This is a genomic window from Pseudomonas sp. SORGH_AS_0199 (assembly GCF_031453735.1).
In the GTDB taxonomy this organism is placed as follows: domain Bacteria; phylum Pseudomonadota; class Gammaproteobacteria; order Pseudomonadales; family Pseudomonadaceae; genus Chryseomonas; species Chryseomonas aestiva.
On record NZ_JAVJAE010000001.1, the window covers coordinates 4,026,405 to 4,081,684 of the forward strand.

Below are 55,280 nucleotides of genomic sequence, written 5' to 3' on the forward strand. Positions count from 1 at the left end.
CTTATGCACGGCGAGACAGGCCGGCAATGCAGACCGTGGCGAACAGAGACCTCGGCATGGACCATCGTCCCCGCCCGGCACATCGAGTAGCCCCCGCAAAGCGCTCAACGCCCGAGATTGCCGAAAACCACATTGCGACGCTTCGCAAGATGCTCAACATGCCCGTGCGATGCAACGAATCAGGCTGAACGCGGAGAGGAACTTAAGACCTATCACCCCCGGCAGGTATAGGCGTGGCTGAGACTAGGCTGTGCTCAGGTTGTACAGCATGCCGGCAAGCTCCGTGGACGATAAAAGCCAACGCAGCACCGTGCATACCAACCGGAATGTTTAAAGCCGAGCAACAGCAGTCGCTTGGATGGGTACGGTTAGTACTAGGAACCAATTACAGCTAGATAGCACACAGAGCTGCAAAGTACCGCGAAGACCATGTGCTGAAATCCAGCTTTGCCACCCTCTATCGAATGCTTACTTGGCCTTGTAGATGATGCCCGGATTGCACTGCACCATCTGGTAGAGATCCGGCAGGCCGTTGAGGGCCTCGGAGGCGCCCAGGAACAGATAACCGCCCGGCTTGAGGGTACCGTGAATGCGCGTGAGGATGTCCTTCTTCACTTCAGCGGAGAAGTAGATCAGCACATTGCGGCAGAACACCATGTCGAATTTGCCGAGGCTGGCGTAGCTGTCCAGCAGATTTAGCGCGCGGAATTCGATACGGCTGCGAATCGCCGGCTTAACCGCCCAGCGATTCGGCTGGAGCACGTCAAAGTAGCGCTGCAAGCGCTCCTGGGATAGCCCTCGACCGATCGCCAGCGAATCGTACTCACCGGACTTGGCCGCGGTGAGAATGGCGCCGGAGAGGTCGGTCGCCACGATTTGCATGCCGCCACGCCCCTGCCCCGCCGCGCTGCGCTCGAATTCGTCCATGGTCATGGACAGTGAATAGGGTTCCTGACCCGAAGAGCAGGCCGCCGACCAGACCCGCAGGCGCTGGCCGAAGGTGTTCTTGGTCAACTCCGGCAAGAGGCGGTTCTTCAGCACCTCGAAGGGATAGGTGTCGCGAAACCAGAGGGTTTCATTGGTCGTCATCGCATCGATGACCTTTTCCCGCAGACCGCCACGGGGCTGCATCTGGATGCGCTGCACCAACTCCGACAACGTCTTGATCCCCTCGGTCTCCATCAGCTTGTTGAGCCGACTGGAGACGAGGTACTGCTTGTTGTCACCGAGCAGGATCCCGCTGGATTTCTCGAGGAAATCACGAAAAAGCACAAAATCCGCGTTGACTGCTGACACTGCCGCTCCGCCTTCTGGATACCGGGATAGAGACGCCTTCACCTAGTGACTGTCGACCGCATTGATGCGCTCGGCTACCCGGGAGGCAAGATCATCGGGACGGAACTTGGCCAGGAAGTCATCCGCACCGACCTTCTTGACCATCGCCTGGTTGAAGACGCCGGACAAGGAGGTATGCAGCAGTATATGCACTTTCTGCATCCGCGAATCATGACGGATTTCCGCCGTCAGGGTGTAGCCATCCATTTCCGGCATCTCGATGTCGGAAATGATCATCAGCAATTCCTCTTCCGGACGCTTGCCTTCAGCCACCATCGCCTGGAGGAAATTCAGGGCCTGGCGACCGTCGTTGAGGGAGATGACCTCTACCCCGACGGTTTCCAGGCAGCGGCTCACCTGCTTGCGGGCCACCGAGGAGTCGTCGACGATCAGAACGCGCTTGGTGACGGCCTTGGCCTGTACCACTTCGCTGATGACGCCGGCCGACACGGTTTCGACCGACGGTGCGACTTCGGAGAGGATCTTTTCCACGTCGATGATCTCGACGAGCTGGTTGTCGACCCGGGTGACGGCGGTCAGGTAGTGGTCACGACCGGTACCCTTGGGTGGCGGGTTGATGCCTTCCCAGTTCATGTTGACGATTCGCTCCACCGAGCGCACCAGGAAGCCCTGCACCTTGGTGTTGTACTCGGTGATGATCACGAAGCAGTTGTTGATGTCTTCCAGCCCACGACGACCGGTGGCCATCGCCAGGTCGATGATGGGAAAGGTGCCGCCACGAATGCTGGCCACGCCCCGTACCACCGGACTGGATTTCGGCATCACGGTGAGTTTGGGGCACTGCAGCACCTCCTTCACCTTGAAGACGTTGATGCCGTAGAGCTGCGAGCCGTCCAAGCGGAACAGCAGCAGTTCCAGACGGTTCTGGCCCACCAGTTGGGTACGTTGGTTGACTGCGTCCAATACACCAGCCATTTGGCGACTCCTCTCGTTGCCACGGACCGGTTGGAAAACTCGGCACAGGGCTTGCTTAGATGTGACTCATGAAGATCGAAGCGACGTGTTTCCGACCTATGAAGAACTCTTGCCGCTGGGCTGCGAATCTTGTGTTGATCCTGACATGCCTGGGCGGAAAGGCCTATGCAGAAGGCGACTACACCTCATCTGACGAACTTATCGGCGCTGTCGAAAGTTTTCTTGAGGAGCGCGTGCAGGAATATTTGCTGGAGACCCATTCCAACGCTCGCCATGAAACCCAGATCAACTCCCTGGATCCCCGATTGCGCCTTGCCGCCTGCGACAAACCCCTGACGCTGTCGCAGCAGGGCAGCCCGACGCCGGTGGGCCGGATCAACGTCAAGGTGCGTTGCGAAGGCGGCAGTCCCTGGACGGTATTCGTGCCCGCTCAGGTCAAGCTGTATCGCCCGGTGGTGGTTACTCAGCAGCCGCTGTTGCGTGGCGCGGTGCTCGATGACCAGAACGTGGCCCTGGTGGAGCGCGATGTCGGCACCCTGACCCAGGGTTACCTGACCAGCCTGGAGCAGGTGATAGGTACCCAGCTGAAGCGTCAGGTGGTCAGCGAGCAGGTGCTGGCGCCCTCCTTTATCGAGCAGGCCGAACTCATCCGCAAGGGCGAACAGGTGGTGATCAATGCCCGCAGCGCTTCCTTCAGTATCCGCATGCAGGGCGAAGCCCTCAGCGCAGGCGCCAAGGATGAGGAGATTCGTGTACGCAACCTGAGCTCCAACCGGGTGATCCGCGGTCGGGTCGTCGATCAGGGGCAGGTGGAGGTGGCGCTTTAGCGAAGAAGTCAAAAGGAGTACCTTGGCGTCTGCATCCTGAACCTCTGCGCGTCATCCTGTCGAAGGATGTGACAAGGCGCACAGGTCTACGGCTAAAGTTTCGGCATGGCACGCCGATAAGCCGGACATGCGAATGAGACGACACGAGGATCTTCACTCATGGCTCTAGATATCAATCGCCTGAATTCGTCCTCTACTGCGGGCATAGGCAACACCAAGGCGGCGTCCACCAAGGACGTGTCCACGGCTCAGACCAGCGACGTCAAGGCTACCAAGAGCACCGCTTCCGGCGAGTCGGTCAGCTTGAGTGCCGAGGCCAAGCAACTGAGCTCCCTGACGGCAGGGCTCAAGGATCTGCCGGTGGTCGACAGCGACAAGGTCAGCCGCCTGAAACAGGCCATCGCCGATGGCTCCTACAAGGTCGACAGCCAGAAGGTGGCCGACAAGCTGATGGCGTTCGAGTCCTGACGCCCGGCTCGGCATGGCCTTTCTGACGATCGCCACTAACGTTCGAACGGAAACCGCGCCATGCCCCATGCCAACTTGCTCGAGATCACCCGCCACGACATCGATCTGAGCGAGCAACTGCTGGCCCTGATCGAGCAGGAGTTCCAGGCCCTGAGCGAGCGCCAGCTCGATCGGCTGGAGGCCCTGCTGGGCACCAAGCAGATCCTGCTCAAGCAGCTCGACCAGCACGCCCAGCAGCGTACCCTGCTGCTCCAGACCCATGGTCTGCGAGCGGATCTGCAGGGTTTGCAGGCCTACGCCGCCCAGCAGCCCGACGGGGAAGAATTGTTGGCACGCTCCAGTCAGCTCGCGCAGCTCATGGAGCAATGCAAGGCTCACAACGTCCGTAATGGCCAGATCATCCAGGCCAACCGCTTCGTGGTCGGCAAACTGCTCAATGTACTGCAGGGCACTTCGGCGCCCACGCTGTACAACCGTCGCGGCAGTCAGACCGGTGGCGGCTATCAGCGTCCCCTGAGCTCGGCTTGATCACGGGCATTCTCATGCCAGCGTTTTTCACTGTACAGATGGCGTTAAGCCAGTATCCTTGCTGACCGCTGTTTACAGGAGTTTCCAGGTGCAAGGCTCTTCCGCTAGCGACCATGCCGCTCAGCCACCCCAGGTCTATCGCTCCAAGGGCGAGATCCTGGCCTGCCTGCGGCCGGCGCAACAGCAGCATATTCCGCTGCGGATCACCTTCAATCGTCAGGGGCAGCAATTCCAGAGCTTCGTCGTCGAGATCGACGAGGCCAAGGGCTTGATCGCGCTGGATGAGTTCATCCCACGCGAGGCCGAACGTCTGCTCGAACAGGGCCAGTCGTTCCGGGTGGACAGCTTCCACGAAGGCATCAAGGTCACCTGGCAGATCAATCATCCGGTCGAGTTCAGCGAGCTGGATGGCAATCGCTGCTACTGGATCGGCCTGCCCACCGAACTCACCTATCACCAGCGGCGCAATGCCTATCGGGTCAAGTTGCTGCTGACCCAGCCGGCGACGGCGGAGCTGAGCCAGGGCAACAGCCCGATCCAGCTGCGAGGCCAGTTGATCGATCTGTCGGCCACGGGCTGCAAGCTGCGCTTTCCCGGCAATGTGACCCATCTGCTGCAACCGGGGCAGCAGGTACAGAGCTTCAGCGCGGAGTTGCCCATCGGAACGATCAACACCCCGGTGACCATTCGCCACGTGGCCTGTCCGGAGCGTATGGAATACAGCGACGTCGGCGTCTGCTTCAATAGCCTGACCGGCGCAGCCCAGCGTCAGATCGAGCGCTTCATCTACCAGTTGCAGCGGGAAAACCGCCGGTTCGAGTGACCGACCGGGCGTCCACGACTGCTGGACGCCCTCCTCCACCGCTCAGGGCGCCCTGGATTCAGGCGGGTCCTGCAGGAACTCGATCTCTTCCTGCAGAGGTGCTCCCTCCTCGATAGGCTCCTCCTCTACGACCGGCTCAGTGTGCATCTGGTCATGCACCACCTGGCTATCGACCCGTGGATCCAGGGCCGCTGCCAGCGGCGAACTGGTCGACCCTTCGGGCATCTGTACGTGGCTCAGCGGCGCCTCGTCGACCAGGTGCTTGCCGGTGACCGCATCCGGGCGGATACGCCAGATCAGGATGGCACCGCAGAGCACGACAAAGGCATAGAGCATGTTGGGTCCGACCAGATTCATCAGCGCACCCACCACCAGCGGACCGATACAGGCACCGATGCCAAAGGTCACCAGTAGCATGGCGCTCAGGGATACCCGCCGCCCCCCTTCGATATGGTCATTGGACAGCGCCACCGCCAGGGGGTAGAGCACGAATTGCAACAGGCTGGCGATGAGGCCGAGCGGCAGCAGCACCACCGGCGGCACATGGGGCAGCACGGCCAGTGGCAGGGCAGCCAGCGTCAGGGCGATGGCGACCACCCGGATCAGCCAGCTGCGATCATGCCGATCCGACAGCCAGCCGATTGGCCACTGGGCGATCAGGCCGGCGAAGATGCAGCAGGCCATGAACAGGCCGATGCGCTCGGTGGGCAGGCCCTGGGCGCTGGCATAGAGGGGCGCCAGGCCGTAGAAGGAGCCGATCACCAGTCCGGCGACCAGGGTCGTGGTCAACGACTGCGGAATTCGCTGGATAAAAAACGTGGGTTCCAGCGGCGCCGGCTTGAGCGGTGCCGGGTGGATCTTGCCGGTGACCGCCACCGGCACCAGGCACAGGGCGTAACAGATGGCGACCAGCATCAGCTTGTCGACGCCGAGATCCGGCGAGAGCACCAGCACCACCTGCCCCAGCGCCAGGCCGAGGTAGGAAGCGGTCATGTAGCCGGAAAAGACCTTGCCGCGCTCGCCTGGGCCGGCCTGCTCGTTGAGCCAGCTCTCCAGCACCATGTACTGGCACATCATGCCCATGCCGATCAGCACCCTGAGTGCCAACCACATCGGCAGCCAGGGCAGCAGGCCGATCCCCAGCACCGCTGCGCCGACTACGCCGGCGCAGGTCACATAGGCACGGATATGGCCGACCTTGGCGATCAGTCGATGCCCCAACTTGCCGCCTATCACCAGGCCCGCGTAATAGGCAGCGGTCAGGGCGCCGACCCAGAGTCCCTGCACCTGATCGGCGGCCAGTCGCAGACCGAGATAGGTACTCAGCAGACCGGTCCCGATCAACATTAACAGCGTCGCGAAATAGAGCCCGCGAAACGCCGACAGCACACGCACCATTGCCTACTCCATCGTCTCTTGCACACCCGGCAAGCGCGACGGAATCAGCTTCGTCGTTGCGCCGCCAGCTGGGCGTCCTCGCCCAGGCGTGGGTTGTATTGGCCTGCACAGGCCTTCATCAGTACCTGCAGCACCGACAGATTACCTCTGACGCTGCTGATCTTGGTGGGTACCTCGCCCTTCGGATAGCGCCGCACGGTGGGGAGTTCCACGCAGCGATAGCCCAATTTCGGTACCCGATAGGAAAGATAGGCCAGCAACTCGTAGGTGGTGAACTCGTCGCGGAACGGTGCCACGCGCGGATCCAGCAGCATGGCCCGGCTGTAGGCGCGGAAACCCTGGGTGGTGTCGGTCCAGTGGAAACCCGAGGCCAGGCTCAGCATGGGCGCATGGATGAAGCGAATGGCGAAGTCGCGGGACTTGGGGGTGTTTTCCGCCACGCCGCCGGCCAGGAAGCGCGAGGCCTGGACGAAGTCGTAGCCCTGCTCGATGGCGTCGATGAAGCGCGGGATGGCGTCCGGATCGTCCTTGTCATTGCCGTCGATGGTCACGATGCCGGTGTAGCCCTCGTCGAGCACGAAGGCATAGGCGCAGCGCAGCTGGGAGCTGAGCTTGCCCGGTGCGGTCTTGACCAGCAGCCCACGCACGCCCAGCTCCTGTAGCCGCTGCGGCTCCAGCGAGCCGTCGGTACTGCCACCGTCGACGATGATGACATCGGCGATGTCGGCGATCCTGACCGCCGCCATGCGCCGCAAGAGGTTGAGAATCCGCTCGCCTTCGTTGATGACCGGGATCACCACGCAGTGCGGACGGCTGCGACCGTTCCAGAAGGTCGTCGAATAGCTGGGCACCTGCCAGAGGGCGCGCTCGGTGGCGGGAATTGCAGTAGTCATAGGTCCTCCAGGTTCAACCGACACGGGCCGTGATGAGGGCGACGCCGGCGATGATCAGGACGATGCCTGCCGCCGTGGTCCAGGGAAAGGCTTCGCGAAAGATCACCACCGACAACAAGGCGACGCTGGCGATGGCCCCGGCCGTCAGCACCGGATGCGCCACGTTCAGCGGCAGCTTGGCAAGGGCGGCGGCATACAGCAGAAAGGCCAGGCCATACATGAAGAGCCCCAGCCAGAATGGCCAGTTGGCAAGCGCGGCCATGGGATCGCTCAGACTGGGAAAACGCCGCGGCGGCAGCATGGCCAGCTTCACCAGCACGCTCGCCGAGGCGTTGGACGCAATGCCCAGGATCAGGATCAGCCACTTCATGCGGCAGCCTCCGGCAGGTCGCGATAGGCCTTGACCGCGACCTGGACGCCACGCTCCAGCGCGGCCAGGTTGGAGCCCTGCTTGGCCGGCAGCATCTCGATGCTGACCACCTGCTCCGGCAGCCGCCGGGTCAGGGCGAAGGCGATTCCCTCGTGGTTGGTACCGCCCTCCCCCAGGGTCACCAGATCCGGTTCGCTGGCATGGACGTGACCGATCAGTTCGGCATGCTCTTCGAGGACGCGGGCGGCATCCTCCTCGTTGATGGTCAGGGCGCCGGTATCGAGCTGCATGAGGATCGCCGGATGCTCCACGGCCCGTACCACGGCGGCGGTGGAATCGCTGTCGATCATGAAGTTGGCGCCATAGCGTGGCGGATTGGGCTCCAGGCAGATCTGCACCCGGTGCGCCGCGGCCACATCACCCAGGCGGCGGAAGAAGTCCCGTGCCTGCGCCAGGGCCTGGTCGTCACTCAGCCCCGAGCGATCGCGATTGCGCGGCGAGCCGAACACCAGGCGCGTCGCGCCCAGCCCCTCGGCGACCCGGCAGACGCCCTCCAGCTGCGCCAGCAGCGCGCGCTGCACGTCGTCGGCGCCGAAAACGTTGAGGCCGGTGGTGCCGAACAGTAACGCCTGCATGCCGGTGATCTCGATGCCGCGGGCCTGCCACTGCTGACGCACGACCTGGATTTCCTGAGCGGTGGCCGCCTTGGGATCGGCAAAATACTTGCCGGGGGCGATGTCGATGGCATCCACCCGGTATTGCTGCAGGATCTCGGCGACCATGGCGTCATCGGTCGGATCCCAGGCGATATTGGAGATGGCGATGCGCATCACTGACCCTCCGCCTTGATGACCGGGGGTTCCGACTGGGCATAGGCCCGGACCGCGAGCAGGGTGTCGCGCGCGCTGTACTGGTAGCCGTCACGCCCGCTGAAGACTTCGGCATGCACGCTGCGGAAATCGTAGCGCGCTGGCGTACCCTCCAGGGTATTGCCGAAGTCGCGTCCGAAACCCTGGCTGGCGATGTCAGCCACGCTGATGGGCTCGGCGGTCAGGTGCACCAGGTCCAGCCCGGCAGCCTGGGCGGTCTTGATGTCATAGCCGAGATTGACCATCGGATAGAACTGGAAGACGCCGCGACTTTCCACCGCGTGCAGGTTGTTGTCGTTGAGCAGGTCGTAGATCACGTTCTTGCGCAGCCCGGGCCCGACCAGGCCCGGCAGGCGGACGATCAGGGCCTTGGCGAAATGCTCACGGACGAACTGCTCCAGTCGATAGCGATTGGCGCCATAGGCGTGCAGTCCCTCTGCGTCCACCGCGGTGGTCTCATCGACGCCGAGCGGCTGCTTGAAGACATCCACGGTGCTGATCAGCACGAAGGAATCGCACTGGATCCGCGACAGATGACTGATCAGGCCATCGATCTTCTCGCGATCGGCCGCAGGATCGCGATTGGCGATCCACTTCTGCGCCGGCGCTCCGGCGCAGATGACCTGGCCATAGGGCTGATCGCCAATCTGGTCGATATTGGTGGAGCGAAACAGCGCGCCGAAGGCCTTCTGCTTGAGCAGCGTCGACCCCACGAAGCCGCTGTACCCTATCAATGCGTCGGTCTTCATGTAGCTCACCCCTTGGTCTTGAATCTCAGGCAATAGTCCGGTTGGCACTCCTCGACGGGATAACGCTCGTCCAGGTAGGCCTTGAGTCGTGGAAATTTGTCGTGCATGGAAATGTTGTTCAGCTTGAATGACCAGAAGGTCGTCGAATACACCACCGCCGGCGGATCGGCATGCTGTAGATCGCTGAGCAGATCGGCTTCGTAGGGTGGCGTGGCATAGACCGGATAGATGTACTTGGTACAGGCCGGCAGATCGGTCACGCCGTTGATGACCCCATTGTTGGCCAGATCGAACACACAGTGAGCGCCGCTTTCCAGCAGGCGCCGCGAGGCCCATTGCACCCCGGGCGTGGCCAAGGCGGCGTCATCCGGCAAGGCGGTCAGCGCCGGCACCCAGGCGAGCCCCTGGGCCCACACCCGCTCGACCGGCGACTTGTAGAGGTTGAAGGCGGCGAGCAGCACCAACAGCGCCGCCAGGGCCGGTACCAGCAGACGCCGGCTGAAGGCCAGCAGCGCACCCGCCAGCAGCACCGCAAAGAACGGCGAGGGATTAAGTCCGACCAGCCCCATCAGTACGGCAGCGGCAATGGCCGCGGCCGCCGCGCGCGGATGCGCCGAGATGTCCCAGCCACCGTTGCGGGCCAGCCGCTGCCGGCGGGCGGCATAGAGCAGGCTCAGCAGGGGTACCCAGAAGCCCATCTGGATATGCTGGAAGTCCGCGCGATTGACCCCGATCTTGAAGAAGATCGCGAGCAGCACTGCCAGGGCGCCAATCAGCGGCAGATCCTCGCTCCAGCGCCACGGCCAGGGCAGACAGCGGATCAGGGCGAAACCGGCCAGCGCCGTAGGCACTGCCAGCAGCAGGCTCAGCGCCAGCGGCCGGGCATTCAGGCCATAGCCCCACTGGGACGAGGTTTCCAGAAGGAAGGTCAGGTTCTTGACGTAATCGGTCAGGGCGAAGAAATCGGTACCAAAGCCAAGCCAGCCAACCGTTGCCACGAAGGTCAGCAGCGACAGGAAATGGCGCCGATGCAGAAGCAGCGTGAGCAGTACCGCCGAACCGATGGCCAGCACCCCGGCGATCCCGCGGTCATAGGACCAGAACAGATTGAAGCCGGCGGCCAGGCCGAGCAGCACCTCGCAGACCAATCGCCGCGGCGTGGTCTCCACCTTGCGATGCAGACAGAAGAGGAACAGTGACAGCAGCAGGAAGAGATCGCGATAGCCCACCACCTGAGTCGTCACGGCGCCCATGGCGACCAGCAGGATCAGGCGCGCGCGGCCCTTGGGCACGGGGCACAGCAAAACGGCCGTTCCCCACAGCAATAGGGCCGCGCTGGTGTTGCACAGTCCATAGAGGATCTGGGTCACCAGGAAGGTGTGCTGGGCGCCGAACCAGGTCTCCGCCAGCCACACCGGGATGAAATCCAGCCCGCCATGGATGGTGAAGGCATGAGCGCCCGGCTGACTGTGCAGCAGCGTCGGCAGCGTGGCGAAATATTCCCCCTGGTGGAAGGGGTCGAGGATGACGCCCTTGCCGAACAGAAAGAAATTGATGATGGAAAAGATCAGAACGCTGATGAAGCCGGCGACGCCGGACACCCCCCTGGGTGTCGCTTCAGTGGAAGGGTTCGGCATCGAGGCGCTCCAGGGCATCGAAAATGTTGTCGATCTTGCCGCCCAGCATCGAATAGCAGCCGGGCAGCTGGGAATGTTGTTCGAAGAGGATGGGACGGCCGTCGTCACCTTCGTTCTTCATCAGGATGGTCTTCACCTCGAACAGCGAATCCCGGTACTCCACCCGTGCCGCAGCCGACATGTAGCGGGCCACGTCGCGCACCATCCAGTCCGCTCGCGAAGCACGGTCGTAGTCGTCGAGCAGGGCATAGGGATCGGTGCCATTGGCGTCTTCCCAGTTCAGGTGCGGGGTGTAACGCACATGGGACAGGGTGTGCAGACCGCGCGCTGGGAACGGCATCATGGAAAAGAACGGACCGTCCATGACCGTCACGCCGAGGTTGCGCAGCTCCGGAGGCATCTCCACCAGGGCCATCTCGGTGATCTCATGGCGCAACCGGGTAGCGGTGCCGGGAAAATCGCCGCCGTACTGGTTGAGGCCGCTGTAGGTACAGTTGAAGAGGTAGCGGCAGTGCAGCTCCTCCTGTCGTCCGGCTTCATCCACGACCTCGGCACCCAGTCCCCCCGCTTCACCGCGGATCGCCATCACGCGACTCTTGAGGCGCACCTCGACGCCGACGGCATCGAGCTCGCGACTCACTTCGGCGGCAAGTACGGCGGAGTTGAAGGCATATTCCTCCGTCAGATACACCGCCTCGATCAATCGATCGTCGAACAATCGACTTAATTCTTCGGATGCCGGCTGCAGGGAAGCCTCGATCCCCTGACAGAAACGTTCGAACTGCTTGGCCGTTACCTTGGAGTTGTTGCGGGCAATGGCATACAACTTGGTGAAATCCCGCACTACCACATCGGGATAGTCGCGCAAGAAGCGCGGCAAGTTGACCCGGCTGCGAAAGGCCGTGACGAAACTGCGCGGATAGTGATAACCGTTATGAACACGTGCCTGATTGTTGTAAGAGGCACGCTTCAACAGCCCGTCTTCCCGCTCGATCAGGGTGACTTTCGCAAAGCCCCTCACGCGCATGAGATACAGGGCCGTCATGGCCCCGTAAAATCCACCACCGATGACGATCGCATCTTTCATGATCGTCAGGCCATGCCAAATTGAGTAGCCGGTCCTGCGGCATTACCGCCCTGCACTACTTCGACATTGAGCTTGTCACGGCGCGTCATGACGGCGCTCGTGAACTCCTGGGCGACATGATAGAGCGGCCCTTCGTTGACTCTGTGGGTCAACTGCAGGACATATTCGCCAAGGACGAGCAGGACCAGCGAAATGAGAAAGAACATGCCGGACTGCTGTAATGAAATCGTCACCCAACCCGGTGCGACGTCATCCTTGAACAGGCCGATGGCAATGACGTAGATGGAATAGAGCAGATTGGACAGGGCACCCACGATGGACAGGAAGCTGACCATGCGCATCGGCTTGCGGGTGGAGGACACCAGCAGGCGGGCACCGCGATCAAAGCTGCCGGACAGCCGCTTGGGCTTGCTACTGCGCGGCGGCATGCTGTATTCGAGATTGGTACGGGAGAAGCCCGCCGTCGCCGGCAGGTGCCGATAGGTCAAGGCCGGCGCGGGATGGCGCAGGATATAATTGATGACCTTCTTGCTGAGCATCCGGTACTGGGGCGCATCCTTGGCCAGATCGACCCCGTTGAATTGCCGGTAGAGGCTGTTGAAACCTCTGGAGCAAAGACTGTAGGACAGGGTCTGGCGAACTTTCTGCTGATTGTTGGCGAACACCACGTCGATGCCGCCGGCCGCCTGTTGCAACATGTCAGGCAAGAAGGCGATGTCATCGGTTTCCGGATCTATGACGACCGCGAAGTCACCCAGCGCATTTTCCAGACCCACCCAGGCAGCGGTATCGGAATCCACTTCCTTGGTCAGGGCATATACCTGCAGATTGGGCAGGCCGGTGATACTGGTGAGTTGTTTGAGTCGCGCTACGCTGTCATCAGCGGAGGCGTTATCGACAATGATAAGTTCGTAGTCACTTACCAAGGGACCGATAACAGTTGCCGCGCGTTCGAGGACGCTCTGCAACTCGGCAGCCTGATTACGAACGACGAACACGACTGAAAGTAGGACGGGATAAAAGGCCATGACGCGAACCTCCAGAGGCGCTCCAGATACAAGCAATGCAGACGGTTAGCCAACGGAGAGTACAGATAAATTCGGCAGGTTTTCGTCTGCTGCTCTATGCTGTGATCACAGCCACAAATCGCTACTGGAAGAGCCTGGAAGTCGGACAAGGTCGCCGTTTTTGCCCTATCCTCCAAACTGCTGTAACGGTTCGGCAAGGGCACCCGAAGGCGTCGGATCGCGAGGAGAGGTACTGGAAAGGAATCTGGTGTCCCAGAGTGGGGTCGAACCACCAACCTTCCCCTTAGGAGGGGGATGCTCTATCCAATTGAGCTACTGGGACAGGAAAGGGCGCTCATGGTAACGAGCAGCGGAAGGTTTGTCATGTTCCGGTTCGGCAGCGCCGCAGTGCGCGAGGACGGACAACGGCAGGAAGTTCTTCGGCAGCTTTGCAATTTGTTGCGTACGTCGGTAAATTGACGTCAATAAAAACAGATACCTAGGGACAGGTGGTTACAGAGTCCAAGGTGCCGTGAGTGCTAGCGGAACGAGACGAGGGCTAACGCCTTCACTGATTTTTGACTCCAGATGAAGTACCTCAATGACCCAGGCCATTAGATCCTACTCAAGCCGTACCGCTGACAAATTCGTCGTGCGTCTGCCCGAGGGCATGCGAGAGCGCATCGCGGATGTGGCCCGCAACCATCATCGCAGCATGAACTCCGAAATCATCGCGCGTCTCGAGCAGAGCTTGCAGCAAGAGGGCGCCCTTGGCGACGAACCCGGGCTTCGCCTGGACAGTCCGGAGATCACCGCCAGCGAGCGGGAGTTGCTGCAGCGCTTTCGGCAGCTGTCGGGTCGGCAGCAGAACGCCCTGATCTCGCTGATCGCCCACGACATCGACGCCGCATCCTGACGGCGTCCGGGCTGCCCTGCCCCTGGGTAGCCCTTTGCCCCCTACCCTGTCCTACATCAGGAAGAGGGTGGCGAGTCCCAAGAAGATGAAGAAGCCGCCGCTGTCGGTCACCGCGGTGATCAGCACGCTCGACCCCATGGCCGGATCACGGCCGAAGCGCTGCAGGGTCATGGGAATCAACACCCCCATGAATGCAGCCAGCAGCAGATTGAGGGTCATGGCGCCCATCATCACCAGGCCCAATGACCAGCTGCTATAGAGATAGAAGGCCACCAGCCCTATCACCCCACCCCAGATAACGCCATTGCACAGGGCGACGCCCATTTCCTTGCGCAGCAGCCGTGCGGTGCTGGTGACACTGATCTGCCCCAGCGCCATGGCGCGGACGATCATGGTGATGGCCTGGTTGCCCGAGTTGCCGCCGATACCGGCCACGATGGGCATGAGTGCGGCCAGAGCCACCAGCTTCTCGATCGAACCCTCGAACAGACCGATGACCCGCGAAGCGATGAAGGCCGTGATGAGGTTGGTGGCCAGCCAGGTCCAGCGGTTGCCCACCGATTTCCACACCGAGGCGAAGACGTCTTCGTCTTCGCGCAGACCGGCCATGTTGAGGACTTCGCTTTCGCTTTCCTCACGGATCAGGTCGACCATCTCATCGATGGTGAGACGACCGATCAGCTTGCCGTTCTTGTCCACCACCGGTGCCGAAACCAGGTCATAGCGCTCGAACGCCTGGGCCGCGTCATAGGCATCGCCGTCGGGATGGAAGGCCACCGCCTCCTTGGCCATGACCTCGACCACCAGCTTTTCCGGATCGTTGACCAGCAGGCGCTTGATCGGCAGCACACCCTTGAGGATGCTGTCGTTATCGACCACGAACAGCTTGTCGGTATGGTCGGGCAGCTCTTTCAGCCGCCGCAGGTAGCGCAATACCACTTCCAGGGCCACGTCATCACGGATGGTCACCATCTCGAAGTCCATCAGCGCGCCGACCTGATCCTCTTCGTAGGACAGCGCGGAGCGCACCCGCTCGCGCTGCTGGGCGTCGAGGGCGTCCATGAGCTCGTGAACGACATCGCGCGGCAGATCCGGCGCCAGGTCGGCGAGTTCGTCGGCGTCGAGCTGGCCGGCTACCGCGAGAATTTCCTGGTCGTCCATGTCGGCGATCAGGGTCTCGCGGACCGCGTCCGAGACTTCGAGCAGGATCTCGCCATCGCGCTCGGTCTTGACCAGACCCCAGACGGTCAGGCGGTCTTCCCGTGGCAAGGCTTCGAGGATGAAGGCGACGTCAGCCGGGTGCAGCTCGTCCAGGCGGGCACGCAGCTCTTCGAGGCCTTCTTCGGGAATATCGGCGGGGGATACGGGGGCGCGATCGTGGTCTTCACGCGCCTCGACAGCGAGGTCGTAGCGCTCCAGCAACTCCACGACCTGGGCGAGCCGCTCCTGCAGCGTCTCGTGGGGCTTTCTGATTTCTGCTTCGTTCACTACGGTCATAGCGCACTCCGGCCCGCCGGCGGAGCGCACCGACGAACCCTAACTCAACAACGGGACGAAAAAGGCGATTGAGTATTGACTGGGTAAGTCCATAAGGGGGGGATAACCACTGCCCCGGCGGGGCTGACGGCGGGGATGATACACCGGACCGCTGGCGGGTGCGAAGGCAAAAGGGTTTCAAAACAGCTATTTGCAAGGCTTCCGCAAGGCCCAGAGGGCACGCTTCCGGCCCTCGCCGAACCTCCCCGGCTTCGCTAAGCTTGAGCCCCTACGTCAAGGAGGACGTCCCATGAAGAAGCTGCTCGTGCTCGGCCTGCTGCTGGGTTGCACCAGCGCCCAGGCGGCCACGGTGTATCGCTGCGAAGATGCCAGCGGCCACCTCACCTTTTCCGCCAGCGGTTGCGCCTCGGACAGCGACAGCCGGCTGCAGCGCGCGGACAATCCCCGTCCGGGCGGCGCCAAACCCACGCTGATGGCGAAACCCAAGGCCGCTCCCCGCAAGGAAGTCGCGCGCACGCCCACGGTGGTGGCAGCCAAGACGGACGGCTGCGGCGATCTGCTCAGCGCCAGCGCAAGGCGCCAGGCGATCATCCGCGGACAGGTCAAGGTCGGCATGAGCCGGGCGGACGTGGAGAACGCCCTCGGGCAACCGCAGCGGATTTCCCAGCTGGATGCCCTGACCCGCTATCACTACGAGGCGCGCCGAGGCAAGGAACGCTCGCGGCTGGTGACCTTCGACGAGCACGGCTGCGTGCGTCGCCGCTGACGCCCGCAACCAACGCCTGCTCCGTCAGAGTACGGCGCGGGGATAGGAACCGAGGACCTTGAGCGCCACGGCGCCGGTGGACAGACGCTCCAGGACATCGCGGATCAGCGGATCGGCCTGGTGGCCGAGGAAGTCGATGAAGAAGACATAGGTCCACTTGCCGCTGCGCGAAGGCCGCGTCTCGATCCGACTGAGGTCGATGTTGTTGGTGTGGAATGGCAGCAGCAGCTCGTGCAGAGCGCCCGGCTTGTTCTGCATGGAGACGATGATGGAAGTCTTGTCGTCGCCACTGGGCGGAACGTCCTGGTTGCCGATGATGAGGAAGCGCGTGGAGTTGTCCGGGCGGTCCTCGATCTTCTGCTGAACCGGCGTCAGGCCGTAGAGCGAGGCCGCCATGTCGCCGGCGATGGCCGCGCTGTTCCATTCCCCCTTCACCCGCCGCGCCGCTTCGGCGTTGCTGGCCACCGCCACCCGCTCGACGCTCGGGTAATAAGAGTCCAGCCACTTGCGGCACTGAGCCAGCGACTGGGCGTGGGAATAGATGCGGGTGATGCTGTCGGCCTTGGTGTTTTCGCCGATCAGCAGATGATGGTGGATACGCAGTTCCACCTCGCCGCAGATCGACAGGTTGTGCTCGAGAAAGCTGTCCAGGGTGTGGTTGACCGCACCCTCGGTGGAATTCTCCACCGGCACCACGCCGAACTGGGAGGCACCGGCGGCGACCTCGCGAAAGACTTCGTCGATGGCCGCCATGGGCCGGGTCACCACGGCCTTGCCGAAGTGCTTGAGCGCCGCGGCCTGGGAGAAGGTACCTTCCGGGCCGAGATAGGCCACGTGCAGCGGCTCTTCCAGGGCCAGGCAGCAGGACATGATCTCGCGGAACAGTCGCGCCATGTCTTCGTCACGGACCGGACCGCCGTTGCGCTCCATCACCCGCTTGAGGACCTGGGCTTCGCGCTCGGGCCGGTAGAACACGGGCTTTTCGCCTTCCGCCAGCGTTCCCATCTTGACCCGCGCCACGTCCTGGGCGCAGCGAGCGCGTTCGCTGATCAGGTCCTGGATGCGTTCATCCAGACTGTCGATACGCAGGCGCAAGGCCTTGAGCTCGTGTTCCGACATGATCAGCCGTGCTCCTTCTCGAATTCGGCCAGATAATTCACCAGCACCTGGACGGCTTCCAGGGTGACGGCATTGTAGATGGAGGCGCGCATGCCACCCACCGAACGATGCCCCTGCAGATACAGGAGGCCGCGCGCTTCGGCGCCCTCGAGGAACGCCTTGTCGAGGCGCTCGTCCGCCAGGCGGAAGGGTACGTTCATCCAGGAGCGGTCGTTCTGGGCGATGGGGTTGCTGTAGAAGTCGCTGGCGTCGATGAAGCCGTACAGCAGCTCTTTCTTCTGGCGATTCAGGCGCTCCATGGCGGGCAGGCCGCCCTGCTCCTTCAGCCACTTGAACACCAGGCCCGAGAGGTACCAGGAGAAGGTCGCCGGCGTGTTGTACATGGAGCCGTTGTCGGCCTCGACCTTGTAGTCCAGCAGCGTCGGGCAGGCGGCGCGCGCGCGACCCAGCAGGTCTTCGCGGACAATCACCACCACCAGGCCGCTGGGCCCGATGTTCTTCTGCGCACCGGCGTAGATCAGCCCGAAGCGCGAGACGTCCAGCGGACGCGAGAGGATGTCGGAAGAAGCATCCGCCACCAGGGGCACATCGCCCACGTCCGGAATCCAGTCGAACTCCAGGCCGCCGATGGTTTCGTTGGGGGTGTAGTGAACGTAGGCGGCATCCTTGGACAGCTGCCACTCGTGCTGCCCCGGGATGGCGAAGTAGTCGTAGCCCTTGGCGCTGGCGGCGACATTGACGGTGCCATAGTGCTGCGCCTGCTCGATGGCCTTGCGCGACCAGATGCCCGTGTCGATGTAGTCGGCCTTGCCGCCCTCGGGCATCAGGTTCATCGCCAGCTGGGCGAATTGCAGACTGGCGCCGCCCTGCAGGAACAGCACCTTGTAGTTGCCGGGGACACCCAGCAACTCGCGCAGATCGGCCTCGGCCTGGCTCGAGATGGCGGTGAAATCTTCACCGCGATGGCTCATCTCCATTACCGACAGGCCACGGCCCTGCCAATCCAGCAGATCGGCCTGGGCCTGGCGCAGCACAGCTTCAGGCAGGGCCGCCGGGCCGGCGCAGAAGTTGTAGGCACGCTTGCTCATCACTCGTCATCCTCGTCGGGAAGGTCATCGCTCGGTACATCGCTGGCACCGGGCAGCACATCGTCCTGGTCCGGCTCGTGGCTGTCGACCGGCAACTCCTTGTCGAGCACCTCGTCGTCCAGTTCGGCTTCGTGATCCAGCAGCTCTTCGTCCACCGAAGGCTCCTGCACCCGCTCCAGCCCCACCAGCTTCTCGCCCTTGCCGAGCTTGATCAGGGTAACGCCCTGGGTATTCCGGCCGGTCCGGGAAATGCCCTCAACCGGGGTCCGTACCAGGGTGCCCTGGTCGGAGATCAGCATGATCTCTTCGCCGTCCAGCACCTGGATGGCGCCGATCAGGGGACCGTTGCGCTCGTTGATGACCATGGCGATCACGCCCTGGCCACCGCGGCCGCGCTGCGGGTATTCGGCCATGGCGGTGCGCTTGCCGAAGCCGTTGAGGCTGGCGGTGAGGATCTCGGCGCCCGGCTCGGGGATCAGCATGGAAATCAGGCGCTGGCTTTCGGCCAGGCGCATGCCGCGCACGCCGCGGGCGGTACGGCCCATGGTGCGCACATGGCGCTCCTTGAAGCGGATGACCTTGCCACCGTCGGAGAACAGCATGACTTCGCGGGCACCGTCGGTGATGGCGGCGGCGATCAGGCTGTCGCCCTCCTCCAGCTTCAGCGCGATCAGGCCATTGCTGCGCGGACGGCTGAACTGCACCAGCGGGGTCTTCTTCACGGTGCCGTTGCGGGTGGCCATGAAGATGTAGGCGCCGGTGGGCTCATCCTGGCCAGCATCGAGGAGCTCGCCCTCTTCGCCTTCACCTTCGCTCTCGACATCGTCTTCCACCAGCACGGCGTCTTCGATGTCCAGGTTGTCGTCCTGCTCGCCCAGGTCTTCTTCACCGATCGGCGCCTGCTGGCGCACGGCTTCCAGATCGACCGGCAGCATGGCGGTGATGCGCTCGCCTTCGGCCAGCGGCAGCAGGTTGACCAGCGGCCGGCCACGGGCGGCGCGGGAGGCCTCGGGGATCTCGTAGGTCCGCTTCCAGTACACCTTGCCCAGACTGGAGAACAGCAGCAGGGTGGTATGGCTGTTGGCGACCAGCAGGTGCTCGATGTAGTCCTCTTCCTTGACCGCCGAGGCCGAACGGCCGCGACCGCCCCGGCGCTGGGCCTGGTAGGCGTGCAGCGGCTGGGACTTGGCGTAGCCGCCATGGGAGATGGTGACGACGCGGTCTTCCTCGGTGATGAGGTCGGCGATGGTCAGGTCCACCTGGGAGGCGATGATCTCGGTACGACGCTTGTCACCGAACTCGGCCTTGACCTTTTCCAGCTCCTCGCGGATGACTTCCATCAGCCGCTCGGGGTTGGTCAGGATGCGGATCAGCTCGCCGATCTGCAGCAGGATTTCCTGGTACTCGGCGATGAGCTTCTCGTGCTCCAGGCCGGTCAGGCGGTGCAGGCGCAGGTCGAGGATCGCCTGGGCCTGTTCCGGCGAGAGGTGGTACCTGCCTTCGTGCAGACCGTACTGCTCCGGCAGTTCGTCCGGACGGCAGGAATCGGCGCCGGCGCGCTCGACCATCTCGCGTACCGCACTGGATTCCCAGGGCGTGGCGATCAGGCGTTCCTTGGCTTCGGCCGGGGTCGGCGAGCTCTTGATCAGCTCGATGACCGGATCGATGTTGGACAGGGCGACCGCCTGGCCTTCGAGGATGTGGCCACGCTCGCGCGCCTTGCGCAGTTCGTAGACGGTCCGCCGGGTCACCACTTCACGGCGGTGACGGATGAAGGCTTCCAGCAGTTCCTTGAGGTTCAGGGTAGCGCGGCTGGCCGTCGAGCAGGGCCACCACGTTGATGCCGAATACCGTCTGCAGCTGGGTCTGGGCGTAGAGGTTGTTGAGCACCACCTCGGGGGTTTCGCCGCGACGCAGCTCGATGACCACGCGCATGCCGTCCTTGTCGGACTCGTCGCGCAGCTCGGTGATGCCTTCGATCTTCTTCTCTTTCACCAGCTCGGCGATCTTCTCGATCAGCCGTGCCTTGTTGAGCTGGTAGGGCAGCTCGGTGATGACGATCTGCTGGCGATTGGCGCTCTTGTCGATGTCCTCGACCTCGGCGCGGGCCCGCACATAGATGCGCCCACGACCGGTGCGATAGGCCTCGATGATGCCGGCACGACCGTTGATGATGCCCGCGGTCGGGAAGTCCGGACCGGGGATGTACTGCATCAGGTCGTCAACGGTCAGCTCGCTGTTTTCGATCAGCGCCAGGCAGCCATCGATCACTTCGCCGAGGTTGTGCGGCGGGATGTTGGTGGCCATGCCGACCGCGATGCCGCTGGAACCATTGACCAGCAGGTTGGGGATGCGCGTGGGCATCACCGCCGGGATCTGCTCGGTGCCGTCGTAGTTGGGCACCCAGTCGACGGTTTCCTTGTCCAGGTCGGCCAGCAGTTCGTGGGCAAGCTTGGACATCCGCACTTCGGTGTAACGCATGGCCGCGGCGTTGTCGCCGTCCACCGAACCGAAGTTGCCCTGGCCGTCCACCAGCATGTAGCGCAGCGAGAAGGGCTGGGCCATCCGCACGATGGTGTCGTAGACGGCGGTGTCGCCGTGGGGGTGGTACTTACCGATGACGTCACCCACCACACGGGCGGATTTCTTGTACGGCTTGTTCCAGTCGTTGCCCAGCTCGCTCATGGCGTAGAGCACGCGCCGGTGCACCGGCTTGAGGCCGTCGCGCACATCCGGCAGGGCCCGGCCGACGATGACGCTCATCGCGTAGTCGAGATACGACTGCCGCAATTCGTCTTCGATATTGACCGGGAGGATTTCTTTGGCCAGTTCACCCATGAGAAGCCTGGTTCCTTCTGATCTGAAAAGCGCTAGGGCTCGTCCGCACGTCGGCCGAGCCTGATATAGGAGAGGCGAAAGCCCGTCTGGCGGCGCCTGCCACCGGCGGCGCAAGGGGCGCTCCAACCGGTTTTCGGCACTGCATCACCGCCTGCCGAGGGCTTTCGGACAAAGCCTGTGCAAAGAGCGAAATTCTAACACATTCAGGGATGTATCCGCCCCTGGCGATCACCTCAATGCAGGCGTCGACGATTCATCAGCTCGGCCATCTTCTTGGCGTCCGGACGCTCCACCACACCGCGCTCGGTGACGATGGCGTCGATGAGATCGGCCGGGGTGACGTCGAACACCGGATTGAAGGCCTCCACGCCGGCGGCGATGCGCTGCCCGCCCACTTCCAGCAACTCGTGACCGGCGCGTTCCTCGATGGGGATGTCGTCACCGGACGCGAGCTTCATGTCGATGGTGGAACTGGGCGCCACCACCATGAAGCGCACCCCGTGGTGCATGGCAATGACCGCCAGGTTGTAGGTGCCGATCTTGTTGGCCACGTCGCCATTGGCAGTGATGCGATCGGCGCCGACGATCACCCAGGCGACGTTGCGCGTCTTCATCAGGTGCGCCGCGGCGGCATCGGCGTTGAGGCTGACCGGAATGCCCTCCCCGGCCAGTTCCCAGGCGGTCAGGCGCGAGCCCTGCAGCCAGGGACGGGTCTCGTCGGCGTGGACGCATTCCACCAGACCATCCAGGTGCGCCGCGCGCAACACGCCCAGGGCAGTGCCGAAGCCGCCGGTGGCCAGGGCGCCGGTATTGCAGTGGGTCAGGAAGGTCTGCTTGCTGGCGTCGTGCTTGCGGATCAGCTCGACACCCAGCTGGGCCATGGTCAGGTTGGCTTCGCGATCGCTCAGGTGGATGGCTATCGCCTCGGCTTCCAGCGCCACCAGGGCACCCTCCCCCGCGGTGCGCGCCAAGCGCTCGCGCATCCGGTTGAGCGCCCAGAACAGGTTGACCGCGGTGGGCCGCGAGGCCGCCAGCAGTTCGAAGTCGGCGTTGATGGTCGCTTGCCAGTCCTCGCCCGCCGCGGCGCGCTGGCGGGCACCCAGCACCACGCCATAGGCGGCGCTGATGCCGATGGCCGGCGCGCCTCGCACCAGCATGTCGCGGATAGCCTGGGCCACCTCGGCGGCGCCGTGACAGGCGACCCAGTGTTCGCGCAGCGGCAACAGGCGCTGGTCGAGCAGGTGCAGGGCACCGTCCCGCCACTCGATCGCCTTGATCTTTTCCGCCGCCAGCAGACGCTCTCGCATGATCTTTCCTCGACCTGAATCTGTAGCCCGCCAGTATACCGGCATCGGCGTGCGGATTTAGCGGTAGCGCCGCAAGGACCGCTATACTGCCGGCTCGCCCCTCTTGGAACCGCCGCAGATGCCCACCCCCGCGCCCCTGGACCTCTTGTTGCTCCCCAGCTGGATCGTGCCGGTGGAGCCGGCCGGGGTGGTCCTGCGCGATTACGCGCTGGGTGTGCGCGACGGCTGCATCGCCCTGCTCGCCCCGCGCAGCGAGGCCTTGCGCCATCCGGCCACGGAGACCCTGGAGCTGCCGGGCAAGGTGCTGATCCCCGGACTGATCAATGCCCACGGCCACGCCGCCATGACGCTGTTTCGCGGCATGGCCGACGACCTGCCGCTGCAGACCTGGCTGCAGGATCACATCTGGCCCGCCGAAGGCCGCTGGGTCGACGAGGATTTCGTCCGTGATGGCACCACCCTGGCCATCGCCGAGCAGATCCGTGGCGGCATCACCTGCTTCTCGGACATGTACTTCTATCCCCAGGTGGCTTGCGAGGCGATCCATCGCACCGGGGTGCGCGCCCAGGTCTGCCTGCCGATCCTCGATTTCCCGATTCCCGGCGCCCGTACCGCCGACGACATGATCCGCCGCGGCCTGGAACTGTTCGACGACATGAAGCTGCACGAGCGCATCAGCGTGGCCTTCGGCCCCCATGCGCCCTACACCGTGGCCGACGCCAAGCTCGAAGAGATCCTGGTGCTGGCCGAGCAGTTGCAGGCACCGATCCAGATGCACGTCCACGAGACGGCCTTCGAGGTGGAGCAGGCGCTGGAGCAGACCGGCGAACGGCCGCTCAGCCGGCTGCGCCGTCTGGGTCTGCTCGGCCCGCGTTTCCAGGCCGTGCACATGACCCAGGTGGACGACGAGGACCTGGAAAACCTGGTCGAAACCAACAGCCACGTCATCCACAGTCCCGAGTCCAACCTCAAGCTGGCCAGCGGCTTCTGCCCAGTGGAGCGCCTCTGGCAGGCCGGCGTCAATGTCGCCATCGGCACCGACGGCGCGGCCAGCAACAACGACCTCGATCTGCTCGGCGAGACCCGTACCGCGGCCCTGCTGGCCAAGGCCGTCGCCGGCTCGGCTACCGCCCTGGATGCCCATCGCGCGTTGCGCATGGCCACCCTGAACGGCGCCCGCGCCCTGGGCCTGGAGCGCTGCCTGGGCTCGCTGGAGATCGGCAAGGCGGCCGACCTGACCGCCGTCGACCTCAGCGGCCTCGCCCAGCAGCCGCTCTATGATCCCGTCTCGCAACTCATCTACGCCACCGGCCGCGATCGCGTCAGCGACGTCTGGGTCGGCGGCGTGCCGCTGCTGCGCCAGAGCGAACTCGTGCGCCTGGACGAGGCCGAACTCATAGCCAATGCGCAGCAGTGGGCCACCCGTATCCAGCAGGGCGCCTGACGCGCCCCGCTCCCTTGCCTCTGGAGAACACCATGTCCAACGTCGATAACGCCGAGATCGCCAAGTTCGAGGCCCTCGCCTACCGCTGGTGGGACCGCGAGAGCGAATTCAAGCCGCTGCACGACATCAACCCGCTGCGCGTCAACTGGATCGACCAGCACGCCGGTCTGGCCGGCAAGAAGGTACTGGACGTCGGCTGTGGTGGCGGCATCCTCAGCGAAGCCATGGCTCAACGTGGTGCCCAGGTGACCGGCATCGACATGGCCGAGGCGCCCCTGGCGGTGGCCCGGCTGCACCAGCTGGAATCCGGCGTGCCGGTGGAATACATCCAGGAGACCACCGAGGACCACGCGCGCAAGCACGCCGGCACCTACGACGTGGTGACCTGTCTGGAGATGCTCGAACACGTGCCGGATCCCTCGTCGGTGATCAAGGCCTGCCACGACCTGGTCAAGCCGGGCGGTCAGGTGTTCTTTTCCACCATCAACCGCAATCCCAAGGCCTATCTGTTCGCCATCGTCGGCGCCGAATACGTGCTGCGCCTGCTGCCGCGCGGTACCCACGATTTTCGCAAGTTCATCCGCCCCTCGGAGTTGGGGGCCTGGGCTCGTGCGGCCGGCCTCAATCTGCGTGACGTCATCGGCCTCACCTACAACCCGCTGACCAAGAGATACAAGCTGGAAGGCGACGTGACGGTGAACTACATGGTGCGCACCCAGCGCGAGGACTAGGCCATGCGTCTGCAAGCGGTCCTTTTCGACATGGACGGCACCCTGCTGGACACGGCGCCGGATTTCATCGCCATCATCCAGGCCATGCGCCAGGACCAGGGCCTGGCAGCGGCCGACGAGGCCCGCCTGCGCGGCGTCATTTCCGGCGGTGCCAAGGCGATGATCCTGGCCGGCTTCGAGGTCGATCCGCTGGGCGCCGAACTCGAACCGCTGCGCCTGGAATTTCTCGAGCGCTACCAGACGCAGTGCGCGGTCCATACCCGGCTGTTCGACGGCATGGAGGAGATCCTGCGCGATCTCGACGCCGCCCGGCTGCGCTGGGGCGTGGTGACCAACAAGCCGGTGCGCTTCGCCGAGCCCATCATGCAGCGCCTGGGCCTGGCCGAGCGCTCGGCCTGCCTGGTCTGCCCGGATCACGTCACACACAGCAAGCCGGATCCGGAGATGGTGGTGCTGGCCTGTCGGCAACTGGCTGTCGATCCCCAGACCGCCCTGTTCATCGGCGACGACCTGCGCGACATCGAGTCGGGCCGCGCCGCCGGCAGCAAGACGGTGGCGGCACGCTACGGCTACATCCATCCGGACGACCACCCCGAGCATTGGGGTGCCGACGCCATCATCGACCATCCGCTGGAATTGCGTGCGCTGCTCGATCGCGCACTGTGCGGCTGCTAGGGGTTCAGATGTTCGACTACCAGGCTCCGGCCGAGCTGCTCAAAGACCGTATCATCCTTGTCACCGGCGCCAATCGCGGCATCGGCGCCGCCCTGGCCAAGGGCTGCGCCGCCCTGGGCGCGACCCTCATCCTCCAGGGCCGCGATGCCGCGGCGCTGGATCAGGTGCGCCAGGAGATCCAGGCCGGCGGCGGCCGGGCCGAGCCCCTGGTGCTGGATCTCGAACAGGCCGATGCGGCGGCCTATGCTGCCGTCGCTGAGCGCCTGCAGCGACGTCATGGTCGTCTGAATGGACTGGTGCACAACGCCGGCCTGCTGGGGCCGCGGGTACTGCTGGAGCAGACGCCCGCCACGGCCCTGGCGCAGGTGCTGCAGGTCAATGTCCAGGCCGGCTTCGCTCTGACCCAGGCCCTGCTGCCCCTGCTCAAGGCGGCCGGTGAGGCTTCGGTGATCTTCACCTCCAGCAGTGTCGGTCGCAAGGGCCGGGCTGGCTGGGGCGCCTATTCGGTATCCAAGTTCGCCACCGAGGGCCTGATGCAGGTCTGGGCCGAGGAGCTTGGAGAAGCCGGTATCCGGGTCAACAGCGTCAACCCGGGCGGTACCCGTACCGCCATGCGCGCGGCGGCCTATCCCGAGGAGGACCCGGCCCGGGTGCCTGCGGCGGACGCCATCCTGCCGGTCTATCTCTATCTGCTTGGCCCGGCCAGCCAGGGCACTACCGGCCAGGCGCTCAACGCTCAGTAACAGCGCCGGTCAGACGTGAAAGCGCTGCACCAGGCGCGAGAGTTCGTCACCCAGCTCGGCCAGCTCGCGGGCTGGCCGAGGCCGTCGCCGCCATCGCCTGACTGGATTGATCGGCGCCGTCGCGAATGCGCGTCACATTGACCGCGACCTCTTCGGCCACCCCACGCTGCTGGACCGCCGCCGCGGCGATCTGCTGATTCTTCTGCTGGATGCTGGCCACCGCCGTGGCGATACCGGCAAAGGCGCGCCGCGTGTCACCGGCACTGCCCAGGGTCCCAGCCAGCAGGGTCTCGCTCTGCTGCATCCGCGCGACCGCCTCGCCACTGCCCTTCTGCAGCACCACGATGAGTTGCTCGATCTCGACGCTCGACTGCTGGGTACGGCGCGCCAGGGCGCGGACCTCGTCGGCGACCACGGCGAAGCCGCGACCCTGTTCCCCGGCGCGCGCCGCCTCGATGGCCGCGTTGAGCGCCAGCAGATTGGTCTGCTCGGCCACCGCCTTGATCACGTCGAGCACGCTGCTGATCGCCTGGCTGTCGTGGGACACGCCCTGGAGCCGCTCGGCAGCGGCGCGAACGTCCACCCCCAAGGTCTCGATACCGGCCAGGCTGCGGCCGATCACCGCCTGGCCATCGCTGACCTGGCGTTCGGCCTGATCGCCGGCACCGGCAGCGGCCTCGGCGTCCGCGGCGACCCCCTGGGCCGTGGCGGCCAGTTCGGCCATGGCCGCGGCCACCTGATCGGTTTCCTCCCGCTGGCGGGTCACGCCCAGCTGCGCCTCGCGCGCCTGCTCGGCCAGGGCGGCCGCGGACTGGCCGAGTCGGCCGATACCGCTCTGCAACTGCAGGACCATGCCGCGCAGCGCCGCCACCATGCTGGCGCTGGATCTCTGCAACTGGCCGATCTCGTCGCCCCGATCCACCGTCAATTCGACGTCCAGCTGACCCTGGGCGATGCGTTCGGCAGCGGCGATCACCTTGCGCAGCGGCCGGACGATGGCCAGGGTGATGATCAGCGCGGCCAGGGTGCCGACGATCAGTGCCAGCAGGGCCACGCCACCGATGGTCAGCAGGCGCTTGGTCATCATCGCCTGCAGTTCGACTTCCTGTTGGCCGTAGAGGGCATCGACCCGCTGCACGGCGGTCTCGGCCAGGCTGGTCATGCGCGCGCCGGCGGCCTGCTCCTGGGCCAGGGCGGCGGCATAGTCGCCCAGGCGGCGGATGAATTCCTTGATGTTGGTGGAGACGTCCTGGATGACCGAGGAATAGGCCGGATCGCTCAGTTGCGGCTCTACCTTGGCCAACAGCTCCAATGCGGCACTGGCCGACGGCAGCGGCTGATCGTCCACCGTGCTCTTGCTCGCCCGCGCCTGGGCTTCGTCGAGGCTCTTGAGCATCAGGCGATAGAGTTCGCCGACCTGTTGCGACAGGGTCAGGAGTTCGGCGCCCTGCTTGCCACCGGAGTCCTTGAGGGCATAGGCGCCGTCATCCAGCAGGCCGGACTGGAGGATGTCCAGGCTGTTGGCCGCGCCCTCCACGAGGAAGGCCGCCCCTTCCATCGCTAGACGGCGTGAGGTGTTGAGGCGCTCATAGTCGGCGAAGGCGGCGCCATAGGCCTGCGTGGCCGCGCGGGCGGCGTCGATATCGGCCGCGTTGGCACTGCCCACCTCGGTCGCGAGCTGCCCCAGGTGATCGAGTACCGCCGGCAGCGCCTGCCGCAGGTGCTCGGCCTGGGTGGCCTCGCCGCTTAGGCGAAAACCCTGCTCCAGGGCGCGGACCTGCATCACCTGCCGGTTGATCGCTGCCATGTCGCGCAGGGAACCGAAGCGATGTTCCACATCCTTGAGCGCGAGCCCGCCCTGCAAGGCCACCACCAGGGTCAGCAGCAGCACCAGGCCAAAGCCCACGGCCAGTTTGGTCGCGGTTCGCCAATTGGCCAGGCGATAGCGGGCAATCCCTTTCATACGGCACCCCAACGGAATGAGTTCTACCGACGCTGTCGTCCGCAGAAGCCGATTCTTGAGGGGCTGGGGGCTAACGGACCGCTATCCGTCGCACGCGGTTATGCCGACGTCGCTTTGGATGGCGGCCGTTTGCCAGCCGCACGACCGATCAACGACCGGCGCGGGACTCGCGAATATAGAAGCTCGCCTTTTCGGCATTCTTCACGCAGCCGGTGTAGGCCTCGACCTGCTGTTGCGTCTTGGCGGTGGACAGCAGCGCCAGCGCCTTGGAATAGCTCACCGTACCGGAAAAGCCTTCGGCCTTGGCCAGGTCAAGCTCCTGCCAGGCGGAACGGGTCTGGGCGGCGCAGCTATCGCGATTGACCACCTTGCCCGAGCACCCTGCGAGTACCACGGCAGCCAGGGTGGCGGCCAGAACAGGAACCAGTTTCGCTTTCATCTCTTTGTCTCCTTGCGACCTGCAGCCGGCCGGAACGGCCGGATAACCGCAGCGTAGACCGCCAAGCGCGGAGGCTGTTCAGCGCCGGTCGCGCAGAAATTCGACCACGGCGGCCTGATCGCCACTGAAGATCACCCGGGAGGCCTTGCTCTCGCGCTGATAGGCGTACATGGGGTCGTAGTATTCCGCCAGCAGTCCCTCGATCCAGCTACGATGGACCGCGACGTCGCCCGAGCGCTCCTGCTCCGCCAGGGCCTCTTCAAGAATGGCCGACAGGCGCTGGAAGCGTTCCCCGCCCAGACGCTTGGCGATACCGGAAAGACTCTTGCGCAACTGCTCAGCGAACAGCGCGAAGCCCTGCTCGGGGCCGTGCAGGCCGATGAATTCCGCCGCCAGGTCGATGACATAGTCGCGCAGGATGCGCTCGATGCGGTTTTCCCGGCTGTCCTCCAGCCAGACCAAGGGGTACTGCTGCATGCTCTGGTGCAATTCCAGCGGCAGGGAGCAGCGACCGACCAGGCGCGACTCGTCTTCCAGCACGAATTGCGCCTGCCCTGCATGGCGACGCCGCAGCAGGTCGATGGCCAGGCTGTTCTCGAAATCGATCTGCCCCGGCTGCGGCGTGGCGCGCTTGCCGAAGCTGGAGCCCCGGTGGTTGGCGTGGCCTTCGAGATCGACGGCGTTGTCGAGCTGGGCCACCACTTCGGTCTTGCCAGTGCCGGTCATGCCGCCCACCACCACGAAGCCGCACTCGGCGAGCGCCTGCTGCAGCGTGTCGATGAGGAAGGTGCGCATGGCCTTGTAGCCCCCTACCACCCGTGGATAGGCGATACCGGCTTCGCTGCGCAGCCATTCCTGGCTGATCTGCGAGCGCAAGCCGCCACGGAAGCAATAGAGATAGCCCTCGGGATGCGCCCGGGCGAAGTCGGCCCAGGCCTGGATGCGCGCCTCCTTCACTGTCCCGGACACCAGCTGATGACCCAGTTGCAACGCCGCCTGCTGACCCTGCTGCTTGTACCGGGTACCGACGCGCTGGCGTTCCAGGTCATTCATCAGCGGCAGATTGGTCGCCTGGGGAAAGGCGCCCTTGCCGAACTCCACGGGGGCGCGGACATCGACCAGGGGGACATCGCTCAGGAACAGCGCCTGCAGGTCGCGGGCATCCTCACGCTGGCTCATCAGGCCACCTCGACCGCATGGGCGCGCCGGTCCACCAGTTGCCCTATGGGTTGCAAAGCCAGGCCCAGTTCCGCGGCGACGGCGAGAAATTCAGCCTCGCCTTCCGGCGCCACGGCCACCAGCAGGCCGCCACTGGTCTGGGGATCGCACAGCAGTTGGCGGCGGTCTTCGACCAGCGGGGCGATGCGGCTGCCGTAGCTGTCGAAATTGCGCTCGGTACCGCCGGGCACGCAGCCCTGCTGGAGGTAGAACTCCACCCCTTCGAGGCGGGGGATGGCAGCAAAGTCGAGTTCGGCGGTGAGGCCACTGCCGTCGGCCATCTCCACCAGGTGGCCGAGCAGGCCGAAGCCGGTGACGTCGGTCATCGCCGTGACCCCGGCCAGGCGGCCGAAGCGACTGCCCGGACGATTGAGCTGGCACATGGTGTCGCGCGCCAGATGGCGATCCTCGGGCCGCAGCAGGGCGCGCTTCTCGGCGGTGGTGAGGATGCCGATGCCCAGCGGCTTGGTCAGATAGAGGCGACTGCCCAGGGTCGCGGTGTCGTTGCGCTTGAGATGGCGCTTTTCCACGATCCCGGTGACGGCCAGGCCGAAGATCGGCTCGGGGGCGTCGATGGAATGACCGCCGGCCAGGGGAATGCCGGCCTCGTCGCAGACCCGCCGCCCTCCGGCGATGACCTCGCGCGCCACTTCCGGCGGCAGCACGTTGACCGGCCAGCCGAGAATGGCGATGGCCAGCAGCGGATCGCCACCCATGGCGTAGATGTCGCTGATGGCATTGGTGGCGGCGATGCGGCCGAAATCGAAGGGGTCATCGACGATGGGCATGAAGAAATCGGTGGTGGAGACCACCCCGCGCTCGTCGTCCAGGCCATAGACCGCCGCGTCGTCGCGCGAGGCATTGCCCACCCACAGCCGTGGATCCAGGTGCTGGGCGCCGCTGCCGGCCAGGATGGTCTCCAGGGTCTTGGGGGCGATCTTGCAGCCACAACCGGCACCGTGGCTGTATTGGGTGAGGCGAATGGGATCGGTCATCGTTACTCCGGTTCAGCGGTGGCGCTGGTTCGACAGGCAGCGCGAAGGGGCGTAATAGTAGCAAATGCCCGTCTGCTGGCGGGCACCGGCCGCGCTTAACAGATCGCCCGCCAAAGCAAAAGGGCTGTTTTCCGAGGGTAATCCACAGTTGCTGTGGATAACCTCGTGGAAAACCTCCAGCTGACCCCGGACAAGCGAGCGGCGGTGCGGCGATTAACGAACTGGCGATTTTTTAGCCGGTCCGCCAACTATTTTTTCCCGTTGCAGGGTAGCGAATGGAAGCGCCGTGCGTTATGGCCAGGGTGCGCTAGCATTGGCGGTTTCCCCGGTCATAGCAGTGCTCATGTCTTCCTCAGCGACTTCCCATCTCACGTCCTGGCAACGCGGCCTGCTGCTCGCCAGCCTCATGCTCATCGCCCTCAACCTGCGCCCGGCTCTCTCCAGCCTGGCGCCCCTGCTGCGGCAGATCGAGGCCAGCACAGGCCTGTCCAGCAGCGCCATCGGCCTGCTCACCACCCTGCCGGTGCTCTGCCTGGGGCTGTTCGCGCCCCTGGCACCGCGCCTGGCCCGCCGCTGGGGCAGCGAACGCACCCTGGGCGCCATCCTGGCACTGCTCGCCTGTGGCATCGTCCTGCGCAGCCTGCTGCCGCCCCTGGGGCTGTTTCTCGGCAGCCTGATCGCCGGTGCCTGCATCGGCATCCTTGGCGTGCTGCTGCCGGCCCTGGTCAAGCGCGACTTTCCTGCCCAGGCCGGCCAGCTGATGGGGCTCTACACCATGATGCTGTGCATTGGCGCCGCCGTGGCCGCCGGGGCCACCGCGCCCCTTGCCGAAGCCTTCGACGGCCGCTGGCAGCCCGCCCTCGCCGCCTGGGCATTGGTCGCCGTGATCGCGCTGCTGGTGTGGATGCCACAACTGCGCCAGGCGCCCACGACCGCACCGGCGCGGGGTGCTGGGGGTTCGCTGTGGCGCAATCGGCTGGCCTGGCAGATCACCCTCTACATGGGCTTGCAGTCGTCGCTGGCCTATATCGTCTTCGGCTGGCTGCCGACCCTGCTGATGGATCGCGGCCTGGGCATGGTGCAGGCCGGCCTGATGTTGTCGGGCTCGGTGATGACCCAGCTGGTCAGCGCCCTCACCGCCCCCTGGCTGGCGACCCGCGGCCAGGACCAGCGCCTGGCCATCGTGGTGGTGATGAGTCTGACCCTCGCCGGCTTGCTCGGCTGTCTGTACGCACCCGTCGGCAGCCTCTGGCTGTGGGCGGTGATCCTCGGCCTGGGTCAGGGCGGCACCTTCAGCCTGGCCCTCGCCCTGCTGGTGCTGCGCTCGCGGGACGCGGAAACCGCCGGGCGGCTGTCGGGCATGGCCCAGGGCGCGGGCTACAGCCTGGCTTCGCTCGGTCCGCTGCTGGTGGGCATCATCCACGACGCCACCCATGACTGGGCGCCCATGGGCGTGCTCTTTACCCTGATTGCCGTGCTGGCCACGCTGTTTGGCCTAGGGGCGGGGCGGACCCGCTACGTCAACGACGTCTAGCGGCGATAGAGCCCGGCGGCCCGACCGGCTTCGGTCTGCAGCCGCAGCGCGCGGATTCCCGCCTCGCGCAGGGCGCTCTGCCAGGCTACGGCCTGGTCGCCGCCGAGGGTCACCGCCACATCGCCATTGAGCGCCAGGGCCGCCGCGAGGCGGGCGATCCAGGGTTGCTCTGGCGCCCGCTCCAGGGCGGACAAGAGCAGTTGGCCGTCGCGCTGCAATTCCTTGAGCAGGGTGGCAGCGCTCGGCAACAGCTCAGGCAGGGGCTGGCCGGCCTGCAGCCGTTCGGCATGCAGGTAGCCGCGACGATTGCCACGGGTGATGCCATAGAGGGTCAGCACCGTCTGCGGCTCCGCCAGTTGCAGCACCAGCAGCCCCTGCTGATCATCCGGCCCATAGAGCATGGCCTCGCCCAACAGGCTGTTGGCGATGACACTGCTGGCGCCGCAATCACGCCCTTCGCACCAGTAGAGCAGCGTCGCGCCCTGCTGCTGCAGGCGCTGCCGTTCGCTGTCCAACCGTGCCAGCGGCGGATGACCGCTGGCCAGTTCGAAGGTCTGGGTCAGCAACTGGCCTTCCAGCTGCAGCGAGTCCTCCAGGCGCAGACGACCGCCAATGCGACTGACCGGTCCCAGTGGATAGAGGCGTTCGACACTGGCCGGTCCGCTTTCGCGCACGAGCTGGGCATGATCCATGGGCGCGATCTCCGGTAATACCTCCGCCTGCGCCATCCCGGCGGACAATAGCACGCCGATGAGCAGAGAGCGTCGAACGGAGGAAAAGCGCGGGCAAAACGGACGGCTAGGCATGCCGCATTATTCGTCGCGCCCGGTGCCGGCGGCAAAGAAGGCATTGAAACAATCTGCGACGGCCTGGGCGCCCACGGCATCGTCCAGATGCAGATGGTGCCCGCCCGGCAGTTCATGGAGACGGACATTCGGCTGCTGCCGTGCCAGGCACATGGCCTCGGCATGGGGCGCCACCAGGCCGCCCGTAGCCACCACCAGCGCCGTCGGGCAGCGGACGGCGCCCAGGCAGGCGGCGGCCTGTTCCGGCGTGAAGCGGATCCGGCTGGGCAGGCGCAAGCGCGGATCAGAGCGCCAGGTGTAGCCGCCGGGCACCGCCATCAGGCCGCGCTCGGCAAGCAACTCGGCAGCTTCGCGACTGACCGTCAGGGCGCCCTTCAACCGCGCCGCCACGGCGTCTTCCACTGTGGCGTAGACCGGCTTGCGCCGATTGGGCACTTCCAGTTCGGCGAGCAAGGCCCTGCCCAGCTTCTCGGCGACCTCCTCCGCCGGCGTGGTGTAGGGCAGCAGGCCATCGATCAGCGCCAGGCGCTCGATCTGCTCCGGCAGGGCGGCGGCGGCGATGACGCCAACGATGGCCCCCATGGAATGCCCGAGCAGGCCGAAGCGACTCCAGCCCAGTTGCCGGGCGGCGGCGAGCACGTCCAGCCCATAGTCCTGAATGGCATAGCCGACGCCCGCGGGGCGATGTGCCGACAGGCCATGTCCGGGCAGGTCCAGCGCGACGATGCGCAGACCGTGCAGCCGCGGGGCGAGCTGGGCGAAGGTCATGGCATTGTCGAGCCAGCCATGCAGCGCCAGCACCGGATAGCCGTCTTCCGGGCCGAACACCCGGGCGCTCAGTTCGATATGAGGCAACTCCAGACGCAATTCCTGCACCTGGGCGGTCATGCGCTGGCCTCCCCTGCCAGCCAGACGCTGGTCATGGCTAGGAGGCGTCCCGTTGCAGCGGCACCACGGCCACGGTCAGGCGCGAGACGCAGGTCAGGCGTCCCTCCTCATCGCTCAGACGGATATCCCAGACATGGCTGCTGCGCCCCAGATGCAGGGGCCGGGCCACCGCCATCACCCGCCCGGAGCGGACGCCGCGCAGGTGGTTGGCATTGATTTCCTGACCCACGCAATAGAAGCGCGAGCGATCCACGCAGAGCATGCTGGCGATCGAGCCCACGGTTTCCGCCAGGGCCACCGAGGCGCCGCCATGCAGCAGCCCCATGGGCTGATGGGTGCGGCGGTCGACCACCATGCTGGCGGTCAGGCTGCTGTCGTCCCAGGCCTCGATGCGCATGTCCAGGTGTTCGGCCAGGGTGTTCTCGAGCGCACGCTCGAGGTCCGCGGGATCCGGAAGGGTCTGCCAGATGCTCATGTACTTTCCTTGCAAGGGCGTCAGCCGTGGAAGCGACTGACCAGATCGAAACCGCCGGCCAGGGGCAGTGGCGCTTCCAGGCACAGCAGGGAGGCGGTGCCCATGGCCACCGGCGCCTGCCGATGACCGTGCAGCAACCAGCCGGCCAGTTCACCGACGAAGGGGTTGTGGGTGACCAGCAACAGCTCCTCCACCTCCAGCAGCGCCAGTTCCTGCAGGGCATGTTCCGGCTCGCCGTCGGGCGTGGCCCAGGAGACGCTGCGCACCTCGCCCGGCCAGCCCAGTTGCTGCCGGACCAGGGCCGTCGTCTGCTGCGCGCGCACATAGGGACTGGCCAGGATGAGCTGCAGCTTTGCTTCCTGCAGCTGCAGGGCGCTGCGCAGCACCTCGGCGCGACCGGCCGCAGTCAGCTCGCGCACCTCGTCGCTCGGCGCTCGCGCTTCGGCTTCACCATGGCGCAGCAGCCAGAGCCTCATGGCGCGGTGGCGGAGCGGTCGTCGGGTTGCGCGGTGGCCGGCCAGTCGGCGAAGGGCCAGGGCTTCACTTCGCTGGCGAAGGTGCCGAAGCGGACGATCTGCGCCAGATAGGTGCCCAGAGCGGCGCCGAAGGCGATCAGCCCGGGATTGGCCTCGCCCTTGATCAGGCGCACCACCAGTTGCACCAGTACCACCACCGCCAGCACGTATTGCGCACCCAGCCAGACGAACAGGAACAGCAGCATCCAGATCAGGCGCAGGCCCAGCAGCTCGCGGGAATGCTCGGGTTGAGACATGGGAATTCCTCTTTTCAGACAGTGTAGCGGCTCAAGTAAAAAGGGCGTCCGCCACATCAACATCGGTCTTGGGTTCGCCGCCCATCAGGGCCTCGATCACCTGGCCCAGACTGCGACCCTCGAACAGGATCGCATAGAGGCCGTTGACCAGGGGCATGTAGACGCCCAGCTCATCCGCTTTTTCCTTGAGCACGCGCAGGGTGTTGACGCCCTCGGCGGTCTCGCCGATCTGCGCCACCGCCTCGTCCAGGGTCTGTCCCCGACCGAGGGCATGGCCCACTCGGTAGTTGCGGCTCTTCTCCGACGAGCAGGTCACGATCAGGTCCCCCACCCCGGCCAGGCCTAGGTAGGTGATGGGATTGGCGCCACGCTGCACGGCGAAGCGGGTCATCTCGGCCAGGGCGCGGGTGATCAGCATGCTGCGGGTGTTTTCACCCATTGCCAGGGCCGCGGCCATGCCGGCGATGATGGCGTAGACGTTTTTCAGGGCACCGGCCAACTCCACGCCGAGGCGGTCGGCGCTGGCATAGACACGGAAGGTGCGACCGTGCAGCGCCGCCTGGACCCGCCGGCAGACCTCTTCGTCTTCGCTGGCCACCACCGTGGCGGTGAGCTGATGCTCGGCGATCTCGCGGGCGAGGTTGGGCCCGGAGATGATGCCGATGCGCGCCCGCGGCACGATTTCCGCGAGGATCTCACTCATCAGCATGAAGGAATGCGCCTCGATGCCCTTGGTGGTGCTGACCAGAAAACGCCCTTCCAGTTGCGGGGCAATGGGCGCCAGCGCCTGGCGCAGCGCGCTGGACGGCAGCGCCACCAGGATCAGCTCGCAGCCCTGGATGGCGCCCTGCAGGTCGCTGGTGGCCTCGACCGCGGCGTGCACCTTGATGCCCTTCAGATAGCGCGGATTCTCGCGCTCGCGACGGATGGTCTCGGCCTGTTGCGGATCACGCATCCACAGGCGCACCGGCAGCCCGTTCTCGGCGACCAGATTGGCCAGGGCGGTACCGAAACTGCCGCCGCCCAGGACGGCGATGGGGGATTGGACTGTCATCGAAACTCTCGGCTTCACCGCGATCGCGCGGCCTCGTCGCCAGTATACGGTAGCCGCTCGCGCGGCCCAGGATGGAGAATTGACTGCGGAAAGTGCACAATGGTCCGTTAACGAGCGGGGCGCTGGCCTGTGACTTTCCCCATGCCCCGGCAGTCTACTGCTACACGAAGCCATACCCAGAGCGACCATTGGAGTCGCCAGAGCCTGGACCTAGGCCAGCTACAGGAGCTTGCATGACCAAACAACACGCCTTTACCTACGAAGACTTGCTGCGCTGCAGCCGTGGCGAGCTCTTCGGTCCGGGCAATGCCCAATTGCCCGCACCGAACATGCTGATGATTGATCGGATCGTGCATATCAGTGAGGTAGGCGGGAAATACGGCAAGGGCGAACTGGTGGCGGAACTCGATATCCGTCCCGACCTCTGGTTCTTCGGCTGCCATTTCGAAGGCGATCCGGTAATGCCGGGCTGCCTGGGCCTGGATGCCATGTGGCAGCTGGTCGGTTTCTACCTTGGCTGGCAGGGCAATCCGGGTCGCGGTCGCGCCCTGGGCTCTGGTGAAGTGAAGTTCTTCGGCCAGGTACTGCCGACCGCCAAGAAGGTCACCTACAATATCCATATCAAACGCACCATCAACAGGTCGCTGATTCTCGCCATCGCCGATGGCACCGTAAGCGTGGACGGCCGCGAGATCTACTCCGCCGAAGGTCTGCGCGTCGGCCTGTTCACTTCCACCGATAGCTTCTAAGGGCTTTTCGCATGCGTCGCGTCGTCATTACCGGTCTGGGTATCGTTTCGTGCCTGGGCAATGATAAAGACACCGTTTCCGCCAACCTGCGCGCAGGCCGTGCCGGCATCCGTCACAATCCGGAATATGCCGAAATGGGTCTGCGCAGTCAGGTTTCCGGTTCCATCGACCTGAACCTCGAAGAATTGATCGACCGCAAGGTCAAGCGCTTCGTCGGCGATGCCGCTGCCTACGCCTATCTGGCGATGGAGCAGGCGATCAAGGACTCCGGCCTGGCCGAAGACCAGGTTTCCAACCCCCGTACCGGCCTGATCGCCGGTTCCGGTGGCGCTTCCACCTTCAACCAGATGGAAGCCCTGGACATCCTGCGCGAGAAGGGCGTCAAGCGCGTCGGTCCCTACCGCGTGACCCGGACCATGAGCAGCACGGTTTCCGCCTGTCTGGCCACCCCCTTCAAGATCAAGGGCCTGAACTACTCCGTAGCCTCGGCCTGCGCCACCAGCGCCCACTGCATCGGCCTGGCCATGGAGCAGATCCAGCTCGGCAAGCAGGACGTCGTCTTCGCCGGCGGCGGCGAGGAAGAGCACTGGACCCAGAGCATGCTGTTCGATGCCATGGGCGCGCTCTCCAGCGACTACAACGAGACGCCGGAAAAGGCCTCCCGTGCCTACGACAGCAAGCGTGACGGTTTCGTCATCGCCGGCGGCGGCGGCATGGTGGTGGTCGAGGAACTCGAACACGCCCTGGCCCGTGGCGCCAAGATCTACGCCGAGATCGTCGGCTACGGCGCGACCTCCGATGGCTACGACATGGTCGCCCCGAGCGGCGAAGGCGCCATTCGCTGCATGCAGCAGGCGCTGTCCACCGTCGATGGCGAGATCGACTACCTGAACACCCACGGCACCTCCACCCCGGTGGGCGACGTGGCCGAGATCAAGGGCGTGCGCGCCGTGTTCGGCGACAAGGCTCCGGCCATCAGCTCGACCAAGAGCCTGTCCGGCCACTCCCTGGGCGCGGCCGGTGTGCACGAGGCCATCTACTGCATGCTGATGATGGAAGGCAACTTCATCGCCGGCTCGGCCAACATCGACGAACTGGATCCGGAGGTCGCCGATCTGCCGATCCTGCGCGAGACCAAGGAAGACGCCAAGCTGGACCTCATCATGAGCAACAGCTTCGGCTTCGGCGGCACCAACGCCACCCTGGTCCTGAAGCGCTGGCAGGGCTGACAGCCCTCGCTTGTGTGACCCAAACGGCGCCTCTGGCGCCGTTTTTCATTTCCGCCCCCTGCCCGGCTGAACCGGTCACAGGCCCCGCGGTCGAAGGCGCCGGCACTTCGCCTGCGAACCTCCAGGAAGAATGGATTCAGCAGCGTGAATAGCTTAATCTCGCGCCGCTTCGCTGTGTCTGCGCAGCCGCCCTAGACAGCGCTGTCTGGCCATGCCGGGCAGAAACAAGAAACTGTAGTACCCATGGAGCCCCAATGCACAATCAAAACCAGAGCTACCGCGGACCCTTGATCGTCCTCACCATGCTGTTCTTCATGTGGGGTCTGATCACCTCGCTGAACGACATCCTCATTCCCCACCTCAAGGCGGTCTTCACCCTCAGCTATCTGCAGGCCTCGCTGATCCAGTTCTGCTTCTTCACCGCCTACTTCATCGTGTCCTTCCCGGCGGGTCGCCTGGTGGAAAGCCTGGGCTACAAGAAGGGCATCATCGTCGGCCTGCTCACCGCCGGCGTCGGTTGCGTGCTGTTCTACCCGGCAGCCGGAGCCCAGTCCTACGGCTTCTTCCTGACCGCCCTGTTCGTGCTGGCGGCCGGTATCACCGTGCTGCAGGTGGCAGCGAATCCCTATGTCACCATCCTCGGCAAGCCGGAAACCGCGGCCTCGCGCCTCAACCTGACCCAGGCCTTCAACTCCCTGGGTACCACCGTCGGCCCGCTGGTGGGCGCAGTGACCATCCTGGCACTGGTCGGCGAAGACTCCGCCGCCCACTCGGTGCAGCTGCCCTACCTGATCCTGGCCGGCATGCTGGTCGCCCTGGCGGTGATCATCGGTCTCTTCCGCCTGCCGCAGATCAAGGACACCGAACAGGACAACACCACTGATGAGAACGCCCTGACCGCCAGCAGCGTCTGGGCCTATCGCCACCTGCTGCTCGGCGTGGTCGGCATCTTCATGTACGTGGGTGCGGAAGTCTCCATCGGCAGCTACCTGGTGAGCCTGATGGAAAGCCCGGATGTGGCCGGCCTGAACGCCGCCACCGCCGCCAAGTACCTGTCGCTGTACTGGGGTGGCGCCATGATCGGTCGCTTCATCGGCGGCGTGATCATGACCAAGGTACGGCCGAATCTGGTGCTGACCTTCAACGCCATCGCCATTGGCGTACTGCTGGCCATCGCCGTGCTGCAGGGTGGCAAGGTCGCCATGTGGTCCCTGCTGGCCATCGGTTTCTTCAACTCCATCATGTTCCCGACGATCTTCTCCCTGGCCCTCAAGGGCCTGGGCAAGTTCACCTCAAAGGGTTCGGGCCTGCTGTGCATGGGTATCGTCGGTGGCGCGCTGGTGCCGGCCATCCAGGGCTACTTCGCCGACACCATCGGCCTGCTGCCCTCCTTCCTGATCCCGCTGGTCTGCTACCTCTACATCCTGTTCTACGGCGTGATGGGCTATCGCCCCACCCTGCGTCGCTGATCCTCCCCCGAAGCGCTGGCGGCCTGCCAGCGCTTCGCCGCTCCTGCCGCTACCCGTTCCTCCCCCCTATCCCTCTGCCTCGACAACCCGGCTGCGACCAGGCTGCCTGGCGGGTCGTACGCGTCTGTCCGACGCTCGCGGGTGATTCCCTCAGCCCCTACCAGCCCTTCGGCAAGAGGGCGTTCACAAGACCCGCCCAGGACGCACTGCCGCTCTTCGCCCTTCGCCCAGCCCGGCTGCCGCTCAGCTCGTGACGGAGCTGCCGCCCTGACACCCTGGCCGTCACCCTGAGCCCCGTCGACTGACCGCTCGGCACTCTCAGCCAGGCACGCCACCGCCGACCTCCCGCACCGTAGCCTGGGCAAAAGAAAACGCCCGTATCCTTCGATACGGGCGTTTGGTAGTGACCGCAGGACCGCTCCAGGAGCGGCCTTGCGTCAGGCTCAGGCAGTCTGGCGAGCTTCCTCGACTTCGACGGCGTTCGGGCCGCGAGCGAGTTCGGTCTTCAGGGTCTGCTCGTCCAGCTGACCACACCACTTGGCGACCACGATGGAGGCGACGCCGTTGCCGACCAGGTTGGTCAGGGCGCGGGCTTCGGACATGAAGCGGTCGATACCCAGGATCAGCGCCAGGCCGGCGACCGGTACGTGACCGACGGCGGACAGGGTGGCGGCCAGCACGATGAAGCCGCTACCGGTGACGCCCGCAGCGCCCTTGGAGGAGATCAGCAGCACCAGCAGCAGGGTGATCTGGTGGGTGATGTCCATCTGGGTATTGGTGGCCTGGGCGATGAACACCGCAGCCATGGTCAGGTAGATGGCGGTACCGTCGAGGTTGAAGGAGTAGCCAGTGGGGATCACCAGGCCAACCACCGACTTCTCGGCGCCCAGCTTCTGCATCTTGGTCAGCATGCGCGGCAGGGCAGACTCGGAGGACGAGGTACCCAGCACGATCAGCAGTTCTTCACGGATGTACTTGATGAACTTGAGGATGCTGAAGCCGTGCAGGCGCGTCACGGTGCCCAGCACCAGGAGCACGAACAGCAGGCAGGTGATGTAGAAGCAGGCCATCAGGTAGCCCAGCTGCACCAGGGTGCCAACACCGTATTTGCCGATGGTGAACGCCATGGCACCGAAGGCGCCGATGGGGGCGAGCTTCATGATGACGTTGATGATGTTGAAGAAGACATGGGAGATGCGGTCGATGAAGTTGAACACCAGTTGACCGGTCTCGCCCAGGCGATGCAGGGCGTAGCCGAACAGCACGGCGAAGAACAGGACCTGCAGGATCTCACCAGTAGCGAAGGCGTTGACGACCGTCGAGGGGATGATGTTCAGCAGGAAATCGATGGTGGTCTGCTTTTCCGCGGCAGCGGCATAGGCCGCGATGCCCTTGGTGTCCAGGGTGCTGACGTCGACGTTCATGCCGGCGCCCGGCTGGACGATGTTGACCACGATCAGACCGATCAGCAGCGCGATGGTGGAGAAGATCTCGAAGTACAGCAGCGCCATGCCGCCGGTCTTGCCCACGGCCTTCATGTTCTGCATGCCGGCGATACCGGTCACCACGGTGCAGAAGATGATGGGTGCGATGACCATCTTGATCAGCTTGATGAAACCGTCGCCCAGGGGCTTCATGGCAGCGCCGGTCTGGGGATAGAAGTGGCCGAGCAAGATGCCCAGGACGATCGCCAGGATCACCTGGAAGTAGAGACTCTTGTAGAGCGGCTGCTTGACGGGCACCTTGGGCGCGGGAGCTGTGGTAGTTGTTGTTGTATCGACGGTTGCTGTCATGGCTCGATCCCTTGTGGCCACTGCCTGACGTCCTGTCTGAGTGGGCACTGCTGAAAGTGGCTCTCTCATCCTGAGAGCTTTTTGTTGTGGATCCGGTGGCCGTGCGACGGTAACACCAGCATCTGGCGAGATATAAGCAATCGCCGTTCCACTTCTTGGTGCGCAATCAAAGGGCCAGCTTTCATGCACCTTTCAGTCGAAAGTCTAGTTGCCAGCGGCGGGCGGAACCCCGCCATCCGACGGAAACCGGCGGAAATCCCCCCAGGGCCGAGGCGGTTTTCCGCCAGCCAGAGTCGGTAGTCGGCTATTCTTTGCGCGCCTTTTCATCGGAGCCCGTCGTGATCCGTTGCTGCCCTCCCCGAGTGGTCGGCTGAGATGCCCGCCCTCCCCATCACCGACCTGCCCGGCTGCTGCACGCCACCCGAGCCGCTGCCGCCCCTGGCTGGGGACCTCGGCGCCCTGGCGCTGCGGCAATGCCGCTTCGATCCCGCCCAGGTGAGCTTCGAGCGTGACGCCCTGCGCCTCGGCGTCCTGCCGCCGGACAACATCCGTCGCGCCGTGGCCAAGCGCCAGGCCGAATACCTGGCCGGTCGTCTCTGCGCCCGCGAGGCCCTGCGCCAGTTGGGCGGTACCGCCGCCGTCCCCGGCCATCGCACTACGGACCGCGGCCCCGCCTGGCCTTCCGGCTGGGTCGGTGCTATCACCCATAGCCATGGCTGGGCAGCCGCCGTGGTGGGCAAGGCAGGGGACTACCTGGGCCTTGGCCTGGACGTGGAAACCCTGCTCGAACCGGAAAAGGCCCTGCGCCTGGCCGAGCAGATCCTTACCCCGGCCGAACGGGAACGCCTGCAGTCGCTGGATGAGAGGCAGCAGGCCTTTGCCATCACCCTGGCCTTTTCCGCCAAGGAGAGTCTGTTCAAGGCGCTGCATCCCCAGGTCGGGCAGATGTTCTTCTTCCAGGACGCCGAGATCCTCGCCATGGATCACGGCGGCAGCTTCGATCTCCGGCTGCTGATCGAGCTGTCACCGCGCTGGTCCGCCGGGACCGCGCTGCGCGGTCACTTCCGCCTGGACGAAGAAGATCGGCTGTTGACGCTGGTCGCGCCTCGTCACTGAGTGACGCTATATAGAGGAAGCCTGCGCTGGTCGATCAGGCGCACGGACGCCGGCCGGGGCAGAACGTCGCAGCGGGCATCGAACGTTTTCTTATGGTGGAGAAGGTGCTCATAGCGAACCGGTATATCCCTTGCCGCTTACGTCTCACCAGACCCGTCGTGTTGTACGTTATTTGACCACTGCGCTCTGAGCCCAGCCTTCACGCGCGCTGGCCAGGTACCACCCCCAGGATACCCCCCAGTCCCGAACAGCTTATCCACGTCTTATCCACAGCCGGAAACGTGACAAACGCGACATCTAGTGGCCCTTGCACCCCTGCACCACCATATATAGCAGTTCGTCGGTATGACCCGGGACGGCGAAACACCCCTCTGTCAAGACTGTCTTCCCTAGCGAGGAGGGCTTATCCTGTTGCCCGAATGATGAATTTCCAGGGTCCCTGACCCCGAACGTCGATTCCCTCGGGAATCGGCGGCAGTACGGCTTTTCGTTGGAATCTTCAGGGGTAAGGACGCGATCGGCAGTCGTCGCGCAGGCCCAGACCAACACTTTTCCGGATCGCCGGCTCGCCGACGATCCCCTCTTTCCGATCAAGGGAGTTCCGCATGCACACTGACCTGACCCGCGAGCAAGCCCAGCAGGGCCGCCCGGCGCAAGATGACAGCCAGGACCTGGGCGCCACCGCCCCCGGTCAACTGCGCGTCATCAAGCGCAACGGTACCGTCGTCCCCTATACCGACGACAAGATCACCGTGGCCATCAGCAAGGCTTTCCTCGCCGTGGAAGGCGGTAACGCCGCGGCCTCCTCGCGCATCCACACCACCGTCAAGCAGCTCACCGACCAGGTCAGCAGCACCTTCAAGCGCCGCATGCCCTCCGGTGGCACCATCCACATCGAAGAGATCCAGGACCAGGTCGAACTGGCCCTGATGCGCGCCGGCGAGCAGAAGGTCGCCCGCAGCTACGTGATCTACCGTGAAGCCCGCAGCCAGGAGCGCAAGCAGGGCGCCGTCAGCGACATCGCCGAGCCGCACCCGAGCATCCGCGTCACCAAGGCCGACGGCACCACCCAGCCGCTGGACATGGGCCGCCTGAACACCATCATCACCGAAGCCTGCGAAGGTCTCGAAGAGGTGAACGGCGAGCTGATCCAGAAGGAGACGCTGAAGAACCTGTACGACGGCGTGGCCGAGAAGGACGTCAACACCGCCCTGGTGATGACCTCCCGTACCCTGGTCGAGCGCGAGCCGAACTATTCCTACGTCACCGCCCGCCTGCTGCTGGACAGCCTGCGCGCCGAAGGCCTGAGCTTCCTCGGCGTCGCCGAATCCGCCACCCACCACGAGATGGCCGACCTCTACGCCAAGGCCCTGCCCGCCTACGTCGCCAAGGGCGTGGAGCTGGAGCTGCTGGACCCGAAACTGGCCAGCTTCGACCTGGAGCGCCTGGGCGCCGCCATCGATCACGAGCGCGACCAGCAGTTCACCTACCTGGGTCTGCAGACCCTGTACGACCGCTACTTCCTGCACAGCCACGGCACCCGCTTCGAGCTGCCGCAGCTGTTCTTCATGCGCGTGGCCATGGGCCTGGCGCACATGGAGAAGGATAAGGAAGCCCGCGCCATCGAGTTCTACAACCTGCTGGCCAGCTTCGACTACATGGCGTCCACCCCGACGCTGTTCAACGCCGGCACCCTGCGTCCGCAGCTGTCCAGCTGCTACCTGACCACCGTGCCCGACGACCTGTCCGGCATCTATGGCGCCATCCACGATAACGCCATGCTGTCGAAGTTCGCCGGCGGCCTGGGCAACGACTGGACCCCGGTGCGCGCCCTGGGCTCCTACATCAAGGGCACCAACGGCAAGAGCCAGGGCGTCGTGCCCTTCCTCAAGGTGGTCAACGACACCGCCGTGGCGGTCAACCAGGGCGGCAAGCGCAAGGGCGCGGTCTGCGCCTACCTGGAGACCTGGCACCTGGACATCGAGGAATTCCTCGAACTGCGCAAGAACACCGGTGACGACCGTCGTCGTACCCACGACATGAACACCGCCAACTGGATCCCCGACCTGTTCATGAAGCGCGTCTTCGAGGACGGCAACTGGACCCTGTTCTCCCCCGCCGACGTGCCCGACCTGCACGACCTCTACGGCAAGGCCTTCGAAGAGCGCTACGAGTACTACGAAGCCCTGACCGAGTACGGCAAGCTCAAGCTGCACAAGACCATCAAGGCCAAGGATCTCTGGCGCAAGATGCTGTCCATGCTGTTCGAGACCGGCCACCCGTGGCTGACCTTCAAGGACCCGTGCAACCTGCGCAGCCCGCAGCAGCACGTGGGCGTGGTGCACAGCTCCAACCTCTGCACCGAGATCACCCTGAACACCAACAAGGACGAGATCGCCGTGTGCAACCTGGGTTCGGTGAACCTGGTGAACCACATCGTCGACGGCAAGCTGGACGTGGCCAAGGTCGCCCGTACCGTCAAGACCGCCGTGCGCATGCTCGACAACGTCATCGACATCAACTACTACTCGGTGCCCCAGGCGGAGAATTCCAACCTCAAGCACCGTCCGGTCGGCATGGGCATCATGGGCTTCCAGGATGCGCTGTACCTGCAGCACATCGCCTACGGCTCGGATGCCGCCGTGCAGTTCGCCGACACCTCCATGGAAGTGATCAGCTACTACGCCATCCAGGCCTCCTGTGACCTGGCCGAAGAGCGTGGCAGCTACTCCAGCTTCCAGGGTTCGCTGTGGTCCCAGGGCATCCTGCCGATCGACTCCGAGAAGCGCCTGATCGAAGAGCGCGGCGCCAAGTACATCGAGGTCGACCTGTCCGAGACCCTGGACTGGGCCCCGCTGCGCGAGCGTGCCAAGAAAGGCATCCGCAACTCCAACATCATGGCCATCGCGCCGACCGCGACCATCGCCAACATCACCGGCGTGTCCCAATCGATCGAGCCGACCTACCAGAACCTCTATGTGAAGTCGAACCTCTCGGGCGAATTCACCGTCATCAACCCCTATCTGGTACGCGACCTCAAGGCGCGCGGCCTGTGGGATTCGGTGATGGTCAACGACCTCAAGTACTACGACGGCTCCGTGCAGCAGATCGAGCGCATCCCGCAGGATCTGAAGGACCTGTACGCCACCGCCTTCGAGGTGGAGACCAAGTGGATCGTCGAGGCCGCCAGCCGTCGCCAGAAGTGGATCGACCAGGCCCAGTCGCTGAACCTGTACATCGCCGGCGCCTCGGGCAAGAAGCTCGACGTGACCTACCGCATGGCCTGGTTCCGCGGCCTGAAGACCACCTACTACCTCCGTGCCCTGGCTGCCACCAGCACCGAGAAGTCCACCATCAACACCGGCAAGCTGAACGCCGTGAGCGCCGATCCTATCACCGGCGTCCAGGCCAGCGCGGCTCCCGCCCCGGCGCAGAAGTTCGAAGCGGCGCCCGCCGCGGCACCGGCTCCGGTGCCCAAGGCCTGCAGCCTCGACGATCCCGAGTGCGAAGCCTGCCAGTAAGTTGAGCGCCCGCCAGAATCTGGCGGGCATAAAAAAGCCCGGATCCAGCTGTAACTGGGTCCGGGCTCGATCTCCCACCGGGCGATTGCGTCGCTCAACGGGAGGCTGGATCCATTCAGATCCATAGGAGGGGCGCATGATCCCCATCTGGACGGACCGGTGTCAAGGGACGCTATGAGAGAATGCGCCATGGCTAGAAAGTCTGGTGGCCAAAAAATTGGCCGTAATGCAGGTAACGGCCGTTTCACAACCGTTGAGAAAGCTCGGAATAATCCGAAGACTCACGTAGTAGAAACGGTCAAGAAGCCACAGTAGAGAACAGCCCAAGAGCGATGAGCTCTTGGGCTTTCTGCAATGCCAGACAGCGCCCAAAGAATTCCTTTCTGCGTGCTACGACACGCGAATCAATAAATTGGCCTGCTAAGGCCAGCCAGGAGACACCCCATGCTGAACTGGGAAGAATTCGACAAAGACGACGATACCGCCACCGCCAAGCCCGCGCAGGCCGCCGGCCAGCAGGCGCCGGCCCAGACCGAGCGCCTGGACTCCGAGGGCGACGCCCTAGTCCACGACGCCCGTGCCCCATCCGCCGACGACTCCGATGCCGTGGCTCGCGCCAAGGCCGCGCTGAACGAGCTGGACATCCAGGAAGGCCTGGACGACCTGGAAGGCTCCTCCGCCCGCGTGCACGTCGGCGACAAGCAGATGATCAACGCCCGCGCCGACCTCAACCAGCTCGTACCCTTCAAGTACGACTGGGCCTGGCAGAAGTATCTGGATGGTTGCGCCAACCACTGGATGCCCCAGGAAGTGAACATGAACGCCGACATCGCGACCTGGAAGAGCGCGGACGGCCTCACCGAGGACGAACGCCGCATCGTCAAGCGCAACCTCGGCTTCTTCTCCACCGCCGACTCGCTGGTCGCCAACAACCTGGTGCTGGCCGTCTACCGCCTGATCACCAACCCCGAATGCCGCCAGTACATCCTGCGCCAGGCCTTCGAAGAGGCGATCCACACCCACGCCTACCAGTACTGCATCGAATCGCTGGGCATGGATGAAGGCGAGATCTTCAACATGTACCACGAGATCCCGAGCGTCGCGAAAAAGGCGAGCTGGGGCCTGAAGTACACCCGTTCCATCTCCGACCCCGAGTTCAAGACCGGCACCCCGGAGACCGATCGCCAGTTCCTCAAGAACCTGATCGCCTACTACTGCGTGCTGGAAGGCATCTTCTTCTATTGCGGCTTCACCCAGATCCTCTCCATGGGTCGCCGCAACAAGATGACCGGCACCGCCGAGCAGTTCCAGTACATCCTGCGTGACGAGTCCATGCACCTGAACTTCGGCATCGACATGATCAACCAGATCAAGATCGAGAACCCGAGTCTCTGGGATGCCCAGATGAAGGACGAAGCCACCCAGATGATCCTCCAGGGCACCCAGCTGGAGATCGAATACGCCCGCGACACCATGCCCCGCGGCGTACTGGGCATGAACGCAGCGATGATGGAGGACTACCTAAAGTTCATCGCCAACCGCCGCCTGACCCAGATCGGCCTCAAGGAAGAATACCCGGGCGCTACCAACCCCTTCCCCTGGATGAGCGAGATCATGGACCTCAAGAAGGAGAAGAACTTCTTCGAGACCCGCGTGATCGAGTATCAGACGGGTGGGGCGTTGAGCTGGGATTGATGTGACGCATACCCCAGAGTAGATTGCCTTAACCTGTTCAAGGATGCTGGGAATCGATCTTAAACCCCGCCAACAGCGGGTTTTTTTTTGGAGAGAAGAAATGTGGCCATTTAAAAAAACAACTACCTACACACCTCCAACCTTTGATGAGATAAAAAAAAGAGCCAAAATACTTGTAATAGACGATAGCGACTTTGCCTATGCTCCGCTATTCGCACGAGACGGCTACACCATTGAAAAGTGGGACGATATAGAAAACTTAGAAAGATTAGAGAACAACTACTACGACCTTATACTACTAGACATCCAAGGTGTAGGACAAAACGAATCCGAAGAAGAAGGATTCGGAATACTAAAGCATATTCGAGCGAAATCTCCAGCTCAAATTGTAATTGCGTTTTCCAATGCTGATTGGTCGCTAAAATATCAAGAATTTTTTGATTTGGCTGATAAGAAACTAGCTAAAAGTCAAGACTATGTTGAATTCAAAAGGATCGTTGACGACCTTTTATCTCAAAGATTCAATACTGACTTCTATATAAATAAAATTCAAAACATGAAAAATGTCAGTCAAATAGAAAAACAAAAGCTTATACAAGCCGCAAAATCTTCAATACTAAGCGGAAAACTAGACGATGCTAACAATGTGGCGAAAGGCTTGACAAAAGAAGATGCGCAACTATTTTTAGCAGTAATACAAACAGGTATAGCGGTGCTTGCCTCATGAATAACATTATCGTTCCGCATGTTTATCAAAAATCCCGCCATGATGGGAGTTTGGTACGGTGGCCTAACCGGTGCACAATTTGTAAAACAAAAGAGTGCGAAAAACTATTCAACGACGGGAACATGGGCCTCTGCTCTTATGGCTATAACTATATAACCGTCAATAAAATAGTTTTAGCTGGATTCATCTGCCCAGATCACAACTCCCAGTCAAAATCAAAAAGCAAGAATTTGCAGAGCGACAAAAACAATTAATTAATTTACATTTACTCGAAAGCCAGGCAGCCTTACTGAGACAATTGGAAATAAAAAAGAGCATGGTCCTACAGGAGCAAAAAAGTGCAGCCAGGGATGAGTTTTTAGGAAAAGAATCCTTCAAGGATGAATTTCTTATAGAGCTAAAAGAAGACATTTTAAAAGGGCTATCTTTTGTACACGATTACAAACAAATAAATGCAACGATATCCCAAAACATTAACGTTATAATCGAAACCAAATACTCCGAACTTGATTTCGAAAAAAAGCTAGAGAAAGCCAGCCAGCAAGAGAAAGCGATATATTGGGCTAGTAAGTTTTTGCAAGAAAAACTGAATGTAGCAAAATATTTATTAAATCCAGACTGGATTAATAGAGAGAGTGAAAAAGCGAGTTTCAGATTTCATGGCCTAGCATTAAAATACATAAAGCTCTATGAGGATCTATTTCGCAAAAAAAGTATCAACCTGTCTATTACTGGAACTAGCCACAAATCGGTCTTAGCTAACCCCGAAGCAGTATCGGTGATAATACAGACGCTAGTCGATAATGCTTACAAGTATTCAAAAAAATCTGGAAAAGCTGAAATACATATATCAGATCAAGAAGACCACATTTTGTTCTCGGTTTCTTCTTATGGACCAAGAATATTAGACACTGAAAAGGAGCTCATATTCCTCCCTTTCAAAAGAGCTAAGGATGCTATAAAAACTCAGGAAGAAGGCGCAGGCTACGGCCTCTATATATCGCAGCTAATAGCGAGAAGAATCAATACCATAATAGAGGTGGAGCAGGAAGCACAGCTAAAAGAAAAGCAAGGTCACTGGACAACCTTTTCTATAAATATCCCTTTCACTGATTGGAATTAGCTACTTAAGCTTTATCTGCAGCAAGGACGACCCATGCCCCGCTGGACCGACCAACCCGCCACCGACACGGATGCCGTCTTCGATTTCATCCTCAAGTTCTCCGGCACCTTCTTGCGGCGTCATGCTTCGCTGTTGGCCAAGGTACTGCCGCCGGCCCTCGGCTTCGGGATGTTCCTGGCCTATTTCGCCCGTAATCACTTCTATCCCAGCTTCGATCTCTTCCAGTTTTCGTCGCTATTGCTAGCGGCTGCCTGCCTCGGCTTTCTAACCATCGGGGCTTTCCTCGCTGCCCTGTTTCTGCCCGCACTCCTCCTACCAGGCGCTTGGATTTATTACGGATTCATCAATACGCAGACGATCAAGGAGGACATCACCTACGCCCTGCCCTATCGTACCCAGGGACGCTTTTGCAAGATCATGTTGCTAATGGCGTTGGTATTCTTCGTACCCTATCTGCTGGCGGGCTTCAGCAACGCCGTCATCCTGCAAATTGATCCTTCGCTATTTTTGGGTGTTTCGCTATTGGCGCCCCTACCTATCACCCTGCTGGCCGGTATCTTCGTCCAGCATCTGTTCGAGCTACGCCGGTTCAGTTTCTTAAGGTTCGTCTGGCAAGCGTATGTGCCGACTATGGTGGTGGGCTACTTTATCGTCTGGATGGTGGTACAGGCTCACCCATTGGTGAATGACTGGCAGCCGGTGCTTAAGTGGGCAGCGCTGGTAATCGCTCCCGTCATCATTGCCTTCGTCACGACGATGACCTCCATGCTGTTTATCGCCGGCTGGAAGGCGGCGATGATGTTTTCGCTGTTCTTCGCCCTCTTCCTGGCCGGCTATAGCGGTGTGCTCACCACCCTGCCCGAGACCATGGTCAAGACGCTGGGTCTGGGTAACTACCAAGCCAAGGCGATCGTGCTCGACACCTCCTATTGCGCCAAGGAACAGGCCAGGGTGCTGCCTACCGATGACCAGTGCGTGCTCAAGGACGTGCAGGTGGTCTGGTCGCTGGGCGAGGCCTTCGTGTTGCGCCTGGCGGACGGCAGCACGGCGCGGTTGCCGGCATCGGCGATTCGGACGTTGGTGAAACCCCAGTAACGGACGTTCCGCCTGCGCCAGCCACAGGTCAGGTTTGAATTAGCTTTCTCGGCTCGTCATCATGGCGGGCAATCCTCTGCCTCAAGCCCGCGCCTGCCGTGTCGATAAGACTGCGGTGCGGCTCCGCCTTGGCAGGTGCTCGCCCCAGGCAGGGAGCGCCCTTCTCGTATCCAGACAGGTCCGATTCGCCCATGGCACTCGATGCCCCCACCATGCTGACCCTTACCATCGCCCTGGCGGCTGCCGCGGCGGGCTATCTGGCCATCGAGTGGCGATCGGTGCGCGAGTCGGCGCTGCTGTACTGGAGCTCGGGCTTCGCCCTCATTTGCGTGGGTAGCACCCTGGCGCTGTTGCGTAGCCAGGGGCTGCTGCTGGTAGGCATCTGGTTCGCCAATGGGCTGCTGATCTTGGTGCATGGCCTCTTCTTGCTTGGCGTGGCGCGCTTCACCGGGCGGCGCCTGAGTCTGGGCTGGTGGACCTTCGCGGCGATCTGGCTAGGAATGTTGCTGCTGCCCAATGAGCCCTGGTGGTCCAAAGTGCTGCTGGTGGTGCAGTCGCTCATGATCGGCATCCTGGCGATACGGGCGAGCCTGCTGCTGCGGCGGCGCAATGCCGGAGAGCGGCAGCTGCGCGCGGTGCTGCTGATCCATGGACTCTTCTACCTGATCAAGATGATTCCGCCGCTCACCCCCGGCAGCCTGATCGATCTGGCGGTCTATCGCGGCGTCATCATCCAGGTCTCGCTGGTAGAGGGGGTGATCGCGGTGATGCTGATCGCCCTGTCGATGACCGGCACGGTGCGCTATCGCCGCGAGCAGCATATCGAGCGCCTGGCTGGCAGCGATCCCCTGACCGGTCTGCATAATCGCCGCGCCCTGGAAGCCGAGGCGCCGCGACTGTTTGGCCAGGCGACCCCGGTCCGCCCCGGCGCCCTGCTGCTGATTGATCTGGACAACTTCAAGCTGGTGAACGACCTGCATGGCCACGCCGCCGGCGACGGCCTGTTGATCGCCCTGAGCGACCTGCTGCGCACCTCCCTGCCCCGCCAGGCGCTGGCCGCCCGGCTGGGGGGCGATGAATTCGTGGTGCTGCTGGGTGAGGCGGCGGATGCGGATGTCGTGCGCCTGGCGGAGACTCTACGCCTGCGCTTCAACCAGCTGGCGGCGCAGCGCCTGCGGACGCCCGAGCCCGTCACCCTGAGCATCGGCGCCGTGCTGTTCGATCAACCGCCGGAAAGCCTGGCAGCCCTGCTGGAGCGCGGGGACAGTGCCCTCTACGAGGCCAAGCGCGGCGGGCGGGATGGCTTGCGGATGAGCCTGGGATGAAGGCGCGTTAATGGCTTAGGCTTGGGCGATTGCCTGACCGGAGCCACCATGCCCATCGCCCTCGAATCCCCCGACCAACCCGAGGTGATCGCCCTGATCGCCGAACTGGATGCCTACCAGGACGACCTCTATCCGCCCGAGAGTCGTCATGCTCTGGATCTCACATCGTTGATGCAGCCGAACGTGCTGTTCCTGGTCGCCCGGGATGACAGCGGCAGTGCCCTGGGTTGTGGCGCCATGGTGCTGCAGGACGACTATGGCGAGATCAAGCGGATGTATGTGAGCCCCAGGGCTCGCGGGCAAGGGCTGGGTGGTCGCCTGCTGGCGGAACTGGAGCGTGAAGCGGTAGGCCGTGGGTGTGAGTTGGCGCGACTGGAAACGGGGCCCTATCAGCCGGAGGCCTTGCGGCTCTATGAGACGGCGGGTTACCAGCGGCGTGGTCCTTTTGGAGCGTATCGGGACGATCCGTTGAGTGTGTTCATGGAGAAGCGGCTGGAGGCGTAGATACCGTCTTCGCCCCTCAGTGTGCAATCGCTAAAGCAGGATCGAAAGGCTTGCCCGATTTGAGCACGCCATAGGCGATGGTCAGCAGCTTGCGCATGGCGGCACAGACGGTTTGTTTACCTTTCTTCCCCCTGGTTTTCAGACGCTCGGCTTGCGCCTTGATAGCCGGGTTGTAGGTCAGCGCCACGACGGCGGGTAGGTATAGCGCACTTCGTAAGCGGACCGATCCCATGCGCGAGATGCCGGTATGGCCGCGGTAAAGACCTGATTCCTGTAGGCGTGGGTTCAAACCGGCAAAGGCGGTCACGGCGCGGGCATCGGCGAAGCGACCGATATCGCCGAGCTCCGCCAGGATCAGGGCGGCGGTCTTGTCGGCGATGCCGTCTATGCTCACCAGCAGATCACGTTTGCCGCGCAGGTCCGGGTCATCGTCGATATGCCGTTTGATCTGTTCGAGCGTCCAGGCGATCTGCTCATCGAGCCGCTGCACGACCGCCTGGATCGAGTTTTGGACTTTTTCCGGGCTGACCTCGAGCCGATTGAGCTCCATCTGCCGTAGCGATTGGAGATCCTCCAGGCGCCGGGTCAGCGCGCGAAGCGTGCGGATGGACACAGGCTCCGGGTGCCAGGCCCGCAGGCTGTCTTCATGCCGCTGGCCATAGGTGGCGATCAGCTTGGCGTCGAGTTTGTCCGTCTTGCTGCGCTGCAACTGGCTTTGCGCATAGCGAGCGATCTGTGCCGGATTGAGCACGGCGATTCGGTAGCCCAGCGCATGGAAATGCTCGGCGAGCGCTTCGTGATAGGTGCCCGTGGCCTCCATCACGATCCAAGCGCCTGGCTCGGCATGCTGTTGCAGCCAGTCGGCAAAGACCGCGAAGCCTGACGGATCGTTGCTCAGCCTGCCCTTGGTCCGGTGCTTGCCATTGGATTGCAGGACCGCCAGATCGAAGCTGCGCTTGGCGATATCAACACCGATTACGGCCATGATGTCTCCTCCTTCAGATGCGACACGATCACGTCATCCCGTCCAACCTTGTGCAATACGAGCTCTGGAGGCTCTAGATACCGTTCGGACTCGGGGATGGGTGTGGAGGAGGCGGCCTATCTACGTTGCAAGCTCAAAGGCTTAAGGGTGGACACGGCCTGCCATCCTCCCCCGATGATCAGTCGGGGACTATCCCCCCTAAGGAGGCTGTCGTCGAGATACAAGGGTGGACAACGGCGCAGCCTTGTCCACGCGGCTAAGGCACCGGGCCGTCAGTGGAAAACGCTGGCGCTGTTTTCCACGCTACGCCAGACGCACCGGAGCGGATCAGGTGCCGAGGCTTTCAGCCCTACGCAGACCTCGGGCCAGCGTCCAGCAGAGGGCGGCCACACCAGTGGCGACCAGGCCGAAGACGAACGCCGCCTGCGCCGGCAGCATCAGGCTGGCCAGGCCGCCGAACAGCGCCGCGCCAATGGCCTCGCCGCCGATGTTCTGCGCCGTCCACAGCGCATTGATGCGCCCCAGCAGGCGATGCGAATTTCGCCTTGCGCTGGAAGGTGATCAAGTTCGGTTTCTCCAAGCGGCTGCCGGTAGGCGAAGTGCGTACGGCGACGCAAAGGGCCCGGGGTGAACGTGGGATATGGCAGCGTCGATATTGGGAGCACCTGATAAGAGACGAGCAGGATTACCAGCGGCATGTGGAATACATCCACTTCAATCCGGTCAAGCATGGCCACGTTGGCGCAGTGAAGGACTGGCCTTATTCGAGTTTCCATCGAGCGGTGCGGGAGGGGCTCTATCCGCAGGATTGGGGTGGAGACTTCGCGGTAGAGACAGGAGGTTGGGGGGAATAGCGCCGTAGGGGGACGACGCGCAGCTTGTCCACGCGGGATCACGCCTTGGAGGCGCCAGTGGAAAAGGCTGGCGCCGTTTTCCACGCTACGGAGTGAACTCCGCTAACAGGAATTCCACGAAGCTCCTAACCGTCACCGAGCGCCATCTTGTCTGGGGATAGAGCGCGGTCAAGGGGCGGGTGAGTTCCTGGCCCTGGAAGAGGCGGACCAGATTGCCGGCGGCGACGTCGTCCTGCAGCAGGAACGCCGGCTGCAGGATGATGCCGAGGCCCTGCAGGGCGGCCAGGCGCAGGGCGGGGCCGTTGTTGAGGTGCAGGCGGCCGGGTGGCAGCGGGCCGAAGTTGGTGCCGGTCTGGGTGCGCCATTGGTGCAGGGCGCGAGGGTCCATGCCGAGGCAGTTGTGGATCTCCAGATCGGCCAGTCGCTCGGGCGTGCCGCGCTGGGCGAGATAGCCGGGCGCGGCGCAGCACCACATCACATAGGGCGCCAGGGATCGCGCCACCAGGGAGGAATCGGCCAGTTCACCGATGCGGATGGCGATGTCGATGCCCTCCTCCACCAGATCCTGGACCCGGTCGCTCAGCACCAGGTCGAGGGTGACCTGGGGCTGCCGCGCCAGATAGTCGCCCAGCCGAGGCGTGAGGCCGTAGGTGCCGAAGGACACCGGCGCCGAGACGCGCAGGATGCCGGCGGGTGCCAGGCGCTGGGTTTCGGCCTGGCGGTCGGTGTCGGCGACCAGGGCGAGGATCTCGCGGCAGCGGGCGTAGTAGCCCTCGCCAAAGGCGGTCAGACGCTGGCGCCGGGTGGTGCGTACCAGCAGTTGCAGGCCCAGGCGCCTTTCCAGGCCGCGCAGGTGATTGCCGGCCATGGTCGGCGAGATGCCTTGCGCCTGGGCCGCTG

Annotated in this window: 50 protein-coding genes, 1 tRNA gene and 3 pseudogenes (2 of these 54 cut by a window edge); 24 read left to right on the plus strand and 30 right to left on the minus strand. The window is 63.6% G+C overall.

Features of this window, described 5'->3' with window-relative positions; all coding sequences use genetic code 11:
* A protein-coding gene (locus QE444_RS18855) for an STY4528 family pathogenicity island replication protein (protein ID WP_309740854.1) crosses the window boundary here: on the plus strand, positions 1 to 188 show its end. Its footprint begins 871 nt before the window's first position; only the last 188 of its 1,059 coding nucleotides appear in the window; the start codon falls outside the window, past its left edge; its stop codon occupies positions 186 to 188.
* 280 nt (positions 189 to 468) lie between these two features.
* On the opposite strand, the gene cheR is transcribed toward QE444_RS18855, so the two are convergent.
* Complete coding sequence (gene cheR, locus QE444_RS18860; RefSeq protein WP_208692067.1) at positions 469 to 1,296, minus strand: protein-glutamate O-methyltransferase CheR; 828 nt, start codon at positions 1,294 to 1,296, stop codon at positions 469 to 471.
* A gap of 42 nt (positions 1,297 to 1,338) precedes the next feature.
* A complete protein-coding gene (locus QE444_RS18865) occupies positions 1,339 to 2,271 on the minus strand; it encodes a chemotaxis protein CheV (RefSeq protein ID WP_044340938.1) in 933 nt (310 codons plus the stop codon).
* 98 nt (positions 2,272 to 2,369) lie between these two features.
* Between QE444_RS18865 and flgA the strand changes: the two genes are divergently transcribed.
* The 4 genes from flgA (at position 2,370) to QE444_RS18885 (ending at position 4,917) form a co-directional block, all read left to right on the plus strand.
* A complete protein-coding gene (flgA, locus tag QE444_RS18870) occupies positions 2,370 to 3,098 on the plus strand; it encodes a flagellar basal body P-ring formation chaperone FlgA (protein WP_133862463.1) in 729 nt (242 codons plus the stop codon).
* Positions 3,099 to 3,257: 159 nt separating this feature from the next.
* Positions 3,258 to 3,566 carry a flagellar biosynthesis anti-sigma factor FlgM gene (flgM, locus tag QE444_RS18875; protein ID WP_059315614.1) on the plus strand — a complete coding sequence of 103 codons (309 nt, stop codon included), beginning with the start codon at positions 3,258 to 3,260 and terminating at the stop codon, positions 3,564 to 3,566.
* A gap of 60 nt (positions 3,567 to 3,626) precedes the next feature.
* Positions 3,627 to 4,094 (plus strand): flagella synthesis protein FlgN, encoded by a 468-nt coding sequence (locus QE444_RS18880; RefSeq protein WP_133862465.1) that lies wholly within the window; start codon positions 3,627 to 3,629, stop codon positions 4,092 to 4,094.
* Between the two features lie 88 nt (positions 4,095 to 4,182).
* Entirely contained in the window at positions 4,183 to 4,917 is a 735-nt protein-coding gene (locus tag QE444_RS18885; protein WP_187979934.1) for a flagellar brake protein, read from the plus strand.
* 42 nt (positions 4,918 to 4,959) lie between these two features.
* On the opposite strand, the gene QE444_RS18890 is transcribed toward QE444_RS18885, so the two are convergent.
* The 9 genes from QE444_RS18890 to QE444_RS18930 form a co-directional block, all read right to left on the minus strand.
* Positions 4,960 to 6,315: an MFS transporter gene (locus QE444_RS18890; RefSeq protein WP_263258884.1), complete on the minus strand. Its 1,356-nt coding sequence runs from the start codon at positions 6,313 to 6,315 to the stop codon at positions 4,960 to 4,962.
* Positions 6,316 to 6,359: 44 nt separating this feature from the next.
* The gene (locus QE444_RS18895) at positions 6,360 to 7,208 is read right to left on the minus strand and encodes a glycosyltransferase family 2 protein (RefSeq protein ID WP_133862468.1); all 849 of its coding nucleotides are present in this window, start codon (positions 7,206 to 7,208) and stop codon (positions 6,360 to 6,362) included.
* Between the two features lie 13 nt (positions 7,209 to 7,221).
* On the minus strand, positions 7,222 to 7,578 hold the full coding sequence (locus QE444_RS18900; protein ID WP_027598043.1) for an SMR family transporter: 357 nt from the start codon (positions 7,576 to 7,578) through the stop codon (positions 7,222 to 7,224).
* Entirely contained in the window at positions 7,575 to 8,408 is an 834-nt protein-coding gene (locus QE444_RS18905) for a sugar phosphate isomerase/epimerase (protein ID WP_133862469.1), read from the minus strand. The genes QE444_RS18900 and QE444_RS18905 overlap by 4 nt, the downstream gene beginning before the upstream one ends.
* Positions 8,408 to 9,196 carry a pyridine nucleotide transhydrogenase gene (locus QE444_RS18910; protein WP_263258883.1) on the minus strand — a complete coding sequence of 263 codons (789 nt, stop codon included), beginning with the start codon at positions 9,194 to 9,196 and terminating at the stop codon, positions 8,408 to 8,410. Before QE444_RS18910 ends, QE444_RS18905 begins: the two co-directional genes overlap by 1 nt.
* A gap of 5 nt (positions 9,197 to 9,201) precedes the next feature.
* Complete coding sequence (locus QE444_RS18915; protein ID WP_263258882.1) at positions 9,202 to 10,833, minus strand: hypothetical protein; 1,632 nt, start codon at positions 10,831 to 10,833, stop codon at positions 9,202 to 9,204.
* A complete protein-coding gene (locus tag QE444_RS18920; protein WP_405046482.1) occupies positions 10,814 to 11,878 on the minus strand; it encodes an FAD-dependent oxidoreductase in 1,065 nt (354 codons plus the stop codon). The genes QE444_RS18915 and QE444_RS18920 overlap by 20 nt, the downstream gene beginning before the upstream one ends.
* Before the next feature lie 47 nt (positions 11,879 to 11,925).
* Positions 11,926 to 12,948 carry a glycosyltransferase gene (locus QE444_RS18925; protein ID WP_133862472.1) on the minus strand — a complete coding sequence of 341 codons (1,023 nt, stop codon included), beginning with the start codon at positions 12,946 to 12,948 and terminating at the stop codon, positions 11,926 to 11,928.
* Positions 12,949 to 13,193: 245 nt separating this feature from the next.
* Positions 13,194 to 13,270, minus strand: a tRNA-Arg gene (locus QE444_RS18930).
* Between the two features lie 258 nt (positions 13,271 to 13,528).
* On the opposite strand from QE444_RS18930, the gene QE444_RS18935 reads away from it, so the two are divergent.
* Positions 13,529 to 13,843: an Arc family DNA-binding protein gene (locus QE444_RS18935; RefSeq protein WP_007160462.1), complete on the plus strand. Its 315-nt coding sequence runs from the start codon at positions 13,529 to 13,531 to the stop codon at positions 13,841 to 13,843.
* A 51-nt stretch (positions 13,844 to 13,894) separates the two neighbouring features.
* Here QE444_RS18935 and mgtE read toward each other — a convergent pair whose 3' ends face one another.
* Positions 13,895 to 15,340 carry a magnesium transporter gene (gene mgtE, locus QE444_RS18940; RefSeq protein ID WP_405046447.1) on the minus strand — a complete coding sequence of 482 codons (1,446 nt, stop codon included), beginning with the start codon at positions 15,338 to 15,340 and terminating at the stop codon, positions 13,895 to 13,897.
* A gap of 289 nt (positions 15,341 to 15,629) precedes the next feature.
* On the opposite strand from mgtE, the gene QE444_RS18945 reads away from it, so the two are divergent.
* Positions 15,630 to 16,106, plus strand: coding sequence for a DUF4124 domain-containing protein (locus QE444_RS18945; RefSeq protein ID WP_263258881.1), 477 nt, complete (start codon positions 15,630 to 15,632; stop codon positions 16,104 to 16,106).
* A gap of 24 nt (positions 16,107 to 16,130) precedes the next feature.
* On the opposite strand, the gene pheA is transcribed toward QE444_RS18945, so the two are convergent.
* The 4 genes and pseudogenes from pheA to mtnA all read right to left on the minus strand — a co-directional run bounded on the left by pheA (position 16,131) and on the right by mtnA (position 22,458).
* Entirely contained in the window at positions 16,131 to 17,225 is a 1,095-nt protein-coding gene (pheA, locus tag QE444_RS18950) for a prephenate dehydratase (RefSeq protein WP_158892948.1), read from the minus strand.
* Between the two features lie 2 nt (positions 17,226 to 17,227).
* Positions 17,228 to 18,313: a 3-phosphoserine/phosphohydroxythreonine transaminase gene (gene serC, locus QE444_RS18955; protein WP_187979940.1), complete on the minus strand. Its 1,086-nt coding sequence runs from the start codon at positions 18,311 to 18,313 to the stop codon at positions 17,228 to 17,230.
* Positions 18,313 to 21,151, minus strand: a pseudogene (gyrA, locus tag QE444_RS18960) (DNA gyrase subunit A). Before gyrA ends, serC begins: the two are co-directional and overlap by 1 nt.
* A gap of 233 nt (positions 21,152 to 21,384) precedes the next feature.
* Entirely contained in the window at positions 21,385 to 22,458 is a 1,074-nt protein-coding gene (gene mtnA / locus QE444_RS18965) for an S-methyl-5-thioribose-1-phosphate isomerase (RefSeq protein ID WP_263258879.1), read from the minus strand.
* Between the two features lie 118 nt (positions 22,459 to 22,576).
* Between mtnA and QE444_RS18970 the strand changes: the two genes are divergently transcribed.
* The 4 genes from QE444_RS18970 to QE444_RS18985 are packed head-to-tail and all read left to right on the plus strand — an operon-like array spanning position 22,577 to position 26,051.
* Positions 22,577 to 23,902 (plus strand): TRZ/ATZ family hydrolase, encoded by a 1,326-nt coding sequence (locus QE444_RS18970; RefSeq protein WP_263258878.1) that lies wholly within the window; start codon positions 22,577 to 22,579, stop codon positions 23,900 to 23,902.
* Between the two features lie 32 nt (positions 23,903 to 23,934).
* Positions 23,935 to 24,633 (plus strand): bifunctional 2-polyprenyl-6-hydroxyphenol methylase/3-demethylubiquinol 3-O-methyltransferase UbiG, encoded by a 699-nt coding sequence (ubiG, locus tag QE444_RS18975; protein WP_007160470.1) that lies wholly within the window; start codon positions 23,935 to 23,937, stop codon positions 24,631 to 24,633.
* A gap of 3 nt (positions 24,634 to 24,636) precedes the next feature.
* On the plus strand, positions 24,637 to 25,308 hold the full coding sequence (gene mupP / locus QE444_RS18980; protein WP_263258877.1) for an N-acetylmuramic acid 6-phosphate phosphatase MupP: 672 nt from the start codon (positions 24,637 to 24,639) through the stop codon (positions 25,306 to 25,308).
* Positions 25,309 to 25,316: 8 nt separating this feature from the next.
* Positions 25,317 to 26,051: a YciK family oxidoreductase gene (locus QE444_RS18985; protein ID WP_263258876.1), complete on the plus strand. Its 735-nt coding sequence runs from the start codon at positions 25,317 to 25,319 to the stop codon at positions 26,049 to 26,051.
* Positions 26,052 to 26,097: 46 nt separating this feature from the next.
* Here QE444_RS18985 and QE444_RS23685 read toward each other — a convergent pair whose 3' ends face one another.
* From QE444_RS23685 to selD, 5 genes and pseudogenes are all read right to left on the minus strand, one after another.
* Positions 26,098 to 26,925, minus strand: a complete 828-nt coding sequence (locus QE444_RS23685; RefSeq protein ID WP_405046483.1) for a methyl-accepting chemotaxis protein — start codon at positions 26,923 to 26,925, stop codon at positions 26,098 to 26,100.
* Between the two features lie 69 nt (positions 26,926 to 26,994).
* Positions 26,995 to 28,014, minus strand: a pseudogene (locus QE444_RS23690) (methyl-accepting chemotaxis protein); the annotation flags it as partial.
* A 148-nt stretch (positions 28,015 to 28,162) separates the two neighbouring features.
* Positions 28,163 to 28,453, minus strand: a complete 291-nt coding sequence (locus tag QE444_RS18995; RefSeq protein ID WP_133862481.1) for a hypothetical protein — start codon at positions 28,451 to 28,453, stop codon at positions 28,163 to 28,165.
* A gap of 78 nt (positions 28,454 to 28,531) precedes the next feature.
* Positions 28,532 to 29,632: a tRNA 2-selenouridine(34) synthase MnmH gene (mnmH, locus tag QE444_RS19000; RefSeq protein WP_263258874.1), complete on the minus strand. Its 1,101-nt coding sequence runs from the start codon at positions 29,630 to 29,632 to the stop codon at positions 28,532 to 28,534.
* Positions 29,632 to 30,666 carry a selenide, water dikinase SelD gene (gene selD, locus QE444_RS19005; RefSeq protein WP_263258873.1) on the minus strand — a complete coding sequence of 345 codons (1,035 nt, stop codon included), beginning with the start codon at positions 30,664 to 30,666 and terminating at the stop codon, positions 29,632 to 29,634. Before selD ends, mnmH begins: the two co-directional genes overlap by 1 nt.
* A gap of 343 nt (positions 30,667 to 31,009) precedes the next feature.
* Here selD and QE444_RS19010 point away from each other — a divergent pair, with 343 nt between their 5' ends.
* Positions 31,010 to 32,200, plus strand: coding sequence for an MFS transporter (locus QE444_RS19010; protein WP_263258872.1), 1,191 nt, complete (start codon positions 31,010 to 31,012; stop codon positions 32,198 to 32,200).
* Here QE444_RS19010 and QE444_RS19015 read toward each other — a convergent pair.
* From QE444_RS19015 to QE444_RS19040, 6 genes are read right to left on the minus strand one after another with little or no spacing between them, the layout of a single operon-like run.
* Positions 32,197 to 33,006: a DUF4892 domain-containing protein gene (locus QE444_RS19015; protein ID WP_309740897.1), complete on the minus strand. Its 810-nt coding sequence runs from the start codon at positions 33,004 to 33,006 to the stop codon at positions 32,197 to 32,199. The genes QE444_RS19010 and QE444_RS19015 overlap by 4 nt on opposite strands.
* 6 nt (positions 33,007 to 33,012) lie before the next feature.
* Positions 33,013 to 33,894 (minus strand): alpha/beta fold hydrolase, encoded by an 882-nt coding sequence (locus QE444_RS19020; RefSeq protein ID WP_263258871.1) that lies wholly within the window; start codon positions 33,892 to 33,894, stop codon positions 33,013 to 33,015.
* A gap of 37 nt (positions 33,895 to 33,931) precedes the next feature.
* Positions 33,932 to 34,369: a hotdog fold thioesterase gene (locus QE444_RS19025; RefSeq protein ID WP_263258870.1), complete on the minus strand. Its 438-nt coding sequence runs from the start codon at positions 34,367 to 34,369 to the stop codon at positions 33,932 to 33,934.
* 20 nt (positions 34,370 to 34,389) lie between these two features.
* On the minus strand, positions 34,390 to 34,845 hold the full coding sequence (sixA, locus tag QE444_RS19030) for a phosphohistidine phosphatase SixA (RefSeq protein WP_263258869.1): 456 nt from the start codon (positions 34,843 to 34,845) through the stop codon (positions 34,390 to 34,392).
* Positions 34,842 to 35,141: a DUF4389 domain-containing protein gene (locus QE444_RS19035; RefSeq protein ID WP_405046448.1), complete on the minus strand. Its 300-nt coding sequence runs from the start codon at positions 35,139 to 35,141 to the stop codon at positions 34,842 to 34,844. Before QE444_RS19035 ends, sixA begins: the two co-directional genes overlap by 4 nt.
* 31 nt (positions 35,142 to 35,172) lie before the next feature.
* Entirely contained in the window at positions 35,173 to 36,195 is a 1,023-nt protein-coding gene (locus tag QE444_RS19040; protein ID WP_133862489.1) for an NAD(P)H-dependent glycerol-3-phosphate dehydrogenase, read from the minus strand.
* A gap of 233 nt (positions 36,196 to 36,428) precedes the next feature.
* Between QE444_RS19040 and fabA the strand changes: the two genes are divergently transcribed.
* From fabA to QE444_RS19055, 3 genes are all read left to right on the plus strand, one after another.
* The gene (gene fabA, locus QE444_RS19045; RefSeq protein WP_058761548.1) at positions 36,429 to 36,944 is read left to right on the plus strand and encodes a 3-hydroxyacyl-[acyl-carrier-protein] dehydratase FabA; all 516 of its coding nucleotides are present in this window, start codon (positions 36,429 to 36,431) and stop codon (positions 36,942 to 36,944) included.
* 11 nt (positions 36,945 to 36,955) lie between these two features.
* Positions 36,956 to 38,173, plus strand: a complete 1,218-nt coding sequence (gene fabB, locus QE444_RS19050; RefSeq protein WP_133862490.1) for a beta-ketoacyl-ACP synthase I — start codon at positions 36,956 to 36,958, stop codon at positions 38,171 to 38,173.
* Positions 38,174 to 38,427: 254 nt separating this feature from the next.
* Positions 38,428 to 39,642 carry a sugar MFS transporter gene (locus tag QE444_RS19055; protein ID WP_133862491.1) on the plus strand — a complete coding sequence of 405 codons (1,215 nt, stop codon included), beginning with the start codon at positions 38,428 to 38,430 and terminating at the stop codon, positions 39,640 to 39,642.
* A 443-nt stretch (positions 39,643 to 40,085) separates the two neighbouring features.
* Here the strand turns inward: QE444_RS19055 and QE444_RS19060 are convergent, their stop codons facing one another.
* On the minus strand, positions 40,086 to 41,435 hold the full coding sequence (locus QE444_RS19060) for a dicarboxylate/amino acid:cation symporter (protein WP_133862492.1): 1,350 nt from the start codon (positions 41,433 to 41,435) through the stop codon (positions 40,086 to 40,088).
* Between the two features lie 375 nt (positions 41,436 to 41,810).
* Between QE444_RS19060 and QE444_RS19065 the strand changes: the two genes are divergently transcribed.
* From QE444_RS19065 to QE444_RS19100, 8 genes are all read left to right on the plus strand, one after another.
* Positions 41,811 to 42,551 carry a 4'-phosphopantetheinyl transferase gene (locus tag QE444_RS19065; protein WP_263258868.1) on the plus strand — a complete coding sequence of 247 codons (741 nt, stop codon included), beginning with the start codon at positions 41,811 to 41,813 and terminating at the stop codon, positions 42,549 to 42,551.
* 605 nt (positions 42,552 to 43,156) lie between these two features.
* A complete protein-coding gene (locus tag QE444_RS19070) occupies positions 43,157 to 46,072 on the plus strand; it encodes a ribonucleoside-diphosphate reductase subunit alpha (protein ID WP_133862494.1) in 2,916 nt (971 codons plus the stop codon).
* 444 nt (positions 46,073 to 46,516) lie between these two features.
* Entirely contained in the window at positions 46,517 to 47,767 is a 1,251-nt protein-coding gene (locus tag QE444_RS19075; RefSeq protein WP_183629036.1) for a ribonucleotide-diphosphate reductase subunit beta, read from the plus strand.
* Between the two features lie 43 nt (positions 47,768 to 47,810).
* Entirely contained in the window at positions 47,811 to 48,494 is a 684-nt protein-coding gene (locus QE444_RS19080) for a hypothetical protein (protein ID WP_309740927.1), read from the plus strand.
* A 316-nt stretch (positions 48,495 to 48,810) separates the two neighbouring features.
* Positions 48,811 to 49,617, plus strand: a complete 807-nt coding sequence (locus tag QE444_RS19085) for a sensor histidine kinase (protein ID WP_309740929.1) — start codon at positions 48,811 to 48,813, stop codon at positions 49,615 to 49,617.
* Between the two features lie 33 nt (positions 49,618 to 49,650).
* Positions 49,651 to 50,712: a hypothetical protein gene (locus QE444_RS19090; protein WP_263258865.1), complete on the plus strand. Its 1,062-nt coding sequence runs from the start codon at positions 49,651 to 49,653 to the stop codon at positions 50,710 to 50,712.
* 191 nt (positions 50,713 to 50,903) lie between these two features.
* Positions 50,904 to 52,037 (plus strand): GGDEF domain-containing protein, encoded by a 1,134-nt coding sequence (locus tag QE444_RS19095; RefSeq protein WP_263258864.1) that lies wholly within the window; start codon positions 50,904 to 50,906, stop codon positions 52,035 to 52,037.
* Between the two features lie 48 nt (positions 52,038 to 52,085).
* On the plus strand, positions 52,086 to 52,541 hold the full coding sequence (locus QE444_RS19100; protein WP_309740937.1) for a GNAT family N-acetyltransferase: 456 nt from the start codon (positions 52,086 to 52,088) through the stop codon (positions 52,539 to 52,541).
* Between the two features lie 16 nt (positions 52,542 to 52,557).
* Here QE444_RS19100 and QE444_RS19105 read toward each other — a convergent pair whose 3' ends face one another.
* Positions 52,558 to 53,526 carry an IS110 family transposase gene (locus tag QE444_RS19105; protein WP_309740940.1) on the minus strand — a complete coding sequence of 323 codons (969 nt, stop codon included), beginning with the start codon at positions 53,524 to 53,526 and terminating at the stop codon, positions 52,558 to 52,560.
* A gap of 521 nt (positions 53,527 to 54,047) precedes the next feature.
* Here QE444_RS19105 and QE444_RS19110 point away from each other — a divergent pair.
* Positions 54,048 to 54,380 (plus strand): annotated as a pseudogene (locus QE444_RS19110) (REP-associated tyrosine transposase); the annotation flags it as partial.
* Positions 54,381 to 54,465: 85 nt separating this feature from the next.
* On the opposite strand, the gene QE444_RS19115 reads toward QE444_RS19110, so the two are convergent.
* On the minus strand, positions 54,466 to 55,280 hold the 3' portion of the coding sequence (locus tag QE444_RS19115; protein WP_263259825.1) for a LysR family transcriptional regulator. Its footprint extends 61 nt past the window's final position; the window shows 815 of its 876 coding nt (coding positions 62–876); its start codon lies off the right edge, out of view; its stop codon occupies positions 54,466 to 54,468.

Excerpts from the sequence above, each read along its gene's own strand:
- QE444_RS18865 (WP_044340938.1), bottom strand. The coding sequence starts at position 2,271 with ATGGCTGGTGTATTGGACGCAGTCAACCAACGTACCCAACTGGTGGGC.
- flgA (WP_133862463.1), top strand. The coding sequence starts at position 2,370 with ATGAAGAACTCTTGCCGCTGGGCTGCGAATCTTGTGTTGATCCTGACA.
- flgM (WP_059315614.1), top strand. The coding sequence starts at position 3,258 with ATGGCTCTAGATATCAATCGCCTGAATTCGTCCTCTACTGCGGGCATA.
- QE444_RS18880 (WP_133862465.1), top strand. The coding sequence starts at position 3,627 with ATGCCCCATGCCAACTTGCTCGAGATCACCCGCCACGACATCGATCTG.
- QE444_RS18890 (WP_263258884.1), bottom strand. The coding sequence starts at position 6,315 with ATGGTGCGTGTGCTGTCGGCGTTTCGCGGGCTCTATTTCGCGACGCTG.
- QE444_RS18895 (WP_133862468.1), bottom strand. The coding sequence starts at position 7,208 with ATGACTACTGCAATTCCCGCCACCGAGCGCGCCCTCTGGCAGGTGCCC.
- QE444_RS18900 (WP_027598043.1), bottom strand. The coding sequence starts at position 7,578 with ATGAAGTGGCTGATCCTGATCCTGGGCATTGCGTCCAACGCCTCGGCG.
- QE444_RS18905 (WP_133862469.1), bottom strand. The coding sequence starts at position 8,408 with ATGCGCATCGCCATCTCCAATATCGCCTGGGATCCGACCGATGACGCC.
- QE444_RS18910 (WP_263258883.1), bottom strand. The coding sequence starts at position 9,196 with ATGAAGACCGACGCATTGATAGGGTACAGCGGCTTCGTGGGGTCGACG.
- QE444_RS18915 (WP_263258882.1), bottom strand. The coding sequence starts at position 10,833 with ATGCCGAACCCTTCCACTGAAGCGACACCCAGGGGGGTGTCCGGCGTC.
- QE444_RS18920 (WP_405046482.1), bottom strand. The coding sequence starts at position 11,878 with ATGACGGCCCTGTATCTCATGCGCGTGAGGGGCTTTGCGAAAGTCACC.
- QE444_RS18925 (WP_133862472.1), bottom strand. The coding sequence starts at position 12,948 with ATGGCCTTTTATCCCGTCCTACTTTCAGTCGTGTTCGTCGTTCGTAAT.
- QE444_RS18935 (WP_007160462.1), top strand. The coding sequence starts at position 13,529 with ATGACCCAGGCCATTAGATCCTACTCAAGCCGTACCGCTGACAAATTC.
- mgtE (WP_405046447.1), bottom strand. The coding sequence starts at position 15,340 with ATGACCGTAGTGAACGAAGCAGAAATCAGAAAGCCCCACGAGACGCTG.
- QE444_RS18945 (WP_263258881.1), top strand. The coding sequence starts at position 15,630 with ATGAAGAAGCTGCTCGTGCTCGGCCTGCTGCTGGGTTGCACCAGCGCC.
- pheA (WP_158892948.1), bottom strand. The coding sequence starts at position 17,225 with ATGTCGGAACACGAGCTCAAGGCCTTGCGCCTGCGTATCGACAGTCTG.
- serC (WP_187979940.1), bottom strand. The coding sequence starts at position 18,313 with ATGAGCAAGCGTGCCTACAACTTCTGCGCCGGCCCGGCGGCCCTGCCT.
- mtnA (WP_263258879.1), bottom strand. The coding sequence starts at position 22,458 with ATGCGAGAGCGTCTGCTGGCGGCGGAAAAGATCAAGGCGATCGAGTGG.
- QE444_RS18970 (WP_263258878.1), top strand. The coding sequence starts at position 22,577 with ATGCCCACCCCCGCGCCCCTGGACCTCTTGTTGCTCCCCAGCTGGATC.
- ubiG (WP_007160470.1), top strand. The coding sequence starts at position 23,935 with ATGTCCAACGTCGATAACGCCGAGATCGCCAAGTTCGAGGCCCTCGCC.
- mupP (WP_263258877.1), top strand. The coding sequence starts at position 24,637 with ATGCGTCTGCAAGCGGTCCTTTTCGACATGGACGGCACCCTGCTGGAC.
- QE444_RS18985 (WP_263258876.1), top strand. The coding sequence starts at position 25,317 with ATGTTCGACTACCAGGCTCCGGCCGAGCTGCTCAAAGACCGTATCATC.
- QE444_RS23685 (WP_405046483.1), bottom strand. The coding sequence starts at position 26,925 with ATGGTGGCGGCGCTGCGCGGCATGGTCCTGCAGTTGCAGAGCGGTATC.
- QE444_RS18995 (WP_133862481.1), bottom strand. The coding sequence starts at position 28,453 with ATGAAAGCGAAACTGGTTCCTGTTCTGGCCGCCACCCTGGCTGCCGTG.
- mnmH (WP_263258874.1), bottom strand. The coding sequence starts at position 29,632 with ATGAGCCAGCGTGAGGATGCCCGCGACCTGCAGGCGCTGTTCCTGAGC.
- selD (WP_263258873.1), bottom strand. The coding sequence starts at position 30,666 with ATGACCGATCCCATTCGCCTCACCCAATACAGCCACGGTGCCGGTTGT.
- QE444_RS19010 (WP_263258872.1), top strand. The coding sequence starts at position 31,010 with ATGTCTTCCTCAGCGACTTCCCATCTCACGTCCTGGCAACGCGGCCTG.
- QE444_RS19015 (WP_309740897.1), bottom strand. The coding sequence starts at position 33,006 with ATGCCTAGCCGTCCGTTTTGCCCGCGCTTTTCCTCCGTTCGACGCTCT.
- QE444_RS19020 (WP_263258871.1), bottom strand. The coding sequence starts at position 33,894 with ATGACCGCCCAGGTGCAGGAATTGCGTCTGGAGTTGCCTCATATCGAA.
- QE444_RS19025 (WP_263258870.1), bottom strand. The coding sequence starts at position 34,369 with ATGAGCATCTGGCAGACCCTTCCGGATCCCGCGGACCTCGAGCGTGCG.
- sixA (WP_263258869.1), bottom strand. The coding sequence starts at position 34,845 with ATGAGGCTCTGGCTGCTGCGCCATGGTGAAGCCGAAGCGCGAGCGCCG.
- QE444_RS19035 (WP_405046448.1), bottom strand. The coding sequence starts at position 35,141 with ATGTCTCAACCCGAGCATTCCCGCGAGCTGCTGGGCCTGCGCCTGATC.
- QE444_RS19040 (WP_133862489.1), bottom strand. The coding sequence starts at position 36,195 with ATGACAGTCCAATCCCCCATCGCCGTCCTGGGCGGCGGCAGTTTCGGT.
- fabA (WP_058761548.1), top strand. The coding sequence starts at position 36,429 with ATGACCAAACAACACGCCTTTACCTACGAAGACTTGCTGCGCTGCAGC.
- fabB (WP_133862490.1), top strand. The coding sequence starts at position 36,956 with ATGCGTCGCGTCGTCATTACCGGTCTGGGTATCGTTTCGTGCCTGGGC.
- QE444_RS19055 (WP_133862491.1), top strand. The coding sequence starts at position 38,428 with ATGCACAATCAAAACCAGAGCTACCGCGGACCCTTGATCGTCCTCACC.
- QE444_RS19060 (WP_133862492.1), bottom strand. The coding sequence starts at position 41,435 with ATGACAGCAACCGTCGATACAACAACAACTACCACAGCTCCCGCGCCC.
- QE444_RS19065 (WP_263258868.1), top strand. The coding sequence starts at position 41,811 with ATGCCCGCCCTCCCCATCACCGACCTGCCCGGCTGCTGCACGCCACCC.
- QE444_RS19070 (WP_133862494.1), top strand. The coding sequence starts at position 43,157 with ATGCACACTGACCTGACCCGCGAGCAAGCCCAGCAGGGCCGCCCGGCG.
- QE444_RS19075 (WP_183629036.1), top strand. The coding sequence starts at position 46,517 with ATGCTGAACTGGGAAGAATTCGACAAAGACGACGATACCGCCACCGCC.
- QE444_RS19080 (WP_309740927.1), top strand. The coding sequence starts at position 47,811 with ATGCTGGGAATCGATCTTAAACCCCGCCAACAGCGGGTTTTTTTTTGG.
- QE444_RS19085 (WP_309740929.1), top strand. The coding sequence starts at position 48,811 with ATGGTCCTACAGGAGCAAAAAAGTGCAGCCAGGGATGAGTTTTTAGGA.
- QE444_RS19090 (WP_263258865.1), top strand. The coding sequence starts at position 49,651 with ATGCCCCGCTGGACCGACCAACCCGCCACCGACACGGATGCCGTCTTC.
- QE444_RS19095 (WP_263258864.1), top strand. The coding sequence starts at position 50,904 with ATGGCACTCGATGCCCCCACCATGCTGACCCTTACCATCGCCCTGGCG.
- QE444_RS19100 (WP_309740937.1), top strand. The coding sequence starts at position 52,086 with ATGCCCATCGCCCTCGAATCCCCCGACCAACCCGAGGTGATCGCCCTG.
- QE444_RS19105 (WP_309740940.1), bottom strand. The coding sequence starts at position 53,526 with ATGGCCGTAATCGGTGTTGATATCGCCAAGCGCAGCTTCGATCTGGCG.